Origin of the sequence: Luteibacter aegosomatissinici, assembly GCF_023078495.1 — a bacterium.
Lineage (GTDB): Bacteria > Pseudomonadota > Gammaproteobacteria > Xanthomonadales > Rhodanobacteraceae > Luteibacter > Luteibacter aegosomatissinici.
This window is the reverse complement of the sequence record NZ_CP095742.1, coordinates 3276302-3330143: the sequence shown is the minus strand read 5'-3', so window position 1 is coordinate 3330143 and position 53842 is coordinate 3276302. Positions and strand designations below refer to the sequence as shown.

General features: G+C 64.3%; 58 protein-coding genes, 10 tRNA genes and 1 other RNA gene (2 of these 69 cut by a window edge). 48 read left to right on the top strand and 21 right to left on the bottom strand.

Going from position 1 to position 53842, the window contains the following annotated elements:
• The 4 genes in view from surE to L2Y97_RS14910 are tightly spaced (at most 29 nt apart) and all read left to right on the top strand, a layout consistent with a single transcriptional unit that may run on beyond the window.
• On the top strand, positions 1–168 hold the 3' portion of the coding sequence (gene surE / locus L2Y97_RS14925) for a 5'/3'-nucleotidase SurE (protein WP_247428028.1). Its footprint begins 615 nt before the window's first position; only the last 168 of its 783 coding nucleotides appear in the window; the start codon falls outside the window, past its left edge; its stop codon occupies positions 166–168.
• 1 nt (position 169) lies between these two features.
• Positions 170–853, top strand: a complete 684-nt coding sequence (locus L2Y97_RS14920; protein WP_247428025.1) for a protein-L-isoaspartate(D-aspartate) O-methyltransferase — start codon at positions 170–172, stop codon at positions 851–853.
• Positions 854–882: 29 nt separating this feature from the next.
• Entirely contained in the window at positions 883–1491 is a 609-nt protein-coding gene (locus L2Y97_RS14915; RefSeq protein ID WP_247428022.1) for a YqaA family protein, read from the top strand.
• A 23-nt stretch (positions 1492–1514) separates the two neighbouring features.
• Positions 1515–2534, top strand: coding sequence for a peptidoglycan DD-metalloendopeptidase family protein (locus tag L2Y97_RS14910; protein ID WP_247428019.1), 1020 nt, complete (start codon positions 1515–1517; stop codon positions 2532–2534).
• Between the two features lie 75 nt (positions 2535–2609).
• On the opposite strand, the gene panE is transcribed toward L2Y97_RS14910, so the two are convergent.
• Genes panE through yhbY form a run of 3 tightly spaced genes read right to left on the bottom strand, consistent with a single transcriptional unit; the run spans position 2610 to position 4234 of the window.
• Positions 2610–3545: a 2-dehydropantoate 2-reductase gene (gene panE, locus L2Y97_RS14905; RefSeq protein WP_247428016.1), complete on the bottom strand. Its 936-nt coding sequence runs from the start codon at positions 3543–3545 to the stop codon at positions 2610–2612.
• Positions 3546–3550: 5 nt separating this feature from the next.
• Positions 3551–3931, bottom strand: coding sequence for an Mth938-like domain-containing protein (locus L2Y97_RS14900; protein ID WP_247428014.1), 381 nt, complete (start codon positions 3929–3931; stop codon positions 3551–3553).
• A 6-nt stretch (positions 3932–3937) separates the two neighbouring features.
• Positions 3938–4234, bottom strand: a complete 297-nt coding sequence (gene yhbY / locus L2Y97_RS14895) for a ribosome assembly RNA-binding protein YhbY (protein WP_247428011.1) — start codon at positions 4232–4234, stop codon at positions 3938–3940.
• Positions 4235–4322: 88 nt separating this feature from the next.
• Here yhbY and rlmE point away from each other — a divergent pair, with 88 nt between their 5' ends.
• From rlmE to L2Y97_RS14850, 9 genes are all read left to right on the top strand, one after another.
• The gene (gene rlmE, locus L2Y97_RS14890; protein WP_247428008.1) at positions 4323–4973 is read left to right on the top strand and encodes a 23S rRNA (uridine(2552)-2'-O)-methyltransferase RlmE; all 651 of its coding nucleotides are present in this window, start codon (positions 4323–4325) and stop codon (positions 4971–4973) included.
• The gene (gene ftsH, locus L2Y97_RS14885) at positions 4970–6904 is read left to right on the top strand and encodes an ATP-dependent zinc metalloprotease FtsH (RefSeq protein WP_247428006.1); all 1935 of its coding nucleotides are present in this window, start codon (positions 4970–4972) and stop codon (positions 6902–6904) included. Before rlmE ends, ftsH begins: the two co-directional genes overlap by 4 nt.
• 339 nt (positions 6905–7243) lie before the next feature.
• Positions 7244–7320, top strand: a tRNA-Arg gene (locus L2Y97_RS14880).
• A gap of 136 nt (positions 7321–7456) precedes the next feature.
• Positions 7457–7533 (top strand) — tRNA-Pro (locus L2Y97_RS14875).
• 24 nt (positions 7534–7557) lie between these two features.
• Positions 7558–7634: transfer RNA gene (locus tag L2Y97_RS14870), tRNA-Arg, on the top strand.
• A gap of 13 nt (positions 7635–7647) precedes the next feature.
• Positions 7648–7724: transfer RNA gene (locus L2Y97_RS14865), tRNA-His, on the top strand.
• 30 nt (positions 7725–7754) lie between these two features.
• Positions 7755–7830: transfer RNA gene (locus L2Y97_RS14860), tRNA-Lys, on the top strand.
• A 94-nt stretch (positions 7831–7924) separates the two neighbouring features.
• The gene (locus tag L2Y97_RS14855; protein WP_247428004.1) at positions 7925–9574 is read left to right on the top strand and encodes a phosphoethanolamine transferase; all 1650 of its coding nucleotides are present in this window, start codon (positions 7925–7927) and stop codon (positions 9572–9574) included.
• Between the two features lie 110 nt (positions 9575–9684).
• Positions 9685–9769 (top strand) — tRNA-Leu (locus L2Y97_RS14850).
• Positions 9770–10040: 271 nt separating this feature from the next.
• On the opposite strand, the gene L2Y97_RS14845 is transcribed toward L2Y97_RS14850, so the two are convergent.
• From L2Y97_RS14845 to L2Y97_RS14830, 4 genes are all read right to left on the bottom strand, one after another.
• Positions 10041–10256, bottom strand: coding sequence for a hypothetical protein (locus tag L2Y97_RS14845; protein ID WP_247428002.1), 216 nt, complete (start codon positions 10254–10256; stop codon positions 10041–10043).
• A 163-nt stretch (positions 10257–10419) separates the two neighbouring features.
• Positions 10420–10818 carry a hypothetical protein gene (locus L2Y97_RS14840; protein ID WP_247428001.1) on the bottom strand — a complete coding sequence of 133 codons (399 nt, stop codon included), beginning with the start codon at positions 10816–10818 and terminating at the stop codon, positions 10420–10422.
• Positions 10819–11037, bottom strand: a complete 219-nt coding sequence (locus L2Y97_RS14835) for a hypothetical protein (protein ID WP_247427999.1) — start codon at positions 11035–11037, stop codon at positions 10819–10821.
• A gap of 115 nt (positions 11038–11152) precedes the next feature.
• Positions 11153–12544: an MFS transporter gene (locus L2Y97_RS14830; protein WP_247427997.1), complete on the bottom strand. Its 1392-nt coding sequence runs from the start codon at positions 12542–12544 to the stop codon at positions 11153–11155.
• Positions 12545–12635: 91 nt separating this feature from the next.
• Here L2Y97_RS14830 and soxR point away from each other — a divergent pair, with 91 nt between their 5' ends.
• From soxR to fabV, 10 genes are all read left to right on the top strand, one after another.
• The gene (gene soxR / locus L2Y97_RS14825) at positions 12636–13070 is read left to right on the top strand and encodes a redox-sensitive transcriptional activator SoxR (RefSeq protein WP_247427995.1); all 435 of its coding nucleotides are present in this window, start codon (positions 12636–12638) and stop codon (positions 13068–13070) included.
• A gap of 174 nt (positions 13071–13244) precedes the next feature.
• A complete protein-coding gene (gene tig, locus L2Y97_RS14820) occupies positions 13245–14537 on the top strand; it encodes a trigger factor (protein ID WP_247427993.1) in 1293 nt (430 codons plus the stop codon).
• Positions 14538–14592: 55 nt separating this feature from the next.
• Positions 14593–15219, top strand: coding sequence for an ATP-dependent Clp endopeptidase proteolytic subunit ClpP (gene clpP, locus L2Y97_RS14815; RefSeq protein ID WP_425492858.1), 627 nt, complete (start codon positions 14593–14595; stop codon positions 15217–15219).
• Positions 15220–15322: 103 nt separating this feature from the next.
• Positions 15323–16612 carry an ATP-dependent Clp protease ATP-binding subunit ClpX gene (gene clpX / locus L2Y97_RS14810; protein WP_247427989.1) on the top strand — a complete coding sequence of 430 codons (1290 nt, stop codon included), beginning with the start codon at positions 15323–15325 and terminating at the stop codon, positions 16610–16612.
• A gap of 172 nt (positions 16613–16784) precedes the next feature.
• Entirely contained in the window at positions 16785–19307 is a 2523-nt protein-coding gene (gene lon / locus L2Y97_RS14805) for an endopeptidase La (RefSeq protein ID WP_247427986.1), read from the top strand.
• A gap of 333 nt (positions 19308–19640) precedes the next feature.
• Positions 19641–19913 (top strand): HU family DNA-binding protein, encoded by a 273-nt coding sequence (locus tag L2Y97_RS14800; RefSeq protein WP_036112061.1) that lies wholly within the window; start codon positions 19641–19643, stop codon positions 19911–19913.
• A 17-nt stretch (positions 19914–19930) separates the two neighbouring features.
• Positions 19931–20005, top strand: a tRNA-Val gene (locus L2Y97_RS14795).
• Positions 20006–20014: 9 nt separating this feature from the next.
• Positions 20015–20091 (top strand) — tRNA-Asp (locus L2Y97_RS14790).
• A gap of 86 nt (positions 20092–20177) precedes the next feature.
• A complete protein-coding gene (locus L2Y97_RS14785; RefSeq protein WP_247427983.1) occupies positions 20178–22088 on the top strand; it encodes a SurA N-terminal domain-containing protein in 1911 nt (636 codons plus the stop codon).
• A 130-nt stretch (positions 22089–22218) separates the two neighbouring features.
• On the top strand, positions 22219–23442 hold the full coding sequence (fabV, locus tag L2Y97_RS14780) for an enoyl-ACP reductase FabV (protein WP_247427981.1): 1224 nt from the start codon (positions 22219–22221) through the stop codon (positions 23440–23442).
• A gap of 87 nt (positions 23443–23529) precedes the next feature.
• Here fabV and L2Y97_RS14775 read toward each other — a convergent pair whose 3' ends face one another.
• Positions 23530–24804, bottom strand: coding sequence for a transglycosylase SLT domain-containing protein (locus L2Y97_RS14775; RefSeq protein ID WP_247427978.1), 1275 nt, complete (start codon positions 24802–24804; stop codon positions 23530–23532).
• Positions 24801–25568: a hydroxyacylglutathione hydrolase gene (gloB, locus tag L2Y97_RS14770; RefSeq protein WP_247427975.1), complete on the bottom strand. Its 768-nt coding sequence runs from the start codon at positions 25566–25568 to the stop codon at positions 24801–24803. Before gloB ends, L2Y97_RS14775 begins: the two co-directional genes overlap by 4 nt.
• 168 nt (positions 25569–25736) lie before the next feature.
• Between gloB and L2Y97_RS14765 the strand changes: the two genes are divergently transcribed.
• The 3 genes from L2Y97_RS14765 to dnaQ are packed head-to-tail and all read left to right on the top strand — an operon-like array spanning position 25737 to position 27618.
• A complete protein-coding gene (locus L2Y97_RS14765) occupies positions 25737–26429 on the top strand; it encodes a methyltransferase domain-containing protein (protein WP_247427973.1) in 693 nt (230 codons plus the stop codon).
• A gap of 8 nt (positions 26430–26437) precedes the next feature.
• Positions 26438–26893 (top strand): ribonuclease HI, encoded by a 456-nt coding sequence (gene rnhA, locus L2Y97_RS14760; protein WP_247427970.1) that lies wholly within the window; start codon positions 26438–26440, stop codon positions 26891–26893.
• Positions 26890–27618 (top strand): DNA polymerase III subunit epsilon, encoded by a 729-nt coding sequence (gene dnaQ, locus L2Y97_RS14755; RefSeq protein ID WP_247427967.1) that lies wholly within the window; start codon positions 26890–26892, stop codon positions 27616–27618. Before rnhA ends, dnaQ begins: the two co-directional genes overlap by 4 nt.
• Positions 27619–27723: 105 nt before the next feature.
• On the opposite strand, the gene L2Y97_RS14750 is transcribed toward dnaQ, so the two are convergent.
• On the bottom strand, positions 27724–28431 hold the full coding sequence (locus L2Y97_RS14750; RefSeq protein WP_247427964.1) for a PP2C family protein-serine/threonine phosphatase: 708 nt from the start codon (positions 28429–28431) through the stop codon (positions 27724–27726).
• Between the two features lie 145 nt (positions 28432–28576).
• Between L2Y97_RS14750 and L2Y97_RS14745 the strand changes: the two genes are divergently transcribed.
• A tRNA-Ser gene (locus L2Y97_RS14745) sits at positions 28577–28666 on the top strand.
• A gap of 97 nt (positions 28667–28763) precedes the next feature.
• On the opposite strand, the gene L2Y97_RS14740 is transcribed toward L2Y97_RS14745, so the two are convergent.
• The 3 genes from L2Y97_RS14740 to L2Y97_RS14730 all read right to left on the bottom strand — a co-directional run bounded on the left by L2Y97_RS14740 (position 28764) and on the right by L2Y97_RS14730 (position 30333).
• The gene (locus L2Y97_RS14740; RefSeq protein ID WP_247427961.1) at positions 28764–29261 is read right to left on the bottom strand and encodes a hypothetical protein; all 498 of its coding nucleotides are present in this window, start codon (positions 29259–29261) and stop codon (positions 28764–28766) included.
• A 105-nt stretch (positions 29262–29366) separates the two neighbouring features.
• Positions 29367–30047: an MgtC/SapB family protein gene (locus L2Y97_RS14735; RefSeq protein ID WP_247427958.1), complete on the bottom strand. Its 681-nt coding sequence runs from the start codon at positions 30045–30047 to the stop codon at positions 29367–29369.
• A 43-nt stretch (positions 30048–30090) separates the two neighbouring features.
• The gene (locus L2Y97_RS14730) at positions 30091–30333 is read right to left on the bottom strand and encodes a hypothetical protein (RefSeq protein ID WP_247427956.1); all 243 of its coding nucleotides are present in this window, start codon (positions 30331–30333) and stop codon (positions 30091–30093) included.
• A gap of 133 nt (positions 30334–30466) precedes the next feature.
• Between L2Y97_RS14730 and L2Y97_RS14725 the strand changes: the two genes are divergently transcribed.
• On the top strand, positions 30467–31177 hold the full coding sequence (locus L2Y97_RS14725) for a class I SAM-dependent methyltransferase (protein ID WP_247427953.1): 711 nt from the start codon (positions 30467–30469) through the stop codon (positions 31175–31177).
• A gap of 1 nt (position 31178) precedes the next feature.
• On the opposite strand, the gene L2Y97_RS14720 is transcribed toward L2Y97_RS14725, so the two are convergent.
• The gene (locus L2Y97_RS14720) at positions 31179–31586 is read right to left on the bottom strand and encodes a hypothetical protein (RefSeq protein ID WP_247427950.1); all 408 of its coding nucleotides are present in this window, start codon (positions 31584–31586) and stop codon (positions 31179–31181) included.
• A gap of 150 nt (positions 31587–31736) precedes the next feature.
• Between L2Y97_RS14720 and L2Y97_RS14715 the strand changes: the two genes are divergently transcribed.
• A complete protein-coding gene (locus L2Y97_RS14715) occupies positions 31737–33020 on the top strand; it encodes an Nramp family divalent metal transporter (RefSeq protein WP_247427947.1) in 1284 nt (427 codons plus the stop codon).
• Between the two features lie 85 nt (positions 33021–33105).
• The gene (locus tag L2Y97_RS14710) at positions 33106–33513 is read left to right on the top strand and encodes a DUF6165 family protein (RefSeq protein WP_247427945.1); all 408 of its coding nucleotides are present in this window, start codon (positions 33106–33108) and stop codon (positions 33511–33513) included.
• On the opposite strand, the gene L2Y97_RS14705 is transcribed toward L2Y97_RS14710, so the two are convergent.
• Positions 33514–34512 carry a glycosyltransferase family 9 protein gene (locus L2Y97_RS14705; protein WP_247427942.1) on the bottom strand — a complete coding sequence of 333 codons (999 nt, stop codon included), beginning with the start codon at positions 34510–34512 and terminating at the stop codon, positions 33514–33516.
• 123 nt (positions 34513–34635) lie between these two features.
• Here L2Y97_RS14705 and L2Y97_RS14700 point away from each other — a divergent pair, with 123 nt between their 5' ends.
• From L2Y97_RS14700 to L2Y97_RS14665, 8 genes are all read left to right on the top strand, one after another.
• Positions 34636–35361, top strand: a complete 726-nt coding sequence (locus L2Y97_RS14700) for a 3-deoxy-D-manno-octulosonic acid kinase (protein WP_247427941.1) — start codon at positions 34636–34638, stop codon at positions 35359–35361.
• Positions 35358–36116: an MBL fold metallo-hydrolase gene (locus L2Y97_RS14695; RefSeq protein ID WP_247427938.1), complete on the top strand. Its 759-nt coding sequence runs from the start codon at positions 35358–35360 to the stop codon at positions 36114–36116. The genes L2Y97_RS14700 and L2Y97_RS14695 overlap by 4 nt, the downstream gene beginning before the upstream one ends.
• Before the next feature lie 112 nt (positions 36117–36228).
• Positions 36229–36319: transfer RNA gene (locus L2Y97_RS14690), tRNA-Ser, on the top strand.
• Positions 36320–36528: 209 nt separating this feature from the next.
• Positions 36529–36625, top strand: an RNA gene (gene ffs, locus L2Y97_RS14685) — signal recognition particle sRNA small type.
• Between the two features lie 77 nt (positions 36626–36702).
• Positions 36703–38352 (top strand): DNA polymerase III subunit gamma/tau, encoded by a 1650-nt coding sequence (gene dnaX / locus L2Y97_RS14680; protein ID WP_247427935.1) that lies wholly within the window; start codon positions 36703–36705, stop codon positions 38350–38352.
• Positions 38349–38672, top strand: a complete 324-nt coding sequence (locus tag L2Y97_RS14675; protein ID WP_247427932.1) for a YbaB/EbfC family nucleoid-associated protein — start codon at positions 38349–38351, stop codon at positions 38670–38672. Before dnaX ends, L2Y97_RS14675 begins: the two co-directional genes overlap by 4 nt.
• A 17-nt stretch (positions 38673–38689) precedes the next feature.
• Entirely contained in the window at positions 38690–39292 is a 603-nt protein-coding gene (gene recR, locus L2Y97_RS14670; RefSeq protein ID WP_247427929.1) for a recombination mediator RecR, read from the top strand.
• A 19-nt stretch (positions 39293–39311) separates the two neighbouring features.
• On the top strand, positions 39312–39656 hold the full coding sequence (locus L2Y97_RS14665; protein WP_247427926.1) for a histidine triad nucleotide-binding protein: 345 nt from the start codon (positions 39312–39314) through the stop codon (positions 39654–39656).
• Between the two features lie 49 nt (positions 39657–39705).
• Here the strand turns inward: L2Y97_RS14665 and L2Y97_RS14660 are convergent, their stop codons facing one another.
• Genes L2Y97_RS14660 through L2Y97_RS14645 form a run of 4 tightly spaced genes read right to left on the bottom strand, consistent with a single transcriptional unit; the run spans position 39706 to position 44242 of the window.
• Positions 39706–40311: a Slp family lipoprotein gene (locus L2Y97_RS14660; protein ID WP_247427924.1), complete on the bottom strand. Its 606-nt coding sequence runs from the start codon at positions 40309–40311 to the stop codon at positions 39706–39708.
• A 42-nt stretch (positions 40312–40353) separates the two neighbouring features.
• Complete coding sequence (locus L2Y97_RS14655; protein WP_247427921.1) at positions 40354–42348, bottom strand: transglutaminase TgpA family protein; 1995 nt, start codon at positions 42346–42348, stop codon at positions 40354–40356.
• Positions 42345–43301 (bottom strand): DUF58 domain-containing protein, encoded by a 957-nt coding sequence (locus tag L2Y97_RS14650; RefSeq protein ID WP_247427914.1) that lies wholly within the window; start codon positions 43299–43301, stop codon positions 42345–42347. Before L2Y97_RS14650 ends, L2Y97_RS14655 begins: the two co-directional genes overlap by 4 nt.
• A complete protein-coding gene (locus L2Y97_RS14645) occupies positions 43301–44242 on the bottom strand; it encodes an AAA family ATPase (protein WP_247427911.1) in 942 nt (313 codons plus the stop codon). The genes L2Y97_RS14650 and L2Y97_RS14645 overlap by 1 nt, the downstream gene beginning before the upstream one ends.
• A gap of 95 nt (positions 44243–44337) precedes the next feature.
• On the opposite strand from L2Y97_RS14645, the gene L2Y97_RS14640 reads away from it, so the two are divergent.
• Positions 44338–45864: an ArnT family glycosyltransferase gene (locus tag L2Y97_RS14640; protein ID WP_247427909.1), complete on the top strand. Its 1527-nt coding sequence runs from the start codon at positions 44338–44340 to the stop codon at positions 45862–45864.
• On the opposite strand, the gene L2Y97_RS14635 is transcribed toward L2Y97_RS14640, so the two are convergent.
• Together L2Y97_RS14635 and L2Y97_RS14630 are read right to left on the bottom strand one after the other, a co-directional pair.
• Positions 45861–46442: a Maf family protein gene (locus L2Y97_RS14635; protein ID WP_247427907.1), complete on the bottom strand. Its 582-nt coding sequence runs from the start codon at positions 46440–46442 to the stop codon at positions 45861–45863. The two genes, L2Y97_RS14640 and L2Y97_RS14635, sit on opposite strands and share 4 nt — an antisense overlap.
• 3 nt (positions 46443–46445) lie before the next feature.
• Positions 46446–46892, bottom strand: a complete 447-nt coding sequence (locus L2Y97_RS14630; RefSeq protein ID WP_247427905.1) for a hypothetical protein — start codon at positions 46890–46892, stop codon at positions 46446–46448.
• A gap of 156 nt (positions 46893–47048) precedes the next feature.
• Between L2Y97_RS14630 and L2Y97_RS14625 the strand changes: the two genes are divergently transcribed.
• The 9 genes from L2Y97_RS14625 to mltG all read left to right on the top strand — a co-directional run.
• Entirely contained in the window at positions 47049–47570 is a 522-nt protein-coding gene (locus L2Y97_RS14625) for a YceD family protein (RefSeq protein ID WP_247427904.1), read from the top strand.
• 18 nt (positions 47571–47588) lie between these two features.
• Complete coding sequence (gene rpmF, locus L2Y97_RS14620; protein WP_139983614.1) at positions 47589–47783, top strand: 50S ribosomal protein L32; 195 nt, start codon at positions 47589–47591, stop codon at positions 47781–47783.
• Positions 47784–47938: 155 nt separating this feature from the next.
• Positions 47939–48880: an ACP S-malonyltransferase gene (fabD, locus tag L2Y97_RS14615; protein WP_247427902.1), complete on the top strand. Its 942-nt coding sequence runs from the start codon at positions 47939–47941 to the stop codon at positions 48878–48880.
• Between the two features lie 30 nt (positions 48881–48910).
• Positions 48911–49654: a 3-oxoacyl-ACP reductase FabG gene (fabG, locus tag L2Y97_RS14610; protein WP_247427900.1), complete on the top strand. Its 744-nt coding sequence runs from the start codon at positions 48911–48913 to the stop codon at positions 49652–49654.
• Positions 49655–49818: 164 nt separating this feature from the next.
• The gene (gene acpP / locus L2Y97_RS14605; RefSeq protein WP_247427898.1) at positions 49819–50058 is read left to right on the top strand and encodes an acyl carrier protein; all 240 of its coding nucleotides are present in this window, start codon (positions 49819–49821) and stop codon (positions 50056–50058) included.
• 148 nt (positions 50059–50206) lie between these two features.
• Entirely contained in the window at positions 50207–51505 is a 1299-nt protein-coding gene (gene fabF / locus L2Y97_RS14600; protein WP_247427896.1) for a beta-ketoacyl-ACP synthase II, read from the top strand.
• 7 nt (positions 51506–51512) lie between these two features.
• Entirely contained in the window at positions 51513–52859 is a 1347-nt protein-coding gene (locus L2Y97_RS14595; RefSeq protein ID WP_247427895.1) for an aminodeoxychorismate synthase component I, read from the top strand.
• The gene (gene pabC / locus L2Y97_RS14590; protein ID WP_247427893.1) at positions 52856–53692 is read left to right on the top strand and encodes an aminodeoxychorismate lyase; all 837 of its coding nucleotides are present in this window, start codon (positions 52856–52858) and stop codon (positions 53690–53692) included. The genes L2Y97_RS14595 and pabC overlap by 4 nt, the downstream gene beginning before the upstream one ends.
• On the top strand, positions 53689–53842 hold the start of the coding sequence (mltG, locus tag L2Y97_RS14585) for an endolytic transglycosylase MltG (protein ID WP_247427891.1). It continues 875 nt past the right edge of the window; 154 of the gene's 1029 nt are visible here — the first part of the coding sequence; it begins with the start codon at positions 53689–53691; its stop codon lies beyond the right edge, outside the window. The genes pabC and mltG overlap by 4 nt, the downstream gene beginning before the upstream one ends.

The window sequence follows — 53842 nt, the reverse complement described above, 5'->3', positions numbered from 1 at the left end:
GGCAAGATCGACGACGAAGGTCCGGGCACCGATTTCAACGCGGTGAGCAGGGGCTTTGTTTCGGTAACGCCCATTCATACCGACCTCACGCGTTTCCAGGCGCTGGAGAAGGTGAGCAGCTGGATGCTCCCGCTCTCGGCCGCCATGGATAACGAGGAGGCGGCGTGACATGGTGAACCTGCACGCCTTGCCGCCGTCGGCCTTGCGTGGCGAAGGCATGACCTCGCAACGCGCCCGCGATCGCCTGGCTGCGAAGCTGGCCGACGAAGGCATTCGTGACGAGCGCGTGCTGGAGGTTATCCGCCAACTGCCGCGCCACCATTTCATCGATCAGGCGCTGCACTCGCGGGCGTACGAAAACACGGCGTTGCCCATCGGCCATGGCCAGACCATCTCGCAGCCATGGATCGTGGCCCGCATGACCGAAGCCCTGATTGAACACGGCGTGCCCGAGCGCGTGCTCGAAATCGGCACGGGCTCGGGCTACCAGGCGGCCGTGCTCGCCGGCATCGTACCGACCGTTTACACCGTCGAGCGGATTGAAGAGCTGCTACGCCAGGCACGCCGCCGCTTTCGCCAGTTGGGTATCGAGAACCTGCGTTCCCGCCACGACGACGGAAAGCTCGGCTGGCCGTCGGACGCGCCGTTCGACGGCATCATCCTTACCGCTGCCGGCGATCGCGTTCCGCTGCAGCTCCTTGACCAGTTGGCACCGGGTGGCGTGCTGGTGGCGCCGGTAGGCAGCCCGAGCCAGCAGGTGCTCGTGCGGCTGCGCAAGGACGACCATGGCGAAGTGATCCGCGAAGAGCTTGGTGCGGTGAGTTTCGTCCCGCTTCTGGGTGGCATCGGCTGATGCGCCTTACTCTCAAGGGAGCCCGCTGAATGCGGTTGTTCGGATCACTCTACGAGCGCGCCATTGCCTGGGCGCGCCACCGCCACGCCGTGCGCTACCTGGCTGGCCTGTCGTTCGCCGAAGCCTTTATTTTCCCCATCATGCCCGAGGTGATGCTGGCGCCCATGATGCTGGCGGAGCCCCGCAAGGCGTTCCGTTACGCCAACTGGAGCCTGCTGTTTTCATTGCTTGGCTCGTTGGTGGGGTACGCGCTGGGTCACTTTGCCTACGAAGCGCTGAAGCCGCTGCTGGAGTCCCTGCACCTCCTGGCGCATATCGAAGAGGGCGTGGCCAACCTCCGCAAGGATATGCAGGCCCACGCCCTGGGCCTGTACATCGTGCTGGCCATGGCGGCGTTGCAGCCGGTCGTGCCCATGAAGTTTGTTACCTGGGCTTCCGGCATCGTTGGCGTGCCCATCCTGCCGTTTCTGCTCTGCATGCTTATTGGCCGCGGCAAGCGCGTGTGGCTGCTGGCGCTGCTTGTCCGGATATTTGGTGAACGGGCGGAGCAGATGCTGCGCAAACACATCGAGTGGATCGGCTGGGCTGTTATCGTAGCCATCATCCTCCTGGCTGCCTGGTGGTTCCTGCTGCGATGAGCGACCGAGAAAGGAAACCCGCGATGCGTACGCTTCGCCCGCTGGCACTGGCCGCGGCCGCTGGCATGGTTCTCCTTGCCGCCGGTTGCAGCGATCTGGATCCCACTCGCCATACCGTGGTGGTGACCCGTCCCGCCGGGTACGCCTCACCGTCACCGCACGCGGCTACCCCGACGCCACCGCCGCCGGGTGGCACGTACCGCGTGGTGAAGGGCGATACGCTCTACAGCATCGCGTTCCGAAACAAGGTCGATTTCCGCGACCTGGCCAGCTGGAACAACGTCGATTCGTCCTACACGATCTGGCCGGGCCAGGATCTGCGCCTGTCGCCGCCGGACCAGGGTCGGGTGGCGTCGTCGGCGCCTGCCCCCTCGCACGCGGCACCTGTGGTTGCCGCTGTGCCGCCGCCTGCGCACCCCGCAAGTACGCCTTCGGCGACGGCACCTTCGCCGCAGCCGGGGTTCCAGAGCGTGACCGAGGCTGAATCGGCGCCCGCCCCGGCGACAACCACGAACACGCCGGTGGTGGTTGCGGGCAAGCCCGCTGAATCGGTGGTCCCGTCGCCTACGGCGGCCGCGGCCGCTGCAGCGACGCCGTCTGCACCGCCGCCCCCGGTGGAGAACCCGCCTGCGTCGACGCCTATCATCGCCAGCGGTGCTACCCGCAATGCCGGCGGCATCACATGGCGCTGGCCGGCCGACGGCACCCTGATCAAGCGGTTCGCCTCGGGCGATGCCATTCCTGGTATCGAGATTGGTGGCAAATCAGGCGATCCGGTCCGTGCGGCCGCGGATGGCGTCGTCGTGTACAGCGGCAACGGGCTGGTCGGCTACGGCGAGCTGGTCATCATCAAGCATAGCGACAGCTTCCTTTCCGCCTACGGCCATAACCGAAAGCGCCTGGTAAAGGAGGGCGAGAAGGTGAAGGCCGGCCAGACCGTGGCGGAGATGGGTTCATCGGGCGCCACGCGCGACGAACTTCAGTTCCAGATTCGCCGCGATGGCAACCCGGTAGACCCACTGCAGTTCCTGCCGGCGAAGTAAGAGGGCCGCGGGCGTCGCGGGCGGCGGGCTCGCGGTGGTGGTTTTGTAGGAGCGCGCTTGTGCGCGATCAGCGCCTCAGCTCGAGCGCGCCTTCCGCGCTTCGAACGCCTGCAAATGCGCCCACGCCGTCTCCAGCATGGGCGCCTTGATCCCTTGTGCATGCGCCCGACGCAGCATGTCACCCACGATATGGTCGCCCTCGATCTTCTGCCCCGACTCCAGGTCGCGCAGCATCGAGGCCGTCAGTGGCGAGCCCTCCTGGGTCAACACCTTCCATGCCATGGCCCGCGCCTGATCCGGTACGGGCTGGCCGGATGCTCGCGCTACGGCAAGGCATTCATCGTAGAGCTGCTCGACCAGGCGCCGGCCATCGTCCGTACCGACGATATCGCCGATGCTGGCGCGAAACAGGCAGGTGCCCCCGGCCAGCGCCGTGAGGAAGGTGAATTTCGCCCACAGGTCGCGGGTGATGTCCGTGGAATGGACGTGATCGACCCTGGCCTGGGCGAACGCCTGCGCCAGGGCCTGGCAGCGATCCCCGTGGGCCTCGCCATCACGCTCGCCGAAGGTGACCGATGCACCGTTGCCGTAGTGGATGATTTCGCCGTTGGGACCCTTCCCGGCGCTGATGACACACATGCCACCGATCACCTTGTCCGGACCGAAGCGGGCATCGAGCGTGGCGTAGTGGGCGAGGCCGTTGAGGATGGGCAAGACGGCCGTGTGCTCGCCCACTGCCGGGTCGATCGATTCGATGGCGGAGTGCAGGTCGTAGGCTTTGCACGAAAGCAGTACGAGATCGAAGGCGCCGGCGTCGGCGACGGTTTCCGCCGTGACGTGCTTCACCTTAAGTGACGCGTCCCCGAACGGGCTGCGAATGACGAGGCCTTGCTCATCCAGGACCTGCGCGCGCGGCGGGCGTACCAGGAAGGTGACGTCGACGCCGGCCTGGGCGAGGCGCCCGCCGAAGTAACCGCCGGTCCCGCCGGCGCCAAGGACCAGGATACGCATCGGTTTTAGCCTTGCTTGGGCAGGATGAAAGCAACCAGGACCCGGCGACCCTCGCCGGATAGGAGGCTGTAGGTGCGAGCGGCCGAGCCGCTGGTCATGGCTTCGACGCCGATACCGCGGCGCAGGAAGCCCGCCATCACTTCGGCCGGCGGGAACACTTGCCGTTCGCCGGTGCCGACGATCACGATCTCGGGCTTCAGGGCGGCGATGGTTTCCACATCGGCCAGGCTCATCTGCTTCGCATCGGTGATGCCCCAGTCTTCGACGACCTGCTCGGGCATGAGCAGCAGGCTGCTATGAAAGTCGCGATCCACCACGGTGATGGTGTCCGCGCTGACCCGGCGTACGAAAAGGTATTCGCCGGGGCGGTCGAGCGTGAGATCCATGGAGGCTTACCGGGGCAGGGCGAGCTTCGGATCCTGTTCGTTGCGGCGGAACAGGACCACCACGTGGCCGATTTCCTGGACGGTCTCGGCACGGGTCTCGCCGGTGAGGAACGCGATCTGGGCCTGGCGCTCTTCCTTGTCACCCCCCGACAGCTTCACCTTTACCAGTTCGTGCTGGTCGAGGGCGTTGCCCAGTTCCTTGGCCACGGCGTCGGTGGCGCCCTTGTTGCCAAGCAGGATGACCGGGGAAAGGTCGTGCGCCAGGCTGCGGAGGTAGCGGCGCTGCGTAGGGGAGAGCGACATTGCGTTCAGGTTCGATTCGCGGGGGAGATGCCCCAAAGGGTATCATGCGTGCCCCCCTCTCTTCTTTATCTGGCGGATTACCCGGCCAATGGCACGCAGTAAAAGCAGCTCCCGCTGGCTCAAGGAGCATTTCGACGACCCCTACGTCAAGCGGGCCCAGGCCGAGGGGATGCGTTCGCGCGCCGTGTTCAAGCTGGAAGAGGTTCTTGAGAAAGATCGCCTGATCAAGCCCGGCATGACCATCGTCGACCTGGGCGCCGCCCCGGGCGGTTGGTCGCAGCTGGCCCGCCAGCGCCTTGGGGAATCCGGCAAGGTCATCGCCCTGGACATCCTGCCGATGGTCGGCTTGTCCGGCGTGGATTTCATGCAGGGCGATTTCCGTGAAGAAAGCGTGCTGCGTGAGCTGGAAAGCATGCTGGGCGGGCAAAAGGTCGATCTTGTCCTGTCCGACATGGCCCCCAATATGTCGGGTGTGGCCCTCGCGGACCAGATCCGCGCCATGGATCTTTGCGACCTTGCCCGGCAGTTTGCCCTCGATTGGCTGACACCCGGCGGGTCGTTCCTGGTGAAACTGTTCCAGGGGGCCGGTTTCGACGAGTACCTAAAGAACTTGCGCGCTGACTTCAGTCGCGTGACGATGCGTAAACCGAAGGCCTCCCGCGCGCGTTCGCGAGAGGTCTATGCGCTGGCGACCGGCCTCAAATCCGCGTCCCGGCAACCTGGCGAGAACCGCGCATGAATGAGATGGCTAAAAACCTGTTGCTGTGGCTGATCATCGCGGTGGTCCTCCTAACCGTGTTCCAGACCTTCAATCCGCACAGCGGATCGTCGCAGGACATGTCCTACACGGCGTTTGCCCAGCAAGTCGATAACGGCAACGTCGCCAGCGGCACGATCACCTCGTCGGCCCCGCCCACCATCACGGGCAAGCTGAAGGATGGTGGCAGCTACCGCACCGTGGTGCCGGTGGTCGGCCTGTCGACCAGCGACCTCGTCAAGCAGATGCGCGACAAGGGCGTCGAACTGCGCCAGGAGCCTGCCGATAACGGCTTCTCGCTGATCGGCCTGCTATTCAACTGGCTGCCCATCATTATCTTCGTCGCCGTCCTTATCTGGTTCATGCGCCAGATGCAGGCGGGCTCGGGTGGTCGTGGCGCCATGAGCTTCGGCCGCTCGCGCGCCAAGCTGCAGGGCGAGGACCAGGTCAAGGTCAACTTCACCGACGTGGCCGGGTGTGACGAGGCCAAGGAAGAAGTGGGCGAGCTGGTCGAGTTCCTCCGCGATCCGGGCAAGTTCCAGAAGCTGGGCGGCAAGATCCCGCGCGGCGTCCTGATGGTCGGTCCGCCCGGCACCGGCAAGACCCTGCTGGCCAAGGCCATTGCCGGCGAAGCCAAGGTCCCGTTCTTCTCGATCTCCGGTTCGGACTTCGTTGAGATGTTCGTGGGTGTCGGCGCCAGCCGTGTCCGCGACATGTTCGAGCAGGCCAAGAAGCACGCACCCTGCATCATCTTCATCGACGAAATCGACGCCGTCGGCCGCCACCGTGGCGCCGGCATGGGTGGCGGTCACGACGAGCGCGAGCAGACCCTGAACCAGCTGCTGGTCGAGATGGACGGCTTCGAAGGCACGGAAGGCATCATTGTCATCGCCGCGACCAACCGTCCGGACGTGCTCGATCCGGCGCTGCTGCGTCCGGGCCGCTTCGATCGCCAGGTCGTGGTTGGCCTGCCGGACGTCAAGGGCCGTGAGCAGATCCTCAAGGTGCACATGCGCAAGGTGCCGACCGCGGCCGATGTCGATGCCATGACCATCGCGCGCGGCACGCCGGGTTTCTCCGGCGCGGATCTCGCCAATCTCGTGAATGAGGCTGCGCTGTTTGCGGCGCGCGAGAACGCCCGCGAAGTGCGCATGAGCCACATGGACCGCGCCCGCGACAAGATCCTGATGGGCGCCGAGCGTCGCTCCATGGCGATGAACGACGAAGAGAAGAAGCTCACCGCCTATCACGAAGCCGGCCACGCCATCATTGGCCGCCTGGTGCCAGAACACGATCCGGTCTACAAGGTCACGATCATTCCGCGTGGCCGAGCGCTGGGCGTCACGATGTACCTGCCAGAAGGCGATCGGTACAGCCTGAATAAGGTCGCGATCGAATCGCAGCTGGCGTCGCTCTATGGCGGTCGTGTCGCGGAAGAGATCATCTTCGGCGTGGACAAGATCACGACCGGTGCATCCAACGATATCGAGCGTGCCACCAAGATGGCGCGCAACATGGCCACTAAGTGGGGCCTTTCCGATGAGCTGGGCCCCGTGATGTATGGCGAAGAGGAAGACGAGGTCTTCATCGGGCGCTCTGTCACGCAGCACAAGAGCGTCTCCAACGAGACGGCACGCAAGATCGACGAAGTGGTGCGCACGATCCTTGACCGCGCTTACGCGCGCAGCAAGGAGCTGCTCACCACCAACATCGACAAGCTGCACGTCATGGCGGAGGCGCTGCTCCAGTACGAGACGATCGACGCACGCCAGATCGACGACATCATGAATGGCCGCGAGCCTGGCCCGCCGGCTGACTGGCAGAAGCCGGGTTCCACGCCCCCGCCGCCACCGCCGCGTGGCGACGCCGGCTCGGCGCCCGACAAGGTCGGGAAGCCAGCGACGCAGCTGTAAGAGGGAAGGGCGGCCAGTGGCCGCCCTTCTTCGTTCTGCCCACTCATAAGACGCCTACGCGTTGACTGGCTCACGCTCATGTAGGAGCGCGCTTGCGCGCGATGCCTCTGACGCCGCCTCTGAGCTGTCGCTCCCAGAGCCGCGACATCTTGCCCATCTAGCGGCTCAAACCCCCATGCGACAACTATTTAGCCGTCCAATTAACCCGACTGTTACGGTTGCGAGAAAAAAAGTTTCAAAAAAGTGTTGACGCCCACCCCGGATATCTGAATAATTCCGCTTCTCGACACGGCGGTAACGCTTCACAGCGGTCTCCACCGGGTCTAAGGTTTTAAGTGTGCGCCCGTAGCTCAGTTGGATAGAGTACCAGGCTACGAACTTGGTGGTCGGGAGTTCGAATCTCTCCGGGCGCACCATTTTTTGAATCCATCGAAGCATAAGCGGTTCGGTGGCGGTAGTTGAAAGTGTGGTGTGTTCATACGGATTGACGGGCTAGGCTTTGACCCGTAGCATCTGAAAGCTTCGCCAGGGTATCGGTGTAGTTTTAGGTTTCGGGGTATAGCTCAGTCTGGTAGAGCGCCAGCTTTGGGAGCTGGATGTCGGGGGTTCGAATCCCTCTGCCCCGACCAACTGGTGCTCTACGTACAGTGCCTGCGCCTGTAGCTCAACCGGATAGAGCATCGGCCTTCTAAGCCGACGGTTGCAGGTTCGATTCCTGTCGGGCGCGCCAGTTAAGGTTTATGGTGGGCGTAGCTCAGTTGGTTAGAGTACCGGATTGTGATTCCGGATGTCGTGGGTTCGAATCCCATCGTCCACCCCACTTTTTAGTGACATACAATTCAAGTTTCACGGGCCGTTAGCTCAGTTGGTAGAGCAGTTGACTCTTAATCAATTGGTCGTAAGTTCGAATCTTACACGGCCCACCAATTGGAATAAGGCACTTAGAGAAATCTAAGTGCCTTTTTCTTTTGTTTCGAATTCGTCCATGGCGCCGCGATGGCCCCGGGGCCCGCGATACCTATGATCATTCAAGACAACGTACGGGCGCGGCGCGCCAAGTGGGCACTCCCAGCCTGGTTGCTGGGCGCCATCGTCGCCGTATACATCCTGGCGGTACTGAATCGTGGCCTCTGGTCGGAGCTGGCTCACGCGCTCGAGGCATCGCGCGGCACGCCCGGATTCTGGGGCCTGAGTGTTGCCGTTTGTTGTCGCCTGATCGGCAACCTGGTGCTGACGCTCGCGCTCGTGATCTGGCCGCGTATCGGCAAGGCGCTACTTGCACTTCTGATCCTCGTTTCCGCGGCGAGCGCGTATTACACCGAAACCTTCGGTGTGCATCTCAACGAAGAGATCATCCAGAGCATTTTCGAGACGACGCGCGCCGAGGCGGCCGCGTTGATCACGTGGGCGTTCGTTGGCTGGTTCCTTGCGCTTGGCGTGCTGCCGGCGGTGCTTGTGCTGTGGGTTCCTGTCCGCTTCACGCCGGGTTGGCGGGGCCTGGGCGGGCGTGGCGCCGTGATTCTTGCGGCCGTGGCACTCCTGGTTGTTCCGCCTCTGCTCACGGGACGAAACTACATCTACTTCGAACGTAACCACCGCGGCATGTACGACGTGTACAACCCGTACGCGGCGCTGAGCGGAACCTTCCATTACCTGCAGAAGGATGTGTTCCGGAAGAAGAAAGCGGTCACGCCGATCGGCATGGACGCCACGCTGGCACCTAACGCCGCCATGGCTGGGCGCAAGCGCGTGGTGGTGCTCGTGGTCGGCGAGACGGCGCGTGCGGAGAATCAGTCGCTTCAGGGGTACGGTCGCGATACCAATCCCGAGATGAAGCGCGCCGACGCGATCTATTTCAGCGACGCCTGGTCGTGCGGCACGGCGACCACGGTCTCTGTGCCTTGCATGTTCTCGAACATGACCCGCGAGAAGTTCGACAAACCCGTTGCCAAGGCCCACTGGAACGCGCTGGACGTGCTCCAGCACGCGGGCGTGGACGTTTACTGGCGCGACAATGACGAGGGCTGCAAGGACGTCTGTGCACGCGTGCCGAACGACGACCTGACCGATGCGAAAATCGCCAGGCTTTGTGACGCCAGCGGATGCCTCGACGAAGTGCTGCTGGGCGACCTTGCTGATCGCATTGCAAAGATGCGATCGCCGGCTCTGGTTGTGCTGCACATCAAGGGTAGCCACGGCCCGGCGTACTTCCAGCGCTACCCGGCGGAGTTCAACGTGTTCAAGCCGGGCTGCGATACCGCCGAGGTGCAGACCTGCACCTATGCGCAGACCGTGGCCAGCTATGACAACACGATCCTCTACACGGATCACATCCTGGGAAGAGTGGTCGATACGCTGAAGGCCGAGCCCGAGGTGGATAGCGCCATGATGTACCTCTCCGACCACGGCGAATCGCTGGGGGAGAACGACATCTACCTGCACGGTGCGGACTGGGCGACGGGCCCGAGCCAGCAAAAACACATCCCCATGCTGATGTGGCTCTCGCCCGGCTGGGTGCGCGATAGTGGCGTTCGCCTGGATTGCATGGCCCAGCGCCGCACGCAGCCGGCCAGCCAGGACAACCTGTTCCATACCCTGCTGGGCTTCTTCGATACGCACACCGACGTTTACAAGCCGGAGCTGGATCTCCTGGCGGGCTGTAAGGGCTAATTAGCCCCGAGAGCCGGGCAGGGCAGGCGGGATTATCCGGAACGGCCAATATCAGTGGGGGCGGCCGGTTATGGACCCGCAGCCTGCCTCCCCCTAGAATGGCGCGGCACGCGAGAGTGGCGGAATTGGTAGACGCACCAGATTTAGGTTCTGGCGGAGTAATCCGTGGGGGTTCGAGTCCCCCCTTTCGCACCAGCGCCAAGTGACTTGAATCAGGCACTTAGGCGTTACGACACCGTAAGAGTTACATCTGACGTAACAATCTCTGTCCCGTAACGATTAAGCCCTCGCACGCGAGGTGCCACGGAGCGCAGTGAGTGCCGCAGCGCCGTCAATCATGCTGAGCTTCACCCGGTCGTTCACTTCATCGACGCGATAAGCGCGCATGTGACCCCCTGACCGCAGACGACAAAAAACCCGCCGGTAAGGGCGGGTTCGTTGCGTAACGCTTGGAATCGAAGGGGCGCTAGTACGCCAGCTTGATTACGCCGGCGATGATGGACGCGCCAGCGCCGAGGGCGCCGACAACGATGGCCCCGAGCGCAACCATCGGGTAATAGCGCTGCTCCGCCTGAATCTTCGCGGTCTCTGCGCCGAGCTTCATGGTCTCGGCCATGGTCTTCGAGATGTTCGCGTGGATCAGTTCGAGGTCGGCGGCGTTCACGGTCTTGGCCTCAGCCATTGGATGCCCCTAGCGTATCAGGTGAATTAGTGGGTTCCCAGCGCACTTATCACACGTGCTCGGGTCGGTGCTGCGTCGCCAGTGCGGCAAGCTCCCGTACATAGGCCTCCGTATGGTTCGGGTAGCCGCGCATAGAGCAGCGTCAATGTATGTCGTCTGAAGCTCACGCAGCCCTGAATAAAGCGGAGACCAACCCGGTGAGCGCAGCGATACCACTAAGAATCAGTGCGCCAAAAGTGATCCATGGATAGTGCCGCGCTTCCTCGTTGAACTTTCGTGTCTCCGCAATGAGCCTGGAGGTCATGGTCTGTGTTTGGACCAGATCTTCGGTCATCTTTCTTTCGACCTCGAACCTGATCTTTTTGAGTTCGGCGCGAAGCTTTTTACGTTCCAGCCGTGCCCTCTGTCGGTCATCGTCGCCGAAGTGCTTGTCCATCGCTCGGTTGCCGTCCATCGATGCTTGCCTTGATGCCTGCAGGCGCGAGTTGCCTTCGTTTAAGGTAGACACGCTCGCCGGCCCTTTCCAGTCGCCGTTGCCCGACGCGAAGCGTAGGGTTTCCATTCAGATCTTCCTGGCGATCGTGAATAGCAGCGTCGCAAAGGTTGCGAGTGACGTGAGGATCGACGTCACGAGGCCGACGCCGATCCAGAACGGATACCAGTTTTTCTCGTACTCGAGTTTGTCCAGCTCGGCGTACATCTTGCGCATCTCGAGCGACGTGCGCTTGTATTCCTCGAACCAGCGCTTTCGTTCTTCGTCCAATGTAATGGCCCTGTCCATGACGTTCTCTCACCTCGCAGCGTAGCAGGCAGAATCTGCCTTGCTGCAAAGTAGGTGACTTACGTTAGCGCGGAAAGGCGCCCTTGCTCGCGAGTTGGTGTGAGGGTTTCCCTTGCTACACGTGGGCCGGCGCATTCGTCCTGCGCGCCACGACGTTCGCCAGCCACGCCAGCGCCACCGTGATCGCAAAGTTCGCGCCGAACGCCATGGTCTGCGAAACGTTGAGCAATGCCGCAAAGAGCGAACCGCCGATGGCGAGTGTCGCGGCGACCGCGAGCGATTCGCAGAGCTGAAGAGCGGAGGCATTCGTACCCTGTTCGTGCGCTGCCGACATAGAAAGCGCGAGCGTGGATACCGTGCCGTACACCATGCCGATACCGAGGCCTGTCGTAAGCCAGCCGAGCACCGCGACCGCCACGGGCGTCGCAGCGAACGTAGCCAGGCCGGCGACGATCGTGCCGATCGCCATCAGGCCCGTCCCGCGATTGAGCAGCGCCTGGCGCGAGATCTTCGCCAGGTGGCCCTGGTACCACGAACCCGAGAACCAGCCGACGGCGCCGACGCTGATGGCGAGCCCCGACCAGGTGGGCGACAGGCCATGCTGGCGGGAGAAGGCGAGCGGAAGGAAGGCTTCGGCACCGAAAAACGCTGATGCAACGAGTCCGCGGAGGCCAACCACGGACGGGAGGCCGCGCGCGGCCCGAAGCGTGCCCGGCGGTAGAAGGCGGCGGCCGCAGCTGATGAGCGCACCGATCGCTGGTAAAAGAAGAACAGCAGCGCGCCAGCCGTGTTCCTGCCCGGCGAGGAAGAGGGTGCATGCGCCTATGGACGCGCCGATCGCGTTCAGCATCTGGCCCGGCCGATCATCCGTGTGCGCGACCGGCGCGTCGAGGCTGCGAAGTGCCCCGCGGAGACCCAGGGCAGCCGGCAGGGCCAGCAGTGGTACGCCGAGGAAAACCCAGCGCCAGCCGATGTGCTCGACGATCAGGCCGCTCACCGCCGGCCCAATGAGGGCTGGCACGACCCAGCCGGCCGAAAACGAGGCGAAGACCTTTGGCCGCAGGTGATCGGGATAGAGCCGGCCCACGATCACATAAAGCGCCGGGGAGAGCAGGCCAGCACCCAGGCCCTGGATCAACCGGCCCACAAGCAGCATGGGCATGGCGTGCGCGAAGCCGGCGACCAGCAGGCCGGCGACGAAGCCGGCCAGGCCGGTCCACATCGCCGGCGCCGGCCCGCGCCGATCGCTCCAGCGGCCGGAGATCACCATGCCAATCACGCTGGTAGCGAGGACGCCGCCGAAGGCGAGGGCGTAGATCCGCAGGCCATCGAGTTCACGGGCCACGGTCGGCATGGCCGTCGTGACCGCCAGTGCCTCGAAGGCGATCAGGGAAATCAGAGCCACCATCCCGAGGGTCGCGGCACGGTAGCGGGGGGCGAGGATGCCTTCGGCGGCGGGGGAGGCCGAGGCGTCGAGGAGCTTGGGGTCAGACGTGCCCACGTTCATTTCAATCCTTGGGGGAGCGGGAGTGTCGCATGGTTGCGCGCGGGGCCCGGAAGCGAGAGGATCGGACCTGAACCATGGTTGAGGTCAAGCGATGCGTGAGCTGAGCGTGGGCGAGGTATCCCGGCGCGCCGGAGTTGCCGTATCGGCGCTGCATTTCTACGAACGAAAGGGGCTGATCCACAGTCTCCGCACGGCGGGCAACCAGCGGCGCTATGGGAGCGATGTGCTGCGCCGCATTGCCGTCATCCGGGTGGCCCAGCGCGTCGGCATTCCTCTCGAGGCTGTGCGGCAGGCTCTGGCGAGCCTGCCAGAGGGCCGCACGCCCAGCCGCGAGGATTGGGCTGGTCTGTCTGAACGATGGCGCCAGGACCTGGATGAGCGCATCGCTCATCTCACTAGCCTGCGAGATCGCCTGGGCGACTGTATTGGTTGCGGCTGCCTCTCGATATCGGCCTGCGCGCTTGCCAACCCGGGGGATGCGCTGGCTTCGGAAGGGGGCGGTCCGCGCCGCTGGGCCGGCCCTTGAGGCCTGTTGCGGCGGTATGACGGCAAAACGTAGAATGGGCAGTCATTTGCGGGGTTTTCGCCAGCGCCGGTTGGTCCGGGGTGGGGCCAGGCGTTCGCGGTGAATCCCTAAGTATTCGGTCAAGGCGGCGGATGCCGCCATCGCGCCGCGTCGGCGGCGGTTTCAGGAGAGGTCATGCAGGTTTCGGTTGAGAATGTCGGCAAGCTCGGGCGCAAGCTCACGGTGAAGTTCCCGGCTGAGCGTCTGGAGACCCAGGTCTCCGAGCGCATTGCGGAAATGGGCCGCACGGTCCGCCTCAAGGGCTTCCGTCCCGGCAAGGTGCCCACCACAGTGATCAAGCAGCGCTTCGGCGCGCAGGTCCGTGGCGAGGCGCTCTCGGACCTCATCGGCACCACCCTGCGTGAAGCCGTGACTCAGGAAAAGCTCCAGCCGATCGCCAACCCGTCGGTCGATACCACGGGCAACGCCGTCGATGGCGAGATTGCTTACACCGCCACCTTCGAGATCATGCCGGAGTTCCCGGCTATCGACGTGGCCGCGCTGGAAATCGCCCGCCCCAAGGCCGAGGTGAAGGACACCGACATCGACAAGATGATCGAGACCCTGCGCACCCAGCGTCGCAGCTTCGATGACGTGTCGCGTGCTTCCAAGGAAGGCGACTTCGTCATGTTCGAATACTCCGCGGAAGCCGGCGATTACCGCTTCCCGGCCGAAGGCCTGGAGCGCGCGGGTAGCGTGATCGGCTCGGGCACGCTGTTCAAGGCACTCGACGAAGCCCTGACCGGTCGTAGCGCCGGCGATGACCTGGTTCAGGACGTGGCCTTCCCCGAAGATTTCCGTAACCCGGAGCTCGCCGGCAAGACCGCCAAGGTCACCTTCAAGATCATCAAGGTCCAGGAGCCGAACCTTCCGGCCGTGGATGCCGAGTTCATCCAGCTGTTCGGCGTGGCCGACGGCGATGTCGACACCTTCCGCAAGGAAGTGCGCGCCAACCTTGAGCGTGAACTCAAGGCCACGCTGATGGCCCGCCTGAAGTCCGAAGTGGCTGAAAAGCTGGCTGGCGCCTATCCGGAGCTGGATGTGCCCGACCTGATGGCCAATGCCGAGGCCCAGAGCCTGGCGGCCGGCAACCTGCCGCGCGGCCAGCAGCCGTCGCCGGAGATGGTGGCCCAGGCCCTGCCGTTCGCGAAGAAGCGTGTGACCGCCGCCCTGCTCATGGGTGAGATTGCCCGCAAGAACGAGCTGCGCCTTGACCGCAAGCGCATGGGCGAGATGCTCACGGCGATTGCCTCCACCTATGAAGAGCCGGAAAAGGTCATTGAACTGTATAACAGTGACCCCCAACTGATGCAGGGACTGCAGAACCGCGTGATGGAAGACCAGGTGGCGGAATGGGTGGCGGATAACGCCAAGTCCACCGACCAGGAACTGAGCTTCGACGAGGTAATGCGGCCGATCGGCGCCTAAGGCGCCGATTCACTGGCAACAACCGGGCCCCACACGAAGGAGAGACCGCATGTCCATGGCTCCGATCCAGAACCTCAACCTGGTGCCCATCGTCGTCGAACAGACCTCGCGCGGCGAGCGTTCGTACGACATTTACTCGCGCCTCCTCAAGGAGCGCGTGATCTTCGCGGTTGGCCCGGTCGACGACTACATGGCCAACGTGATCGTCGCGCAGCTCCTGTTCCTTGAATCGGAAAACCCGGACAAGGACATCAACCTGTACATCAACAGCCCGGGTGGCTCGGTCACGGCCGGCATGGCGATCTACGACACCATGCAGTTCGTGAAGCCGGATGTCAGCACCATGTGCATCGGCCAGGCGGCTTCCATGGGCGCCCTGCTGCTGGCGGCAGGTGCGGCCGGCAAGCGTTACTCGCTGCCGCACTCCCGGATCATGATCCACCAGCCCTGGGCTGGCGGCATTTCCGGCCAGGCTACCGATATTGAGATCCACGCCCGTGAAATTCTCACGATGCGTGAGCGTCTCAACGCCATCCTGGCGAACCACAGCGGCAAGACGGTCGAGGAAATCGCCCGCGATACCGAGCGCGACCGCTTCATGAGCGGCGCGGAAGCCCAGGCTTACGGCCTGATCGACTCGGTTCTCGACAAGCGCACCGTTGACACCGTCAAGTCGGCTTGATTGGCTTTTTCGCTTGTGAAATCCAGCACTTCGCCCCGGGTTCCCGGGGCGGGGTGCTGTGCTATTCTCAAAGCGCATCTAGATCCTCAGTAGGGCCCAAAGCATGAGCGACGAGCGGCAAGGCCGTTCCAACGACGGCAAGATTCTGTACTGCTCCTTCTGCGGCAAGAGCCAGCATGAAGTGCGCAAGCTGATCGCCGGCCCCAGCGTGTTCATCTGCGACGAATGCGTTGAGCTGTGCAACGACATCATTCGCGAGGAACTGGAAGAAAAGGCGGCCTCCGGCCGTACCCAGCTTCCGAAGCCGCGCGAAATCATGGAAGCGCTTGACCAGTACGTGGTTGGCCAGACGCGCGCCAAAAAGGCGCTGTCCGTTGCCGTCTATAACCATTACAAGCGCATGGAATCGCGCCAGAAGAACGACGACGTCGAACTCGGCAAGTCGAACATCCTCCTGATCGGTCCGACCGGTTCGGGCAAGACGCTGCTGGCGGAAACGCTGGCGCGCCTGCTCAACGTGCCGTTCACCATCGCGGATGCCACGACGCTGACCGAAGCCGGTTACGTCGGTGAAGATGTCGAGAACATCATTCAGAAGCTTCTGCAGAAGTGCGACTACGACGTTGAAAAGGCTCAGAGCGGCATCGTCTACATCGATGAAATCGACAAGATTTCGCGCAAGAGCGAAAACCCGTCGATCACCCGCGATGTGTCCGGCGAAGGCGTTCAGCAAGCCCTGCTGAAGCTCATCGAAGGCACGCTCGCCTCGGTGCCGCCGCAGGGTGGTCGCAAGCATCCGCAGCAGGAATTCCTGCAGGTCGATACGCGCAACATCCTCTTCATCTGCGGCGGCGCGTTTGCCGGCCTGGAGAAGGTGATCCAGCAGCGTTCCGAGACCACGGGCATTGGCTTTGGCGCGGAAGTTCGCTCGAAAGAGCGGACGGAAAACGTCGGCAAGATGCTTTCGGAAGTGGAGCCGGCAGATCTGGTTCGCTTTGGCCTCATCCCCGAGTTTGTCGGCCGCCTGCCGGTGGTCGCCACGCTGGATGAGCTCGACGAAGCCGCGCTGGTACAGATCCTCACCGAGCCGAAAAACGCGGTCACCAAGCAGTTCCGCAAGCTGTTCGACATGGAAGGCGCCGAGCTCGAGTTCCGTCCGGAGGCGCTGTCCGCCATCGCCAAGCGTGCGCTCAAGCGCAAGACGGGCGCGCGTGGCCTTCGCACCATCCTGGAGCAAGTGCTGCTCGATACCATGTTCGAGCTTCCGTCGCTTGAGCATGTGAGCAAGGTCGTGGTCGATGATGCTGTCATCGATGGCCAGGCTGAGCCGTACCTGATCTATCGCGGCAACCTGCAGCAGCGGATCGCCGGCGAGGGTGGCGACGCCGCCTGAAGCGAGGCCGCAAGGTAAACGGAGCGGCCCCGGCGCGTTAGTGCGCCGGGGCCGTTTTTGTATGTAGGCGTGGGCCTTGATGGTCCCTTCGCGAACCTCCACTTGACTACCATGGTGGCTCCGGCGCAGTGTCGGGGCGAACCCCACATTCTTTGAGGGAAAACCCACACACATGGCGAAGAATCGCAGCCAAACCACGAGCGGAGCCGCGCTGGACCTGTTGCCGGTCCTCCCCCTGCGCGATGTCGTCGTCTACCCGCACATGGTCATCCCGCTCTTCGTTGGGCGCGACAAATCCATGCGCGCGCTGGAACAGGCGATGGAAGGCGAACGACAGATCCTGCTCGTCGCCCAGAAGAGCCCCGATATTGACGATCCCGCCGTGGAAGACCTGCATCAGGTCGGCACGCTTGCGGGCGTATTGCAGTTGCTCAAGCTCCCCGATGGCACCGTGAAGGTGCTGGTCGAGGGCCAGTCGCGCGTGCAGATCGATTCGTTCGAAGATGAAGGCGGCATGATGCGCGGCCGTGCCCGTGTCATCGAGCCGATCTACAGCGGTAGTGATCGCGAACTCGACGTGGTGTCGCGCTCGCTCGTTTCGCTATTCGAGCAACTCGTGAAGCAGAGCCGCAAGCTACCGCCGGAAATCCTGGCGACGCTGTCGGGCATCGATGACCCGTCGCGCCTGGCGGACTCCATTGCCGCGCATCTCTCGGTGCGCATGGCGGATAAGCAGAAGGTCCTTGAGACCTCCGACGTCGGCCAGCGCCTTGAGTTACTCATCGGGCTTGTCGATGGCGAGATGGACCTGCAGCAGGTCGAGAAGCGCATCCGCGGCCGCGTCAAGTCGCAGATGGAAAAGAGCCAGCGCGAGTACTACCTCAACGAGCAGATGAAGGCCATCCAGAAGGAGCTGGGTGAAGGTGAGGAGGGTGCGAACGAGATCGAAGAACTCCAGAAGAAGATCGACAACGCGGGCATGCCGAAGGCGGTGCTCACGAAGGCGCGCCAGGAGTTCAACAAGCTCAAGCAGATGTCCCCCATGTCGGCCGAGGCCACGGTGGTGCGCAACTACTTGGATTGGGTCGTTGGCGTGCCGTGGAAGAAGCGCAGCAAGGTGCGCAAGGATCTGGCACTCGCCCAGGAAACCCTCGACGCCGATCACTTCGGGCTTGAGAAGGTCAAGGAGCGCATCCTTGAGTACCTGGCGGTGCAGCAGCGCGTGAACACCATGAAAGGCCCGATCCTCTGCCTCGTCGGCCCGCCCGGCGTGGGCAAGACATCGCTCGGCCAGTCCATCGCGAAGGCAACGAACCGCAAGTTCGTTCGCATGAGCCTGGGTGGTGTGCGTGACGAGGCCGAGATTCGCGGACATCGCCGCACGTACATCGGCTCGATGCCGGGCCGCATCGTGCAGAACCTCAACAAGGTCGGTACGAAGAATCCTTTGTTCGTCCTGGATGAAATCGACAAGATGTCGATGGATTTCCGTGGCGATCCGTCATCGGCGCTGCTCGAAGTGCTCGATCCGGAACAGAACCACGCGTTCAATGATCACTACCTCGAAGTCGATCTCGATCTTTCCGAGGTGATGTGGGTCGCAACGGCGAACTCCCTGAATATCCCGGGGCCGCTGCTCGATCGCATGGAAGTCATCCGCATCCCCGGTTATACCGAGGACGAAAAGCTCAATATCGCGCAGAAGTATCTGTTGCCGAAGCAGCTGAAGGCGAACGGCCTGAAGCCTGAGGAGCTGACGATTGCCGAAGAGGCCGTGCGCGATATCGTTCGCTACTACACGCGTGAATCCGGCGTGCGTAACCTCGAGCGTGAAATCTCTAAGATCTGCCGCAAGGTCGTGAAGGAGCTGGCGCTGGGTACGGTGCCGGAGAGTGCGAAGGCTCCTGTGGCCAAAGCACCTGCGAAGGGCGCGAAAGCCAAGGCGAAGACGGTGGCATCGGCCCCGGGCCGCGTGGGCGTCGATGCGGGAAATCTCGACCATTACCTCGGCGTGCGTCGGTTCGACTTCGGCCGCGCCGAACAGCAGAACGAAGTGGGCCTGGTTACCGGCCTCGCCTGGACCCAGGTGGGCGGCGATCTGCTCAGCATCGAGGCGTCCGTGGTGCCCGGCAAGGGTCGCCTTGTGCACACCGGCCAGCTCGGCGATGTCATGAAGGAATCGATCCAGGCGGCGCTCAGCGTGGTTCGCGCACGTGCCGCTGGCCTGGGCATCGAGCCGGACTTCCACGAGAAGCTCGATATCCACATCCACGTGCCCGAGGGTGCTACACCCAAGGATGGCCCCAGTGCGGGTATCGCGATGTGCACGGCGCTCGTCTCTGCGTTGACCAAGGTGCCTGTGCGCTCCGAGGTCGCGATGACGGGTGAGATCACCCTGCGCGGCCGTGTGCTGCCGATCGGTGGCCTGAAGGAAAAGCTGCTGGCGGCGCATCGCGGTGGTATCACGACCGTGATCATCCCGGAGGAGAACCGCAAGGATCTCGTCGACCTGCCGGAGAACATCACCAGTTCGCTGCAGATCCATCCGGTGAAGTGGATTGATGAAGTGCTCGACCTCGCGCTCGAGCGCCCCCTGGGCGCCGTCAAGGCGGCCGAGGAAGGCAAGGTGGTTGAGGTAACGCGCAAATCAGGTAAGGGTGGTAAGGGGAAAAACTCCCCGTCACTCACGCATTGATTTGACGTAACCTTCCGTCGTTGTGGAAAAAAGGGTGCACGTAAGTGCGCCCTTTTTATTTTCGTTGTCCTGTCATTAATCGCCCGCGATAATCGTTTTCTGGTCCCGGCGCAAGCCTCCGCGAATGATGCATATGCGCTGAAAACGTTGGTATTGCTCGTGTTGCGGCGGGGGGAGGGCGCTGGTATAAAGGCCACACCGCCATCGCCCGCGCCGCAAGGGCGCCATGCATCGCGGGGTCGCCGATCATGCCTATGGCAGGTCCGTTGACCTGACGTATTTTCGTCCGGGATCGCCGTCCGGCGTTCCGAATTACCTTTAGGGAGTCACGTAATGAACAAAACCGATCTCATCGCCGCCATCGCTGAGAAGGCCGAGCTGTCGAAGGCTGACGCGGGCAAGGCGCTCGAGGGTCTTATCGAGGCGGTGAAGGACACGCTGAAGAAGGGCGAAGACGTTGCCCTGGTCGGCTTCGGCACGTTCAAGCTGCGTAGCCGCGCTGCGCGTACCGGCCGCAATCCGCGCACCAACGAAGAGATCAAGATCCCGGCGTCGAAGGTTCCGGCCTTCACCGCTGGCAAGGCGCTCAAGGATCACGTAAACTAATTGGTCTTACCGTTAGCGGGTGCTTAGCTCAGCGGTAGAGCGTCGCCTTTACACGGCGCTGGTCGGGGGTTCGATCCCCTCAGCACCCACCAAACGGAAGTGGAGTGGTAGTTCAGTCGGTTAGAATGCTGGCCTGTCACGCCGGAGGTCGCGGGTTCGAGTCCCGTCCACTCCGCCATTCGTCCTGTGAAGGCGCCCGCGTGGCGCCTTTGCTTTATCTACCGCCGGCAATGGTTTGCCGGTGCCACCTGTGCGAGTTGCATCATGCTGCAAGCCCTGCGTAACAAGATCCACGGTTGGCCCGCTGCCATTGTCCTGGGCATCTGCGTTTTTGCGGTCGCCTTCTTCGGCATCGAGTCGTACTTCGTCTCGCATACCGATACGTTCGTGGCCAAGGTCGATGACCACGAGATTTCGCAGCAGGATTGGCAGGCCCGTCTGACGGAACTGCGGCAGCAGATCGCAGCCACGCCCAATGCGCCCTACACGGTGGCCGATCTCGAGAAGCCCGAGCTCAAGCAGCAGATCCTGGAAGGCATGATCAACCAGGTCCTTCTGCAGAAGGCGAACACCGACCTGGGCCTTACCGTCTCCAACGAAGCCGTGCGCGACACCATTGGTGCCGATCCTGGCTTCCAGGTCGATGGCCGCTTCGATGGCAGCGCGTACCGTGCGGTGCTTGCGTCGCAGGGCATGACCCCGGCCATGTACGAAGCCAAGATCCGCTCGGGTCTTGCCACGCAGATGGTGCCGGAAGCCATTTCAGCCACGACGCTGGTGAGCGATGCCGACGTCGATAACTTTTTCCGTTTGCACGAACAGCAGCGTGACTTGCGTTTCGTTGTGCTGCCTCGCCCGTCGCTTGCCGATGCCAACGTGGCCGATAGCGACATCGAGACCTACTACAAGGCACACCCCGCTGATTTCACGACGCCGGAGCAGGTGTCGGTGCAATACCTGGAAGTAAAGCAGGCCGATCTGAAAGTGGGCGAGCCCACCGACGAGCAGCTGCACGAGTACTACGACAAGTTCAAGCAGCGCTATGCGCAGCCCGAGCAGCGGATGGCCTCGCACATCCTGGTGAACGTGCCGAAGAACGCCACGCCTGACCAGCAAAAGGCCGCGCTCGAGAAAGCAAAGAAGCTTGCCGCCGAAGCGACGCCGGAGAACTTTGCGAAGCTTGCCGCCGAGAACTCGGATGACCTGGGCTCCAAGCGCGGTGGCGGCGATCTCGGCTGGCTGGAAAAGGGCGTGACCAACCCGGCGTTCGACGCCGCGCTGTTCGCCATGAAAAAGGGCGAAGTCAGCAAGGAGCCGGTCCTTTCCCCGGACGAGGGCTACCACATCATCTGGCTGCGTGATGCCCGTGAGGGTGATGCCAAGCCCTTCGCCGAGGTGCGTGGCCAGCTGGCCAGCGATTGGGCGAAGGCCGAGGGTGAGCGGCTGTACAACGAAAAGGCTGGCCAGCTGGCTGACCTTGCCGAGCGCAACCCGGGTTCGCTTGAGCCAGCAGCGAAGGAACTGGGCCTCGACATCAAGACGAGCCCGCTCTTCGGCCACAACGGTGGCGAAGGTATCCCGCAGGATCCGAAGTTCATCCAGGCAGCATTCGCCGATGACGTGCTCAACCAGGGCAACAACTCGTCGCTGGTGCAGGTCGGCAAGGGCGATGCCATCGTCATGCACCTCGCCAAGCACAACGCTGCGGCGCCCAAGGATCTCGCCACTGTGAAGGACGTGATCCGCCAGCGGATCCTCGACGAGCGCGTCGATGCCCTGGCGAAGAAGCAGGCCGATGAACTGGTGGCGCAGGTCGCCAAGGGTGGGGATGTCGCTACGCTCGCCAAGACGCCGGTCCAGTCCGCTGCGGGCCTCACCCGCAACAAGCTCGGCGACGTGAAGGATGTTCCTCCGGGCATCTTGCGCGAGGTGTTCTCGCTGGCACGTCCCGCCGACGGTAAGGCCGTCTGGTCGGCAGTACGCGTCGACAATGGCAGCTACGCCGTGGTTACCGTGGACAAGGTCACCGATGGCGACCCGTCGAAGGTCGAGAAGGCCACCCGCGATGCCCTCCGCGGGCAGATGATGGATGCCATGGCACGCGCCGTTACCATGGAGTACATCGAGTCCCTGCGCGCACGGGCCAAGATTACGGTCGCCAGCGATCGCATGTAACGGGAGCCGCCGCTGCGCCCTGGAAAAGACCCCGCCCTTGCGGGGTCTTTTTTTGCCTCGCAACATGCGGGAGCGCATGGACCGCATCCCGAATTAGAATGGCGGTCTTATCGCGTCAAAGGGACAACCCGTGATTATTCAACCCAAGGTTCGTGGCTTCATCTGCACCACCGCCCACCCGGTCGGCTGTGCGAAGAACGTCGAAGAGCAGATCGCCATCACCAGGGCCAGTGGCACGTTCGCCGATGGCCCGAAGAGCGTGCTGGTGATCGGCTCATCCACCGGCTACGGCCTGGCCTCGCGGATCACCGCGGCCTTTGGCCAGGGCGCCGCCACCCTGGGTGTGTTCTTCGAGAAGCCGTCGAGCGAGACCAAGACAGGCACCGCCGGCTGGTATAACGCCGCCGCATTCGACAGGCTTGCCGGTGAGGCGGGGCTGTTCGCGAAGTCCATCAATGGCGATGCCTTCGCCAACGAGACGCGTGCAAAAGCCATCGAGATCATCAGGAACGAGATGGGTGGCAAGGTCGACCTGGTCGTCTATTCGCTTGCCTCGCCGGTGCGCAAGCTGCCGGAAGGCACCGCGATGGGCGAGCCGGGTACCGTCGTGCGCTCGGCGCTGAAGACGGTGGGCGAGGTCTTCAAGGCGTCGTCGGTCGATACCAACAAAAATGAGGTCGTCGAGGCCACGGTCGAGCCAGCGACCGAGCAGGAAAAGAAAGACACCGTTACCGTCATGGGTGGCGAGGATTGGGCGCTATGGATCGATGCGCTGGCGGAAGCCGGCGTGCTTGCGGATAACGCCACGACCGTGGCCTATAGCTATATCGGCACGGAGACCACGTGGCCGATGTACCGCCGCGGTACCCTGGGCCTGGCGAAGGAGCACCTCGAGCGCACCGCGCACGAACTCGGCGCGCGTCATGCGGCTCGCCACCTCCGTTCCTACGTGGGCGTGCTGAAATCCGTGGTGACCCAGGCGAGCTCAGCCATTCCGGTGATTCCGCTCTATGTCTCGATGGTCTTCAAGATCATGAAGGCCAAGGGCCTTCACGAAGGTTGCATCGAGCAGATCAACCGCCTGTTCCACGATCGTCTTTACCGCACCGACGGCAAACCGGCGGAGACCGACCCGGAAGGCCGCGTGCGCCTGGACGATTGGGAGCTTCGCGACGACGTACAGGCCGAATGCAAGGCGCTCTGGCCGAAGGTGGATACGGCGAACCTGTGGGATGTGACCGACTACGCCGGCTACAAGCACGAGTTCATCAAGCTGTTCGGCTTTGAAGTGGATGGCGTGAATTACGACGCTGATGTCAGCGCCGATGTCCAGTGGAACGTCGTCCAGCTGTAACGCTTGACCGTAGGGGCGCGCTTGTGCGCGATGGGGCTCATTGCAAACACCCATCGCGCCAAGCGCGCTCCTGCATAAGATCTTTGATTAGCGGGAAGCGGTGAGCTTCAACACCTGGCCGGGCTTTACCGCCGCCGTATCCAGGTCATTCCACTTCATGAGTTGCTCGACGCTCACCTGGTGGCGGCGTGCGATGGTCCACAGCGATTCGCCGTTGTTGACCTTGTAGACGATGAGTTTGGCGTCGTCCTTCTTCGCAGCCGCGGGTGCCGCTTTCGCCACGGCCTTGCTCGTCTTCGAGCCCTTCGCCGTCCTTGATGACTTGGCGCCCTTGCCAGTCGTTTTCGCTGGCGTCGCATCGCCATCGTCATCATTGGCTGACGGCACGTCGGCCACCGGATCCACAGGGCCAAGGTTGTATTGGTCAGCAGCGGTTTTCGGTAGCAGCAGGGTCGATGTCACCGTGCCCTTGGTCGTGCGGAATGCCGGGTTGAAGTCACGCAGGTCATTCATCGACAGGCCAGACTGCTTCGCCGCCTGGGCGAGCGATTGCGGGCTATCGACCTTTACTACCTGCAGCGCGTCATCGCGGTCCTGCCTGGGCAGCTGCACGTTGAACCGGCCGGGGTCGCGCACGATGCATGCGATGGCCATCAGCTTCACGAGATGTTCCTTCGTGTTCGCCTTCATCGGCACATCCGGCAGGCCGTCGTCATCGGACGGGCCGCCATGCTTGTCGAGGGTTTTCTTGAGGCCGAACTCACCCGCGTTGTATGCCACATCCACCAGACGCCAGTCGCCCAGGTCGTCGTAGTAGCGACGCATCATCGACATCACGGATTCGGTGGACTTGGTGATGTCCAGGCGCTCGTCGTAGTTTTTGTCGACGCGCAGGCCGAGCGTGTGCGCCGTTTGCGGCATGATCTGCCACATGCCGGCGGGGCGGTTCTTTGCGCCAGGTACATGACGGTACTGGCTCTCGACCCATGGAAGCAGGGCGAACTCGCCAGCCACGCTATGTTTCATGGCCGATTTGTGCGCGTACACGATAAGCGGCAGAACTTCGTTCACCTGCTGCTCGAACCGGTTGGGCATCTTCGTATACGTGCGCGCCCACGCCATGACCTGCGGATCGGCTTCGCAGCCAGGCATGGCAAAGCTGTCACGCATCTCCCCCCAGAAATCCGCTGGCGGGGCAGGGCGCACCAGCTTCGGCGACATGTTCACATCCTGCACCGTGTCCACGGACGTTGGCGCCGGCGGTGGCGTCACCGGTGCGACCATGCGTGGCGTGGTGCCTGCGCAGGCGGTGAGTGCCAGCGGAATGAGGGTCGGCAGAAGCCGGCGTACCAATACGTTCATGCGGTAAAGGTGTCCTTGGCCTGGCGGAGCGCGGCGAAGCGTTCCGCCCGCGTGGCGTGTTCCTTGCCATGGGCCTCGGCCCAGCGGGCAATAGCCTCGCTGTCCACGCGCAGGAAGGGGTTGGTGGCGAGCTCTTCAGCGAGGCGGCTGGGCACGCTGGGGTGCCCTTCCTCGCGCAGGCGCGCCACCTCGTCACGACGGCGGCGCAGGGGTCCGTTATCCGGATCCACGCTGAGCGCGAAACGGATATTGGACGCGGTGTACTCATGCGCGCAGAAAACCAGGGTTTCCGGCGGCAAGTGGGCAAACTTGTCGAGCGATGCGAGCATCTGCTCCGGCGTGCCTTCAAACAGGCGCCCGCAGCCGACGCTGAAAAGGGTGTCGCCGCAGAACAGGAAGCTCTCGCCTGCATAGGCGATGTGCGACGTCGTGTGCCCCGGCACTTCCAGTACCTGAAACGTGGCGCGGGGTGAATCGAGCACGACGGTGTCGCCTTCGCCCACGATCTGCGTCTTATAGGGAATGCGCGTATCGAGCGGTGCGATCACCTCGACGTCGTGATCGCGAACAAGATCGAACACGCCGCCGATATGGTCGTTGTGATGGTGCGTAAGCAGGATGGCACGCAGCACCCAGCCGCGCGCTTTCAGCGCGGCTTCGACAGGGGCGGCTTCACCGGGATCCACGACGAAAGCGTTGCCCTCGTCATCGGCGACCAGCCAGATGTAGTTGTCGCTCAAAGCCGCGACGGGAACCCAATGCATCGGGCGGACTCCGTGACGTCGATAGGGCGCGAACACCCAGGGGTTGGCCGCCGTCCGGCCAGGCTGGTCGGGTGGGGGCGGCCGGACTATATCAGCCGGGTATTTCCCACTCGTTAGCCGGTTGTTAACTCGTGCGGCGGTCGTTCAACCTCACTACACTGATCACACATGGCCGGCCCAGTCTCCGACATCTATGCGACGCCTCATCTCCGCAAGCTGCTTGCGGACGAGAACCGCGTGCTGGCACCGTTGCTCAATCGCTGCACCGGTGACCACGGGCTGCACCTGACCGCGGCAATCGGCGCAGAGCCACCTGCAATCCCGCTGTTGGGCCACTGGGCCACGGTGCGGGTCAGCGGGCCCCATCTGGGCGGCGATATCGTAGCGAGTGGCCTGGAGCCCCTGCCGTTCACCGACGAAGCCTTCGGCGTGGTGTTGCTCCGCCACGCACTCGAAACCACGGTGCGCCAGGACAACCTCCTGGATGAGGCCATACGTGTACTCGAGCCGGGCGGCATGATCGCCATCACCGGCATCCATCCGCTTGGCCTCTGGTCGCCCTGGGTGGCCCGGCAGAGCGGTAGCGTACGGCCACGGCTCACCTGGCCGTGGTGGTGGAGCCAGCGTCTGGTCCGCGACGACTTCGAGCTTTCCATGCCGCGCCGCCTGGGCAGCGCCTGGCCGCGTGCTGGTGGTGCGTCCATGGGCGAATCGCTTATCGGCGGTGGCTACCTGCTGGTGGCGCGCAAAAAGCGTCCCGCCGCTGTACCCTTGCGGCCCCGCGCGGCCGTGGTGCCCGCCCCGGTGCCCGGCACGTTCGCCTCCGGCGCACGTCGCCACGCCCGTGATCACATCAGTTGAAGAGTTCCATGACCGATCTTGTTGAAGCCTTTACCGACGGCGCCTGCCTGGGCAACCCTGGCCCGGGTGGCTGGGCCGCACTGCTGCGTGCCAAGGGCATTGAGAAAATGCTCTCCGGCGGCGAGCCCGACACGACGAACAACCGCATGGAGCTTATGGGTGCCATCTCCGCGCTCGAGGCGCTCACGCGCCCGTGCAAGGTGCACCTCATGACCGATTCAAAGTACGTCATGCAAGGCCTGCAGGAGTGGGTGCCCAAGTGGCGCCGCAACGGCTGGATGACCGCCGACAAGAAACCGGTGAAGAACCAGGACCTGTGGGTGCGGCTGGATGCGGCGACCCAGCCGCATACCGTCACCTGGGAATGGGTGAAGGGGCATGCCGGCCATGAAGAAAACGAGCGCGTCGATGTGGCTGCGCGTGACCAGGCCATCATCTACAAGGAAAAGGGGAAGGTGGCATGAGGCAGATCGTCCTCGATACCGAAACCACCGGCCTTGAGGCCCACCTGGGCCACCGCCTGATTGAAATCGGTGCGGTGGAACTGGTTGGCCGCCGCCCCAGTGGCAACCACTTCCATACCTACCTCAACCCCGAGCGCGCCATCGATGAAGGCGCGCGCGAAGTCACGGGTATCCAGGACGAGTTCCTGCTCGATAAGCCGTTCTTTCGCGAGAAGGTCGACGAGTTCCTGGCGTACATAAAGGGCGCCGAACTCATCATCCATAACGCGGCGTTCGACGTGGGCTTCATCAATGCCGAGCTCGCGCGGCTGGGCCCGGAATACGGCAAGGTCACCGACTACGCGACGGTGCTCGATACGCTGGTAATGGCGCGCACGATGTATCCGGGGCAGCGCAACAGCCTCGATGCACTCTGCAAGCGCCTGGGTGTCGATAACACCCATCGTGATCTCCATGGCGGCCTGCTCGATGCGCAGCTGCTGGCGGATGTCTATATCGCCATGACATCCGGCCAGGTCGGCCTCGATTTCGTGTTCGATGCCGGTGCCGATAACTCCGCTGCCAACGTGCTCGGCGATATCGTGATCAACCGCCGGCCGGTCGTGTTGCGTGCGACGGATGATGAGCTATCGCAGCACGCGAAGCGCCTGGATGCATTGGATAAATCGGCAGGCGGGCAGAGCATCTGGCGGAAGCTTGAGGCGGAAACCACGACGATCCATTAAACCTGTCGGGTGTTGCTTACCGCGGATCGCGCGCGCCTAAAACATCCTTCGATGACCAACGTCGCCAGGAAGGCGCGCTTGTGTAGGAGCGCGCTTGCGCGCGATTCAACCCGCCGCACGCACCAGGATAGCGGTCACATTATCCCGCCCCGTCCCACCCAGCGCCGCCAACACCAGGTGATCCACGCACTCCTGCGCTGCGAGATCGGTACGGGCTACGATCCCGGCAATCTTCTCGTCGGTCACCTCGTCGGTGAGCCCATCCGTACAAAGCAGTAGCCGGGCACCGGGTGCCAGCTCTCCCCGGGCGAGACCGATATGCAATTGATCAGGCGCGGTAATGCCGAGCGCCTGGGTCAGCACGCTCCGCTGCGGATGATTTCGGGCCTGCATCTCGGTGAGTTCGCCGGCTTCGACCAGCGCTTCGACAATGGAGTGGTCATGCGAAAGCCGTTCGAGGCTGGCGTCAGCGAACCGGTAGATCCGGCTATCACCCACCCATGCGGCTTCGTAGGAGCGCCCAGACACGCGGATCGCAGCGATGGTGGTCCCCATCGGCCGTGATTCCTTCAGCCCGCCCGAGCGAGCAAGCAGCGCCTCGTTCACCCGCTGGATCGCATCGACCAGCGACTGGCCGGCCGTGACCTGAGCCACCACGCCATCGCGGGCCATGGCCGAGGCGACCTCGCCATGCTTGTGGCCGCCCATGCCATCCACGACCAGGAAGAGGCCCAGGCCGGCATCGGCGTAGTAGGTATCCTCATTGCGCAGACGGCGAAGCCCCGTGTGCGTGCCGTGTCCGAATTCGATCATGTGGGCTCTTGGGCTGCTGGGGGAGGGCGGGAAACCGCCTGATATGCCCGGCGAGCATGCCCCATCAAAAGCCTGTTGTCACGGCGCCAAGGACCCATTATCATTGCCGACTCGGCAGGCCGCACAGCCTGTCGTCGACCCTTCCGGAGAGGTGGCAGAGTGGTCGAATGTACCTGACTCGAAATCAGGCGTACGTGCAAGCGTACCGTGGGTTCGAATCCCACCCTCTCCGCCAAATACAGTGATCTACAAAGCCCCGCAGCGATGCGGGGCTTTGTTTTTCAGGCTTCCGTTCAAAGCGCTTCAAATCCTTGCCTGCTGCGCGCGCAACATCAGGCTGGCAGTTTTGCCAGTATCGGCCCGAGGTACTGCTGAACGGCCCAGCCGCATGCGCTGAGGATAGTGATGAGAACGACGATCACGCCGCTGAGCACCCAGGTCTTCGTTGCGACATGCATGGTGCGTTCTTCGATCACGTCAACTTTGGTGGCGAGTTCGCCCACCTTGCTGGCTATATGCCGTACATCGGCACGCGTATCCGCGACGTCGGTCTTGATATGATCGATGTCTGCTTCAAGCTTGGCGACACGGGCTGCCATGCTTCCCTTAACGCGTGGCCCGACACGGGCCGCAGGCACGCGCCCGGTCGCACACCGCTGCGCCTCCCATATGCCTTGCTGCGCAAAATTCATCCGCTTCCTTCCTGGGTTGAGCTTTCGCCAATGGCTGACTGTCTGGCATTCGTCTTCATCCATGATAATTGAGGAAGGCACGGCTGCTAGATGAGGCAATGAAGGTGCCGCCCAACAGTTCTTGTAGGCGTTCACCACGGCCGAATCCTTTGGGCAGGCGCGACGTGCGCGGTAGCGACGAGGCTGTCGGTATTTTCGCAGCTAACGTCGCGCATCGACCGCAGCAGCCGTTCCGTTGTGCGGTTACCCCTCGTAGCTTACTGCCTTGATACCTTCCACGCCGCGCATGGCATCGGCGAGTGTTGCCAGCTGCTCGCGGCGCACCGGTTTCGCGAACAAGATGGTGACCCGGTCATCGCCATCGGGCTGGCGCCGCAATACGGTCTTGGTGAACGGCAGATGCTGTTCGGCGAGAACCGTCTCGCACGCAGCAAGTGCGTTCACACCGCTGAGCGTGACCACGACACGAGGTCGGCGCGAGGCGCGTCCCGTCAGCTTGCGCTCGAGCGGCTTCAGCATGGCCAGGATGATCCAGATCAAGCCGGTGGCGATCGTGGCACCCCAGAACAGCCCCGCGCCCGCCGCGAGGCCGACCGATGCAACAGCCCATAAGCTTGCCGCCGTCGTGAGCCCCCGAACAATCTGGTCGCGCTCGACAAACAGAATGGTACCGGCGCCGAGGAACCCGATGCCGCTGATGACTTGTGCGGCGATTCGCGAAGGATCCAATACGACGTGATCGTTATTGAGCACATCGCCAAAGCCAAAGGCGGAAACGATGATGGCTAACGCCGCGCCAACACCCACGAGCATGTGCGTGCGCAGGCCAGCCGTCCATTCAAGTCGACCGCGGTTGATGCCAATAAAGCCGCTGAGCAGGGCCGCGCCCGCGAGACGCAGGAAGATATCGAGTGGACTGATCATCCCGGCAAACTAGCCCGGTCGGGGTAAACATCGCGTGGAGTGCTTAGGCCTCCAGCGGATCATCCTCATGCAGCTCATCCATCCACCCGCGCCGCCTGTGCAGCACCCATTCCACGTGCTCGGAGAACAGCACGTCGATGGGCGCGCCCTGGTCCATGGCGGCCAGTTTTCCCGGTGTGACGTTGCCCAGGTGCTCGGCCTGGTCGGCATAGCCTTCGATGCCTTCGCGTTCGAGCTGGGCAAGGATCTTGCGAAGATTCTGGTGACGGGCGTTCTGGACCGGCATCGGGGTGGGTTCCTTGGCGATACAGAAGGCATCGGCTGAGGTCGGTGGCTCTTGAGGGTGCCCGTCATTTCCACCCCGGAAAGGGACGCAAAGCACAATTTCGGCAATCGGGGTGGAGTGGAAACGAGTGGGCATGCGACGCTTCGCGATCCCCACGCCATCAAGCCCCCCACCGCCCATGTCAGCCACGACATCCAAGACCTACGACAGCCAGTCTGTTTATTCTCCCGCCACGCTCGCGATCTATGACACGCTGGTGCTCCGCCTGTCGAACCCCCTGGTCTGGCGGTGCCCCACGCGCCGGATCCTCGATCTCTATAACCAACATGTCACCGCGTCCCACCTCGATGTCGGCGTAGGGACGGGCTGGTACATGGATCACTGCCGCTTCCCGGCCTCACCGCGGCTCGCCCTGATGGATCTCAACCCGAACTCGCTGGAAGCGGCGGCGCGCCGCGTAGGGCGTTACGCGCCCACGACGCACGTAGCGGATGTGCTCAGGCCGATCGATGGCCACGGCGAAACGTATGGGTCGATAGGCGTGACTTACCTGCTGCATTGCCTGGCGGGTGACATCCGCCACAAGTCCGCGGTGTTCGATCACTTGATTCCCTTGCTTGCACCCGGCGGGACCCTCTTCGGCGCCACCATCCTGGCCCAGGGGGTACCTCGTTCGGCAGCAGCCGTGAAGCTCATGGGCTTCTACAACAAGAAGGGCATCTTTGGTAACGCGCGCGATTCGCTTGACGACCTGCGCCTGGCCCTGGCCAGCCGATTCAACGACGTTCGGGTGGATACAATCGGTTGCGTCGCACTGTTCAGCGCCAGGGGGCCGTCACCCTGACTCAGGCCGTGTGCTGGCCTGCCATCCACTCGGGAAGGGCGGCGTTCACGCCATTCAGCAAGGCATCGAGGTCATGGGCTTTCTGCGCGAGGAGGCGCGCCCGTTCGACCTCGCGGGCCTGTTCGTCGGCTTCATCGCGCCCCGCCGTATTGACGGCATCGACGATCAGCCTTGCGAATTCCGGCACCAGCTCCTCCGAGGGCACGCGAAACCAGATGCGGCCCTCGACCCAGCGGATATCCGGCGAGGTGTGCCGGGAAAACGCTTCCTCGCAGCGCGTCGCGAATAGCGATAGCCAGCGTTCGCCGGGGGCCGTGTCCAGCTCGGCCAGCACGCAAAGGCCAATGTCATCCTGATGGGCAGCGGAAAATCCTGAAACTCGGGGAATATGGCGGGTGATGGTGGTCATGGCGGCTCCTGGCACTCGCGACATATAGGCCGGATTGCGTCGATGCGCCGCGAAGCCTGCCGCGGCCATTCAGCTGGCTTTCCACACGCCATGCACGCCGTGCGGCCTCTAATGAATGTGAACGCGATGTGCGCGCACGCAGGCGGCAGGGTGAGAGACGAAGTCAGGCAGGCACGCGATGCCCAGGTGATGCAGGAGGTGCTGCACGGCCGTCGCCGTGGGCTGGCCGCGCTGGCGCCATTCGCGGGCCCGGCCATCGTCGTGTCGGTGGCGTATATCGACCCGGGAAACTTCGCGACCAACATCCAGGCGGGTGCGCGTTACGGCTATGCGTTGCTGTGGGTGGTGCTGCTGGCCAACCTGGTTGCCATGCTGTTCCAGAGCCTCTCGGCGCGCATTGGCATCGTCACCGGCTACAACCTTGCCCAGCTTTGCCGGATGCACTTGCCGCGACCCGTGGTTTGGGTCATGTGGGTGGTCAGCGAGTTGGCGGCCATGGCCACCGACCTGGCGGAATTCCTCGGTGGGGCCATCGGCCTTGCACTGCTGTTCCACATGCCCCTGTTGGCCGGCATGGTGGTTACCGGGGTCGTGACCTACGCGTTGCTGTTGCTCGAGGGGCGTGGCGCCCGCCGGCTCGAACTGACCATCGGGGCGCTCGTCGGGGTCGTTGGGCTGTGTTACCTGGTGGAGGTGTTCATCGCCCCCGTGGATTGGGCGGCCGTGGGCATGCACGTGTTCAAGCCCAATCTGCCCGATGGCATGGCTGTGGCGCTGGCAGTTGGGATCATCGGTGCGACGGTGATGCCGCATGCACTGTTCCTGCATTCCGGGCTGACCGAGCGGCGTGCCAAACCCACCAATGATATCGAGCGCCAGCGGATCATCCGCCTGTCGAACGCGGAGGTCGTGCTCGCACTCGCGGTCGCGGGCCTGATCAACCTGGCGATGGTCATCATGGCGGCCAGCGCGTTCCATGGGGGCCACTCCGACGTTGCACGGATCGAAACCGCCTACCAGACCCTGGTGCCCCTGCTGGGTGGCGCCGCGGCGACAATCTTCCTGGTCTCGCTGGTTGCCTCGGGCTTTTCCAGCTCCGTGGTCGGCACCATGGCGGGGCAGATGATCATGCAGGGCTTCGTGGATTTTCGTATCCCGCTGTGGCTGCGCCGCCTCGTGACCATGGTGCCCAGCTTTGCCGTGGTGGCCGCCGGTGTCGATGCCACGAGGGCGCTTGTGCTCAGCCAGGTCGCGCTCAGCATCGCACTGCCGTTCCCGATGGTGGCCCTGGTCTGGTTCGCCGCGCGGCAGAAGGTGATGGGGCCCTTCCGTATCGCCCCGGCGGTGACCGTGGCGGCGGTCATCGCGGCGCTCGTGGTGCTGGCGCTGAATATCGTGCTGCTGCTCGATACGTTCGGGGTCATCACGCTATAGCGCGGCGGCCGGGCGTTGGCCGCCGCTAAGCCGGCCCCGGCCCAAAGCTGCTAACCTCCCGCGCCTGACCTGACGGAGACCTTCCATGAGCCTGATCGAGACCCCGGTATCCTACGGCGAGCTGATCGACAAGATCACGATCCTGCAGATCAAGCTGCAGGAGATCAAGGATGAAGCGAAGCTCGCCAACGTGCGCAACGAGCTAGAGCTGCTTGAAACCACCTGGGCCAATCACGCCGCGTCGCAGACCGATATCAAGGACGAAACCGCGCGCCTGCTTGCCGTGAACCAGCGCCTGTGGAAGATCGAGGACGATATCCGCATCAAGGAAAAGGCGCAGGAATTCGACAACGATTTCATCCAGCTCGCCCGTTCGGTCTATTTCGAGAACGACGAGCGCGCCGCCGTGAAGCGTGAGATCAACCTGAAGCTCGGCTCTACGCTGGTGGAAGAAAAGTCCTACCAGGATTACGGCGCCAAGCCGACGTTCTGATCACCGAAGGGGAAGGCTGAGGAAGGCGGCGCAGGCCTCGAAGCGGTCGATCATCTCGGGCACTTCCACCAGATCCATCACACCTTCCTTTTCGATCTTGGTGCCCCACGGGATTTCCGACGCCGGCTTACCGAAGAACTTGCGCGAGGCGGCGTCGTATTTATCGACGCACCAGCGGCGGTCGGAGTAGGGCCCCGAACGGTGCGGGTTGCTGGCGGCATGCAGGCCCAGCACCTTGGTCCCGGCGGCATTGGCCATGTGCATCGGGCCGGAATCCGGTGTGAGGATCATGCTGGTACGGGCCAGCAACGCCATGAATCGCTTCAGGGTGTCCTTGCCGGTCAAGTCCATGGGCGGGGTCTTCACCGCGCCGAGGATCTGGTCGGCCAGCGTGCGCTCCGCGGGCGACGGGCCGCCCACCAGTGCCACGCGCATGCCGCGTGCCATCGCGTGATCGATGACGGCCGCATAGCGGTCCACCCGCCAGTTGCGTACCGTGTGGCTCGACATGGGGCTTACCAGCAGGGTGGGCGTCTCGCCGGGTAACTGTTCGGCAGCCCATGCATGGGCCTCGTCGGCCACGGGTATGTCCCAACGCACCTCGGTCTGCTTCAGTCCCAGTGGTTCGATAAAGCTGGCCATGGCATCGAGCACGTGCTCGCCCGTGCGGGCCGGGATGCGCTCGTTCACGAACAGGCCATGCAGGTCTTTCGAGCGGGCATGGTCGTAGCCGATGCGCCGATCGGCCTTGACCGCAAGGCTCAACAGGTTGGAGCGCAGGGCCACCTGCATGTGCAGCAACGCATCGAAACGCCTGCCTGCCAGGGTCTCGCGCACGGCGCGCATGCCTTCCCGGCCCTTGCCCTTGTCAAACGTAACGAACTCGACGCCCGGAAGGTCGCCAACCAGCTTCTGCTCCAGCTTGCCGACAATCCACGTCAGGCGCGTTTGCGGGACCGCCGCCTGCAACGTACGGATGATCGGCACGACGTGCGTCACGTCACCGATGGCGGAGGTTCGCAGGAGGCAGAGGCTGGAATCTCCCGGCGGGAGGGGGTGGCTTGCTAGACTGGACACGATCGGGTTACCGGATAGGTGGCCGCCAGGCAGGCGGCCCTTCAGATGACAGACCAACGAGTAACGGAGGCCGCGGGCGGAACGATTCTGTTCGACGCGGCCCGCACAGCTCAAGTCGATGCCGACTGGTTCTCGCCCGATGCCTGGGCGAGCCGCGGGGCGTTGCGCGCCCAGCCGGGTGGCCGGGGCGGCGTCGCCATCATCGATACGCCAGCGGGCGAGGCCGTGCTGCGCCACTACCGCCGTGGCGGCATGGTGGCAGCGCTGCTGGGTGATAGCTACCTTTTCACCGGTAACGCCCGTACCCGCAGCAGCCGCGAATTCCGCATGCTGGCCGAGCTGGCACGGCGTGGGCTCCCCGTGCCGCCACCGCTTGCCGCCCGCCATGTACGCCAAGGCCTGGGTTACCGGGCTGATCTGATCACGCTGCGTATCCCAGATGCGCGCACGCTCGCCGAGCGCGTGGCCGACGGCGCCTTCAATGAAGTGCTGGCAAGCCGGGTGGGTGAACTGGTGGCCCGGTTCCACCGGGAGGGGGCCTGGCACGCGGATCTGAATGCGCACAACATCCTGGTCAACGGCGATGGCCTGTACGTTATCGATTTCGATCGCGGGCGTTTGCGTCCGCCGGCGTCCGGCTGGCGCCGTTCGAACCTGGCGCGGTTAAAGCGGTCGCTCGTGAAGGTCGGCGCGCGCGAGGGCGGTGATATGTTCGATGAGGTGCTCTGGCCGGCCCTGGTCCAGGCTTACGAAAAAGGCTTCGGCGCGTGAGTTACGATCTTCGCTTCCTTGGAACAGGCGCCGCGCATGCGGTGGAACTGGGCTCGTCGGCTGTCGTGCTCGAGCGCGACGGAGCCCCCTTGCTTCTCGTCGATTGCGGCCCGGATACCCTCGACCGTTACGTGGCGATGTACGGAGCGCCGCCGTCTGCGCTTTACATCACCCACACGCACATGGACCACGTGGCCGGCATGGAGCGCCTGTTTTTCCGCCTGTGGTTCGACGAGGCGTTGCGTGGCCGCACGAAGGTGTTCCTGCACGCCGCCCTGTTGCCATGGCTGCAGGGCAGGGTGGCCGATTACCCGGGTGCCCTGGCCGAAGGCGGGGTGAATTACTGGGAAGCGTTCCACCTGGTGCCTAGCACCCGCGGTTTCTGGCACGAAGGGCTTTGGTTCGACATCTTTCCCACGCGCCACCACGTGCAGGGGACCTCTTTCGGCCTGGCACTGCGTGGCAGCTTCGTATTCACCGGCGATACCCGGCCCGTGCCCGAGGCGCTCGCGATCCACGCGGTGTCGGGCGAGGTCGTGGCCCACGATTGCGGCGTGGTGGGTAACCCGTCGCATACCGGCGTGGACGACCTGGAGCGTGAGTATCCCGGAGAGGTGCGGGGTCGCATGGCCCTTTATCACTACGGCAGTGTCGCCGATGGCGAGACGCTGGAGGGCAGGGGATACCGCATAGCGCGGCCGGGCGAAAGCCTGGCACTCCCCGAGCCCGAACCGGCGCGGCCTACGGCCGGCTAAGGGCCACGAAACAGGGCGCCTGGCGGGCTCACCGCTTGTGCGGGGCTGCGCATGCCGTTATCCTTCCGCTTCTTTGCCGGGACGGATACCGGAAAGAAGGAAGTACCCGTGCGGAGAGGTGTCCGAGTGGTTTAAGGAGCACGCCTGGAAAGTGTGTATACGTTAATAGCGTATCGCGGGTTCGAATCCCGCCCTCTCCGCCAGTTTTAGTATCGCGACGGCCGTAATGCTGGCGCGGGGACAAACGAAGCGACACCGTGTGGGCGGGATTTGAACCCGTTCGGGTTCGACAAATTTGTCTGGAACAAATTTGGTCAGCCGTAGGCTGACCTGGAGCGAAGCGGAGGGCGAGGGCAGGAATGCCCGAGCAATCCCGCCCTCTCCGCCAGTTCTACGTCTTTTATGGTGGCCCTGTCGGTCCCCCCGCGACGATAGTCCGTAAACCCCGCCAGGTCCGGAAGGAAGCAACGGTAGCGGATGATTCGGGTGCCGGGGTGTGGCTGGCAGGGTCATCGCCTTTCTGGGCCAGCGCTTTCGCCGGCCTCGTCTCCTTGGCACAATCGACTGTCGCCCCAAGGTAGATCGCATGTCCTATCAGGTTCTCGCACGCAAGTGGCGCCCACGGAAGTTCGCGGAACTCGTGGGCCAGGAACACGTGGTTCGCGCGCTCACCAATGCGCTCGATAGCGGGCGCATGCACCATGCATACCTGTTCACGGGTACGCGCGGCGTGGGCAAGACCACCATTGCGCGTATCTTCGCCAAATCGCTGAACTGCGAACGCGGCGAATCGGCTGATCCGTGTGGCGAGTGCGCGGTGTGCACCGCGGTCGATGCGGGGCGCTTCGTCGACCTGCTCGAAATCGATGCGGCCAGCAATACAGGCGTGGACGATGTCCGTGAAGTGATCGAAAACGCGCAGTACGCCCCGTCGCGCGGTCGCTTCAAGGTCTACCTCGTCGACGAGGTGCACATGCTTTCCAAGCCGGCTTTCAACGCACTGTTGAAAACCCTCGAAGAGCCGCCTCCGCACGTCAAGTTCCTGCTTGCCACCACCGATCCGCAGAAGTTGCCGGTGACGGTGCTTTCGCGTTGCCTCAAGTTCAACCTGAAGCGTCTGCTGCCCGAGCAGATTTCCGGGCAGATGAAGCACATCCTCGGTGCCGAGGCCATTGAGTACGACGACGAGGCCATTGCCGAGCTGGCGCATGGCGCCGATGGTTCGTTGCGCGATGGCTTGTCGCTGCTGGACCAGGCTATCGCGTATGGCGGTGGTGTCCTGCGTGCGGGCGATGTCCGCGCCATGCTCGGCAGCGTCGAGCGTGGCCAGGTGCTGGGTGTCCTGGAAGCGCTGGCGGCTGGCGATGGCGCAGCGCTGATGGCCGAGGCCGACCGGATTGCCTCGTTCTCCCCGGATTTCGGCGGCGTGCTTGACGACCTGGCGACGGTCCTGCACCGCGTGCAATTGTTGCAGCTGGTGCCGGGCTACCGCTCGGAAGAGGCCGACGCCGGGCTGGCCAGCCTGGCCGAGCGGCTGGCGCCTGAAGACGTCCAGCTGTACTACCAGATTGCCACGAGCGGCCGTCGCGAGCTGCCCATGGCGCCGGATGCCCGCATTGGCTTCGAGATGGTGCTGCTGCGCATGCATGCGTTCCGCCCGGGCGAGTCCAGCCACGCTCCTGCCGCGCCGCGCCAGGCCCCCGTTTCGGCTCCGGCGCCGCAGCCGGTGCGCCAGGCACCGCCGCAAGCTGCCGCGCCGCGCCCCGCGCCGCCCGCGACTGCATCGGCACCCGCCCCGGCGCCAGCGCCAGCGGCCCCGCCGCGCCCCATCGCCACGGGGGCGAACGGCCTGCCCGACTGGCACGATATCGTCGAGCGGGCGCACCTGCGCGGCCCCATTGGCCAGCTGGCGCAGAACTGCACGTTGCGTGGCGTGGAGGGCGATGCGCTGGTGATGGCCCTGCAGCCGCAGCACATGCACCTCGCCGTCGAGCCGCTGACGAGCCAGATGGAAGAGAAGGTCTCGAACGCGCTGGGTCGGCGCGTGCGCTTCCGTTTCGTCCCTGAGGGCGGCAACCTCGGCACCCCAGCCGAGCGCCGTGCGCAGGCCGCGAGCGACGCCCAGGCCAACGCCGAGGCATCCATGGATACGGATCCCCTCGTGCAGGCCCTCAAGCGCGACTTTGGCGCGCGTGTCATTCCCCAATCGATCAAACCCGTGGAGCCCGGAACATGAAAGGTCAAATCGGTCAGCTGATGCAGCAGGCCCAGCGTATGCAGGATGAAATGAAGCGTGCGCAGGAAGAACTGGCGAAAACGGAGATTACCGGTAGCGCCGGTGGTGGCCTCGTCACCGTGACCATGAGCGGCGGCCATGAAGTGCGCAGTGTGCACATCGATCGCCAGACGTTTGCCGATGATCCGGAAATGGCGGAGGACCTCGTCGCGGCCGCCATCAACGATGCCGTGAACAAGATCGCCGAAGTCAGCCGCTCCCGGCTGGGCGGTGTCACCTCGGGCCTGAACCTGCCGCCCGGCTTCAAGATGCCGTTCTAAGGCGGCCTGTTACTTACATGAGCAACGGTTCCCGCCTGCTTGGCGAACTGGTCGACGCGCTGCGCTGCCTGCCGGGCGTGGGTGCAAAGAGTGCGCAGCGCATGGCGTTCCATCTGCTCGAGCGCGAGCGGCAGGGCGGCCTGCGCCTCGCGTCCGCGCTGGAATCGGCCATGCGCGACGTGGGCAACTGCACGCGCTGCCGCAATTTCAGCGAAACCCCGGTATGCACGTTGTGCGCCAGTACCAGCCGCGACAGCCACGTCCTTTGTATCGTGGAATCGCCCTCGGACCTTGCCGCGATCGAACAGGCTACGGGGTACCGTGGCCATTATTTCGTGTTGCTGGGGCGGCTCTCTCCGCTCGATGGCCTGGGCCCGGAAGAGCTGGGCCTGCGATTGCTGGCCGAGCGGCTGGGTGAGGGCGGTGTCGAGGAAATGATCATCGCCACGAATCCAACGGTCGAGGGCGAAGCCACCGCGCATTACATCGGCCAACTGGCCCGCGCGGCCGGCATTCGTGCCACGCGCCTGGCCCACGGCGTGCCGTTGGGCGGTGAGCTCGAATTCGTTGATCGGGGCACGCTGGCGCATGCGTTCGGAAGCCGGCAATCGCTCGGTTGATTACACCCAGGAGTTTGAAGTGACCGATACCATCTTCTCGAAGATCGTCCGCCGCGAGATCCCCGCCGACATCGTTTACGAGGATGACGACGTGCTCGCGTTCCGCGACCTGAATCCGCAGGCCCCGGTGCACGTGCTCTTCATTCCCAAGCGCGCTATTGCCACGCTCGATGATGCGATCCCGGGTGATGCCGAGTTGCTTGGCAAACTGCTGTTGGCCGCCGCGGCGTACGCACGCGCGCAAGGTTTCTCGAAGGACGGCTACCGCACGGTGATCAACACCAACACGCATGGCGGTCAGACCGTTTTCCACATCCATGTGCACCTGCTGGCGGGCCGGCAGATGCACTGGCCGCCTGGCTGACTGCAGGAATGAAAAAAAGCCGGCGTGAGTCGGCTTTTTTTGTGAACGCTTACTTTGCCGGGCGCGGCGGCGGCGGCGGGCGCACGATTACGGTGCGCGGGCGGTACCAGTACGGATCGCCCCAGGGGCCGTAGCCGTACGGGCCAAAGCCCGGGCCCCAGCCACCCCAGCCCGGACCCCAGAACGGATCGTAGAAGCCTGGCGGGTAGCGGTTGACCGGTACTCGCTTCGGCCACAGGTAAACCACGTCGGCCTCGATGCGCGGGTAGGCGTAATCAAAGTCGCCCACCTTCTGTGACACGGCGCCATGCAGCGTACCGGTCACCGTGATCTCACGGCCACGGGTGAACACCTCCGGGTCGTAGAAGCCGTCGCGGCAGGCGACGAAGCGGCCCTGGCTCTCGTTCTTGCTGCCCGACGGACGGGCTTCGTCATCCAACGGCTGCGACAGCACGAAGAAGCACGTTTGCTGCGGACCCGGTTCGGTCTTGATGATTTCACCACCCCAGCGCACCTTGGCACCCGGCGCGCCGCCCTGCTGGGCATTGACAGTGGTTACATCGTTGAACTGACCCTGCAGCGGCTGTGGCACCGTGGCGCACGCGCCCAACGCCAGGGTGGCAGCGGCGACGGCCAACGGTTTGTACATGGACATGTCACTCTCCTCGGGGCGACGGGCACGGCCGCCGCCATGGACCTATTTGACCATGCCACGCGCCCGGAATTCCCGTACCCCCTTCTGAAACTGTTTGACCAGTTCAGGTGGCGGTTCGTCGTGCGCGTAACGTGACCTTAAGTAAAGCTCGCTCAACCTTTCCAAGGCATTTCGATGCGCAGGCAGTGAGCGCGCGGCCCTTGCCATGAAATGCCTTGGGCCTTCGCCCGTTCGACGCGTTACACCGGCTTTCGCAAGCTTGCGCTGTAGCCTGTGCATCCACGTATCCAATGCATCACCTTCACGCCGCTGGAAAAGGGCCCATCCCAAGGCTGCCGCGACGAGTAGGGAACACCCTACGGCCAGGATCACCGCAAGATCGCCAACATCAACGCGCCGAATGCCAAAGGGTTGCAGCATGCCGCGTTGGCGCAATGCGTCGAAACCGTTAACGGCCTGATTCCACCATTGGTTGACCACATCCCAGTGGTCCTGCAAGGAGCGGATCCAGCGACCGCTGAAAAATGGCGTGTCCCAATCCGCGGCCGCCGCTGACGCGGCGCCCAGGCTGACACGTTCAGGCCGGACGGCACCGGTGGGGTCAAAACGCACCCAGCCGCGTCCGCTGATCCACACTTCGGCCCAGGCATGTGCATCGGCGCGGCGCACCAGCAGGTAAGACCCAAGTGCATTCCAGTACCCGCCCTGGTAGCCGGTGACAACCCGCGCCGGCACGCCGGCGGCGCGCATGAGGAAGGTGAAGCTGGAGGCGTAGTACTCGCAGAATCCCTCACGGGTTCCGAACAGGAAATCATCGATGCGGTCGGCGCCCAACGGCGCTGGCGCGAGCGTGTACCGGAAGCCGCCATCGCGGAACATGGCAAGGGCTGCTCGGGCGATGGCCTCCGCATCGTGCCCGTATTGCACCGCCCACCCTTCGGCCATGGCCCGCGCCCTTGGCCCCACGGCTGCGGGCAATTGCAGAGCGCCACGGCGAAGTGCCGGGTTTAGCCCCGTATCGAGCTGGTAATCGACCGATGCCGAGGCATCGTACGTTTTGGTCGACTGCACGCGCTGGTTCGCGAGCGCCGTGCGGTCGTATTGGAGCGTCGCATCCACCGGTGCCGCCGATGGCATGTCCAGCATAGGCAGGATGCGTTGTTGCGTCGGCTCCATGGTGACGTGGTAGCGAAAGCGTTGGCGCCCGTTCGTGGTGCCGTCCGACGGGGGGTAACCACGGAAGCCCTGGCTCCACTGGCGCCCATCGAAGTGGAGCATGGTGTACGCCCGGAAGTATCGGTCCTCACCGGTCGGTACCGGCCCGTCGAAGGAAACGCGCAAGGCAGGCGTGTCGTCTACCAATAGCTCGCTCATCTCGCCTGGTGACATGGTGTTCGACAGGCCCGTCACGGCCTTGCCCGGATTCGGGGCACCCCACAGCGGGGATTCAAGCCGGGGGATGAAAAAGAACGCAAAGGCCGCCAGGGGGATGGAGGCGGCCAGCATGATAAGCACGGGCCCCAGTTCGGCGCGCCACGCGTCGCGCGGCGGTGTGATCTCCTCGATCGCACGCAGGGTCGCCAGCGCCGGCGCAAGCCCCAACGCCACTATCACGGTAACGATCATGGACTGGTTGAAGAGCAGGGCGCTCATGAGTGCGAAGCCGCCAAAGGCGACGCCGACCCGTGCGTCGCGGCGGTGCTCGGTTTCAAGCGTTTTCAGCACCAGCAGTCCGGCGGCGAACGCGCTACCTGGCTCACGTCCGAACAACGTACCGTAGGTGGCGATGACCGCGGCAAGCAGCAGGCCGACGATGGGCAGCTTGATCCACATGGAAACGGGACGCCCGCCATGGCTGCGGTGCCACCAGCGCCAGGCAAGGGTTGCCCCAAGCGTCGCCGTGAACCACCAGGGCAAGTGGGTGGCGTGCATGGCGAGGACGAATGCCATGCTCAGGCAAAGGAGGTTGAACGGCCGCTCCGCCAACCGGGGCTCCGTGGCGACCGGGGTGCCAAGCGAAAGACGGAAGCGGGTCACGGCCTGAGCGCCAGGGCAGTCATGCAGCGGTGGTAGTGCTCGTCGCCCTGCGCGACATCAAAGTAAGCATCGGGCAAGCGCAGGCTCCAGCGCCTGCCGCTTTCGCGTGCTTCGTCAATCCAGCGCGCCAGGCGGGCGATGCGCGATTCGTCGTCCAGGCCGCGCACGCTATCCCAATCGAGGCGCCAGTCCTCTTTCGGTGCCGGTTGTTCCATGTCCTTCACCAGCAGTCCGTGATGGCGCGCGCTGAGCTTCCAGGCAATGTGCCGGCGCGGATCGCCTGGGCGGTAATCACGCAGGGACGCCAGTTCATCGCCTGCACGTGGCCTGCCCCGGTCGGCATCGCCCTGGGGTTCGAACGGCGATGGGCCCAGCGCTTCGGGCATCGGGTAGACCAGCACTGCCGCGTCGGGATGGATCCAGCTCCACGCCCGGAACAGGCCTAGCGGCCAGCGGGTATGGATGCGCATGCGAGGTAGCGGAAGCCAGCCGCGGCGTTCGGCGTGCAGTTCGAATTCGATGGTGGCATGGCCGCCAGCGGGCACCGTCACGGCGAATTCGCGATCCGCGATGTCCATTCGTACCGCGCTGCGCTCGCGCTGGCTGGCGGAAAGGTCGAGCGACACGGGGATACGCTCGCTGGCCCGTGCCGTGCCTGCGCGCAGGGTGCCAATCGCCAGTCCATTAAGAACGCGAAACGCGACGAGCATGCTCCCGGCCGTGGTGGCCCCGAGCAGGCAAGTGAGCATGAGTGCTGCATTGTTGGCGTAGTTCAGGGCGCCCACCAGCATGACGGCGAGGAGCAGCGCAAAACCAAGGCCGAAGGCCGTGGGGACGATATAGATCCGGCGACGGTGAAGAACGATGGGAAGGGCTTCACGCGGCCTCAACCGCGTCAGCGCAGGCAGCCGGCGCTCGGCCCACGCCAGCATGCGCGGCGCGGCGCCCTCCATCAGGGCACCGCGGTTTCAGCGAGGATGGCTCGCGCAATGGCTTCGCGGTGGCTGCCCCGGCCCGGCACAAGGCGGTGCGCAGCGGCCGGAATAAACACCGTTTGCACGTCTTCGGGAATGACATGGTCCCGGCCGCTGAGCATCGCCCACGCCCGCGATGCGGCGAGGATGGCCAGGCCAGCGCGCGGCGAGAGCCCGACGCGGACATCGTTGTGTTTGCGGCTGGCCGACAGCAGCGCCTGCAGATAGTCGAGCAGCGCGCCCGTGGCCTTTACGGCTTGCGAGGCGGCGCGCAGGTGCGCAATCGCTTCAGCGTCCAGGCGCGGTCGTAGTGCCGCCATCATGTCGCGCCGGTCTTCACCAATCAGCAATGCGCGCTCGGCGGCGGGATCGGGGTAATCCAGGGACAGGCGCAACATAAAACGATCGAGCTGGGAATCCGGCAGCGGAAAGGTGCCGGCCAGGTCGAGCGGGTTCTGCGTCGCAACGACGAAGAACGGTTTCGGAAGGTCGTGGGTCGTGCCATCGACCGTTGCCTGGCCTTCGGCCATGGCTTCGAGCAACGCGCTCTGGGTTTTCGGGGTGGCCCGGTTGATTTCGTCGGCCAGCAGCAGGCTGGTAAAGATGGGACCCGGGTGGAAACGAAACTCACTGGTCTCGCGCTCGTACACGCTCACCCCGATAATGTCCGAGGGAAGCAGGTCGCTGGTGAACTGGATGCGCTGGAACTCCAGGTCGAGCGTGGCGGCGAGCGCGTGGGCCAGCGTGGTCTTGCCGACGCCGGGCACATCTTCAAGGAGCAGGTGGCCGCCCGCGATGATGCAGGCGAACGCCAGCTTCACCTGTCGCGGTTTGCCGAGCAGAACGCCGTTGACCTGCGCAAGCGCGGCATCGAGCCGGTGGCGCAGCATTTCATCGTTAAGTGGAGTAATGGCAGACATGATCGATGCGTGTGCCCCCCGGCCCGGCCATGGCGATGGATGAGTCGTTGAGTTTAGCCGTGCGTGCGCGACGCTGGCGAGGCATATTCGTCGTTTTGTTTGTACTGGTCCTCGCCTGCAAGGTTGTCATAGCGGCCACCCTGTCGCCGTTTGGCGATGAAGCGTTCTACTGGCAGGAGAGCCTTCAGCCGGCGTGGGGCTACAGCGACCTGCCACCGCTCACGGCATGGCTTATTGCGGGATCCGAGGCCGTTTTCGGGCATGGCCTGCTCGCCATGCGCGTGCCGTTTCTTTTGCTGGGGTCCCTGGTGCCGTGGCTGGTCGCCGCACTCGCGCGGCATGGCGGAGGCCCGGTGGCGCCGTGGCAGGCCGCTACGTTTGCCCTCCTGCTGCCGCTAGGTGGGAGCCTCGGCGTTCTCGCCCTCCCCGACGTACCGCTGACCGTGGCGATCCTGCTGGCCGCACGCGGGCTGGTGGAGGCGCTTGAGACAAATCGCAAGCGCGACTGGTGCCTGTTGGGCCTGGGCCTGGCCATGGCGTGGTGCACCCATTACCGCGCGGCCATGGCCATGCTGGCCGGGCTGGTGTTCATGCTCTTCATGCCGCGGGGGCGGCGTACCTGGCGCATGTGGGGCTGGTGGGGCGCCATGGCCGTGGCTGCGCTGGGTTTGCTGCCTTTGGCCCTCTATAACGTTGCGTCGCGTGGCGCCGGGCTCGCGTTCCAGTTGGTGGACCGGAACCCGTGGCAATTTCATGCGGATGCGCTCGTGCAGCCGCTGGAGCAGGCGCTGGCGTGCACACCTTTGCTTTATCTCGTCCTGCTATGGGGGCTGTGGCAGGCGTGGCGTCGACGCGGTGAGGCGCCATTCGATGTCGTAGCGGCCCTGGGTGGCACGTTCGTCATCGCGTATTTCGCGCTCGGCTTGTTTGCCGATGATGTGCGGTTTCGCGTGCATTGGCCATTGCCCGGCTACTTGCTCACGTGCGCGCTGCTGCCTGCGTTGCTGGCTGGCGCATCGATACCGATGCGGCGATTTGCCGGTGTGGCCATGGCGGTCGCCGGCGTGGGCCTGGCTTTGGGCCTGGCTTACCTGGGCCTTGCCGCGTCGCCGCGCGGTGCGGGCGTGCTGGCTCATGCGAAGGCCTTCCCATCGAACTTCACCGGTTGGCGGGAAGTGGCGGCCGCATTACCGCCGCGGCCTGCCGGAACCGTGCTGGTCGCGGATAATTTCATGCTCGCCGCCGAACTGCGCTTCACACTAGGTGCGCCGGTACCGGTGTACTCGCTCGATAGCCCGTTGAACGCGAAACATGGCCGCGCGGCGCAATTGAACGCATGGGCGCGTGATGAAACCGCGCTTCAGGCACTTGCCCCGGCACCGGTCTTGCTGGTGGTGGATGAAACGGCGTTACGCGAGCGAGAGACGCGTGACTGGCTTGGTTCACTCTGCGCACGCGTCGATATCGTGCGGCCATTGGGGCGTGTCGATGCGTTTGACGGTCGCCGTCGTTTCGCGTTTTACGAGGCGCGCGCACGTTCCATGCGCCGCGGGGCGATCCCGCCGGATCAATGCATCGCATGGACCGCGGCTTACGAGGCCGCGACAGTTCGCCCGCGCTAGGGCAGCGCGATACCGGCGCTACGCAACAGGTGAGACGTGGCAATGAGTGGCAGGCCGACGAGCGCCGTGGGGTCCACGTTGGCAATGCGTTCGAACAGCGAGATGCCCAGGCCCTCGCATTTGAAACTGCCGGCACAATCCAGCGGGCGTTCGCGCTCCACGTAACGGGTGATGTCGCCATGCGACAGCGTGCGGAAGCGCACGCGTGTTTCATCGACATGCACATGGGCCTGCCCTTGGGTATCGATGACACACACCGCCGTGTGGAAGATCACCTCCTGCCCCGAGCTGGCCTCGAGCTGCGTGTGAGCGGCGTGGGCGGTGCCGGGCTTGTCGAGCACCGTACCGTTCAGATCGGCCACCTGGTCCGAGCCGATGACGACGCTGCCCGGGTTCGCTGCCGCGACAGCCCTGGCCTTGGCTTCGGCCAGGCGTGCTGCGCGGTTGGCGGGGGCTTCGCCGCCCACCGGCGCTTCGTCCGTGCCCGGGGCCTCCTGGGTGAACGTATCGAGCAGGCGGCGGAGCAGGGCGGCCCGGTAGGCCGAGGTGGAGGCGAGGATGACGGGTGGCTGGGTCAAGGGCTAACGATCCGGCTGGAAGTGTTCGCGCACCGCGGTATCGAGGGCGGTCTGCGCATCATCCAGGGCCTGCAGGCGCGGCTCGAGCTGGTGGCGCGCCCGGACCAGGGCATCGACAGCCTCATCAAGCTCGCGCTGGCTGGCGCTGGGTGCCCGGTCGCGTATCCACAGGCGTTGCTGGAGCAGGGCGCGCAAGCCGGAATCCACCGCCTGCTGCGCTTCCACTTCGCCAACGGCCGGCTGGTCGGGGCTGAATTGCATGACCGCGTGGGCCCGCTGAAGGCGGTCGCGGCAATCCTTCAGGTCGGTCTCGAGACGGTCAGCCTGGTCCATCAGGTCCTGCAGGGCACCGTGCCTGCGCCGCCGCCTGTAATGGGCAAACGTCCACGCGCAGAGGCCCAGCGCGAGAACGAGTAGCGAGGCAAGTGCATAATAAGCAAAGGAAAACACGCGGCCACTTCCCCCTGTCGGGCGTGCTGCGGCACACTTGCCGCTCGCCGCGAGTCTGCCCCAAACGCGGGTCGCTTCGCAAAATCGCCTGGCTCCCCCTTTTTGTCTGGCTAACCGGTTGACTTCAGGCGGGTTCATGCCTACCATTTCCCGATTATGTCCGTGACTTTGCCATCGTCCGTGGACGCTTGGCGCGAAGTACGTGCGCGGCGTTCGTTTCAGGGAAAGCTGCCTCTCTCGGCGTTCAAGCGCCTCGGGGATGTGGTTGCCAGCCCCGAGGGCGATGTCGAGTACGAACTGGACTTTGGTCGTGACGACCTGGGTGTCGCTTATGTGGCCGTCCGCGCAAAGGCATCGCCCACGCTGATCTGCCAGCGCTCCCTGGAGCCTTTCCAGCTTCCAGTGGAGGTCGATGCCCGTCTCGGACTGATCGTCGAAGAGCGTGAGGAAGCCTCGCTTCCGCCCGGCTACGAACCGCTCCTTCTGGAGCAGGACGGCAAGCTGGATCCGCTCGCCACGATCGAGGACGAACTGCTGTTGGCGCTACCCCTTGTTCCGGTTAACCCGGACGCGGAGTTGCCCGAAGACGTAACCCGGCCTGAGGAGGAAGAAACACCTTCCCCGCAGGACCCATCCGATAACCCGTTCGCGGCTCTCCGCGGACTTATAAACAAGTAATTTCGCTGGAGATTCGCCATGGCCGTTGCCAAGAGCCGCAAGACCCCGTCCACCCGCGGCATGCGCCGTTCGCACGACGCCCTGAAGGGCGTGCAGCTGTCGACCGACCCGACCAGCGGTGAAGTGCACCTGCGCCACCACGTGACGAAGGATGGCTTCTACCGTGGCAAGAAGGTCATCGACACCCGCGGTGCGGTTGAAGTCGAAGACTAAGTTTCACCTTGCGTGACGCTTGAGCGAAACGGCGCCCGATGGCGCCGTTTCGCATTTGTGGGGGTGGGCTCACCGCCACCACACCCTTGCGAATGGTGCATTCGCCCATGGGTTGCTGGCACCATGCGCGGTTTGAACGCCCGGAATCGCCCCGCATGACCTCGACCAGCCCCACGCTCGCCATCGTCTTCCCTGGCCAGGGCTCCCAGTCCATCGGCATGCTTGCCGACCTGGCGGCCGTCCACCCGGAAGTCAAAGCTACCTTTGATGAGGCCTCTGAGGGCGCCGGCGTTGACCTGTGGGACATCAGCCAGAATGGCCCCGAGGAAAAACTCAACAGCACGGAAAACACCCAGCCGGCCCTGCTGGCCGCGAGTGTGGCCGTATGGCGTGTTTACCTGAAGCAGGGCGGTGCGCTGCCTGCTTACCTGTCGGGGCATAGCCTGGGTGAATACAGTGCCCTGGTGGCCGCGGGCGCGCTTTCCCTGAAGGATGCCGCCGGCCTCGTGGCCGAGCGTGGCCGCCTGATGCAGGCCGCCGTGCCGGCCGGCGTGGGCGCCATGGCGGCGATCCTGGGCGGAGACGATGCCCAGATCGCCCAGGTTTGCGACGAGGTGGCGCAGGGACAGATCGTCGCCCCGGCCAACTTCAACTCCCCGGGCCAGTTGGTGATTGCCGGCCACGCGGAGGCTGTCGACCGCGCGCTGGCGCGCCTTGCCGAGCTGGGCGTAAAAAAGGCGGTGAAACTTGCCGTTTCCGTGCCTTCTCATTCCATGCTCATGCGCGAGGCAGCCGACACGCTCGGCGAGCGGATGACCACCCTTGAATGGACATTGCCTGCGATCCCCGTTGTGCAGAATGCCGACGCCGCCATCCATGCCTCCATCGACGATATCCGCGGCGCGCTGCAGCGCCAGCTTTACCTGCCGGTCCGTTGGACCGAGTGCGTGCAGGCGCTGGCGGCGCATGGTGTTGCCCAGGCGCTGGAGTGTGGCCCGGGCAAGGTGCTCGCTGGCCTTATCAAGCGCATCGACAAATCCATCGAAGCCAAGGCCATCGGCACGCCGGCCGAACTCGACGCCGCCGCCCAGGCCTGATCCCTCTTCCCCTGTAGCAGGACCCACGACATGACCCATACCCTGAAGGGCGAGATCGCCCTCGTCACCGGCGCCAGCCGCGGCATCGGTGCCGCCATTGCGGATTTGCTGGCCGAGATGGGTGCCACTGTTTATGGCACGGCCACCAGCGAGAACGGCGCCAAGGCCATTGGTGAGCGGCTCGCCGCACACGGTGGCCACGGCCGCGTGCTGGATGTGACGAACCCTGAATCCATTGAGGCGTTGGTGGATGAGATCGCCAAGGCGTCAGGCGCCATCAGCATCCTGGTGAATAACGCGGGCATTACACGCGACCAGCTCCTCATGCGCATGAAAGAGGATGACTGGAGCGCGATCATGGATACGAACCTGACCTCGGTGTTCCGTACCTCCAAGGCCGTCATGCGCGGCATGATGAAGGCGCGCAAGGGCCGCATCATCAGCATCGCTTCGGTCGTGGGCGTCACCGGCAACCCGGGGCAGGCGAACTACGCCGCCGCCAAGGCCGGCATCATCGCCTTCTCGAAGTCGCTGGCCCGCGAGATCGGCTCGCGTGGCATCACCGTGAATGTCGTGGCGCCCGGTTTCATCGATACCGACATGACCCGCGCGCTGCCCGAAGAGCAGCGTGAGGCGCTCCTTTCGGGCATTGCCCTCGGGCACCTGGGCGAGGGGCGCGATATCGCCGAGGCGGTGGCCTTCCTGGCCTCGCCGGCCGCGAAGTACATCACTGGCGAGACCCTGCACGTCAACGGCGGGATGTACATGCCCTGACCGGTTGGCCCGGGCAGTCGCCAGCGGGCCGTTTTTGAGAGACAATCACCCTTTCGCGCCCCGGGTCGCCCGGGGCGCCAGCCACGTCACGGTGCGTGCTGGCGGGTATGGACCTTAGCCACTACAATGCGCCGGATTTTTTTCCCTCGGGAGGTTATAGCGACATGAGCACCATCGAAGAACGCGTCAAGAAGATCGTCGTCGAACAGCTGGGCGTCAAGGAAGATGAAGTCACCGCGAACGCCTCGTTCGTGGACGATCTGGGCGCCGATTCGCTGGATACCGTCGAACTCGTGATGGCTCTTGAAGAAGAGTTCGAGTGCGAGATCCCGGACGAAGATGCCGAGAAGATCACGACGGTTCAGCAGGCTGTCGACTACGTCAAGGCCCACGTCAAGGCTTGATTGGTTGGCTGGCTGTCGATCGGAGGCGCCGCCTCCCGTCGATCTCCGAGCGACACGGAAGCTGCGCCTCATGGCGCAGTTTTCGTTTCCGCAATTCGTAACCTGCGCCTGCGTATGGTTTACGCGGACACAGTGAAGGAAGAAACGCATGAGTAAGCGACGTGTGGTAGTGACCGGCATGGGGATTATCTCGCCGGTCGGTAACGATATCGCCACCGCCTGGAAGAACGTCGTCGAAGGTCACAGCGGCATCGGCGAGGTCACGCCCATCGAGGGTACGGACTGGACCAAGTACGCCACGCATATCGCTGGCGAAGTGCGTGACTTCGATCCCGTTGAAGCCTATTTTGCCGGCACCGAAGCGCCCGAAGACGAGAAGCGTTCCATCGCGAAAGACTTCAAGCGAATGGATCCGTTCATCCATTACGGCATCGTCGCGGGCACCCATGCGTTCCGTCAGTCCGGCCTCGTCATCACCGATGAGAATGCCGGCCGCGTTGGCGTAGCCGCTGGCGCCGGTATCGGCGGCCTGCACACGATCGAAGCCACGGCGCTCGAGCTGGCCGAAAAGGGCCCGCGCAAGGTGTCGCCGTTCTTCGTGCCGAGTTCCATCATCAACATGGTGGCGGGCAACCTGTCCATCTACCACGGCCTGAAAGGCCCGAATATCGCGCTGGTTTCCGCTTGCACCACGGCCGCACACAATATCGGCATGGCCATGCGCCTCATCCAGTACGGCGATGCCGACGCGATGCTGGCGGGCGGTGCCGAGTTTGCTACCACGCCTACCGCCATGGCCGGCTTCTGTTCGGCCAAGGCCATGTCCACCCGCAACGACGATCCGACGCACGCCAGCCGTCCGTGGGACACCGGCCGTGATGGCTTCCTGCTGTCCAACGGCGCGGGCATGCTCATGCTCGAAGAGTACGAATTCGCCAAGGCACGTGGTGCGACCATCCTGGGCGAGCTCATCGGCTTCGGCATGAGCGGCGATGCGTACCACATCACCGCGCCCAGCGGCGACGGTGCGGAACTGGCCATGCGCAACGCGCTGCACGATGCCGGCCTGAAGGCGGAAGACGTGCAGTACGTCAACGCGCACGGTACATCCACCCCCGTGGGTGACCTGGGCGAGGCCAAGGCCATCCGCAATGTGTTTGGCGAACACGCCACGCAGAAGGGCAAGTTCGCGGTCAGCTCCACCAAGTCGGTCACCGGCCACCTGCTGGGTGCCGCAGGCGGCGTGGAAGCGATCTTCACCATCCTTGCCCTGCGTGACGGGATCATCCCGCCGACGATGAACCTCGAGAACGTCGATCCGGAAGTCGCTGCACTTGGCATGGACCTGGTGCCGAACAAGGCGGAGAAGGCCGACTTGACCGTGGCCATCTCCAACTCGTTCGGTTTCGGCGGCACCAACGGCACGCTCGCCTTCCGTCGCGTCTGATAGCCGCGTGGCCTTCACCACGCGAACCCTTGCCGGCCGGCGCGATCTCCTCGCGCCGGCCGCGCTGTTTCCGGATCGCTATCCGGCGCTGCTCGCCTCCGCTGTGACCGGCACGGCGCAGTCGCGCTTCGATATCCTGTTTGCCGGCAGTACCACGTCGTTATCGCTCGATGCGCAGGGCGTCGTGCGGGACGGGCAGGGCGAGGTTATCGCCGGTCCGTTTCTTGATGCGTTCGATCGCGCATGGGCAAGCCATCATCGTGCGCGCGTGGATGATGGCTTGCCGTTCCATGGCGGCTGGGTTATCTACCTCGCCTATGAGCTGGCTGCCCAGGTCGAGCCTTCCCTCGCGTTGCCTGCATCACGCGGTGCCGCCCCAGTGGCCTATGCCATGCGTTCGCCTGCGGCCGCCATCGTCGATCATGTGGAAGGCCGCACGATCCTCATGGCCGAGGAGGGTGCCGAGCATTGGCTCGATACCCTGGCTGCCGATCTGGAGACGCCCGTTCCCAGCCTGGCGCTGGCTGCGCCTGAGCGTGTCGAGGAAGACGATCCCCAGCGGTTCCTCGATGGCGTGCACCGTATCCACGAGCATCTGCACGCGGGCGATACGTTCCAGGTGAACCTGTCGCGCCGGTGGTGCGCACATTTTGCCGAGCCGCCAAGCGCGGCGGCGCTTATGCTGGCCTTGCGCGCCGCCAATCCTGCGCCGTTTGCCGGCCTGCTCCAGCAGCCTGGCTGGGCAATCGTCAGCTCGTCGCCGGAGCGCCTGGTCGAGGCCCGTGATGGCCTTCTGCAGACACGCCCCATCGCCGGGACCCGGCCACGGGTGCCGGGCGATGACGATGCGGCACGTATTCGCGAGCTCACCGCGCACCCGAAGGAGCGTGCGGAGCACGTCATGCTGATCGACCTCGAGCGCAATGACCTGGGGCGCGTATGTGTTCCCGGCAGCGTGAAGGTGGACGAGTTGATGGTGGTGGAGAGCTACGCGCACGTACACCACATCGTTTCAAACGTGCGCGGACGCGCCCGCGAGGGCATCACGCCGGGCCAGGTCGTGGCGGCCACGTTCCCTGGGGGCACCATCACGGGCTGCCCCAAGGTGCGTTGCATGCAGATCATTGGCGACATCGAACAGGAGCCGCGCGGCGCCTACACCGGCGCGCTTGGCTATATCGACGATAGCGGCGACATGGATCTCAATATCCTCATCCGCACGTTGATGGCCGAAGGCTGTGAGGTATCGCTGCGTGCAGGCGCAGGCATCGTGGTGGATTCGATCGCAGGGAAGGAGCTGGACGAAACACGGGCCAAGGCGCGCGGCCTCTTGCGGATCTTTGGCGCGGCATGACGACGCGTTTGTCGGTGGATTTTCGCGACGTCGGCGTTATTTTCGCCGCGGATCGTGGGTTCAACTACGGCGATGGCCTGTTCGAAACACTTCGTGTCGTTGGCGGCACCGCCCCCCTTTGGGCACGCCATGCCGCGCGCCTTGACACGGGCTGCGAGCGCCTGCGCATGCCGACACCCGACCTGGCCGCGGTGCATGCCGAGGTGCTGAGGCTGTGTGCTGGCCTGGACGATGCGGTCGTGCGCATCACCTATACCCGGGGTGTCGGCGAGCGTGGCTACGCCTTGCCTTCCGTGCAGCGACCTACGCTGGTCATCGCGGCGTCACCGCTGGCGCTGGAAACCGGGGCGTCGCGCGATGGCATCGCCGTGCGCCTGTGCGACACGCGGCTCGCCATCCAGCCTGCGCTGGCAGGGCTCAAACACCTCAACCGCCTTGAGCAGGTGCTGGCTCGCGCAGAGTGGTCCGATCCCGCGGTGGCCGAGGGCCTCCTTTGTGACATGGAGGGGCATCTGGTGTGCGCCACGGCGGCGAACCTCTTCGCCGTCCTCGATGGCGAACTCACCACGCCGCCGGTCGATCGCTGCGGGGTGGCGGGCGTGGCGCGCGCGGAAATCCTATCCAGCACTCCCGTCACCGTGTCCCGCATGAGTCCGGCGCAGGTGCTCGGGGCTGACGAGGTCTTCCTCACATCGGCGGTTCGGGGCATTCTCCCTGTCCGGGCCTTTGGGGTCCGCACGTGGCAGCCCGGCCCCATCACGCGCGCCCTCCAGGCGCATTGGGCGGGCCTGGGCCTGCCCTTACCGTACCGTGCCAAGGATAGTGATCGATGAAAGTGCGTGGCGCCGCCTTGTGGCGCGCGGTTTTGTTGCTGGTGCTGCTCGCCGCGATCGCCGGCGGCGCATGGCTGTGGTTCGATTGGGCCCGATTCGCACGTGCGCCGCTCGCTGTCGCGTCGACGGGCCAGAGCATCGACGTGGCGC

Excerpts from the sequence above, each read along its gene's own strand:
- L2Y97_RS14920 (WP_247428025.1), top strand. The coding sequence starts at position 170 with ATGGTGAACCTGCACGCCTTGCCGCCGTCGGCCTTGCGTGGCGAAGGC.
- L2Y97_RS14915 (WP_247428022.1), top strand. The coding sequence starts at position 883 with ATGCGGTTGTTCGGATCACTCTACGAGCGCGCCATTGCCTGGGCGCGC.
- L2Y97_RS14910 (WP_247428019.1), top strand. The coding sequence starts at position 1,515 with ATGCGTACGCTTCGCCCGCTGGCACTGGCCGCGGCCGCTGGCATGGTT.
- panE (WP_247428016.1), bottom strand. The coding sequence starts at position 3,545 with ATGCGTATCCTGGTCCTTGGCGCCGGCGGGACCGGCGGTTACTTCGGC.
- L2Y97_RS14900 (WP_247428014.1), bottom strand. The coding sequence starts at position 3,931 with ATGGATCTCACGCTCGACCGCCCCGGCGAATACCTTTTCGTACGCCGG.
- yhbY (WP_247428011.1), bottom strand. The coding sequence starts at position 4,234 with ATGTCGCTCTCCCCTACGCAGCGCCGCTACCTCCGCAGCCTGGCGCAC.
- rlmE (WP_247428008.1), top strand. The coding sequence starts at position 4,323 with ATGGCACGCAGTAAAAGCAGCTCCCGCTGGCTCAAGGAGCATTTCGAC.
- ftsH (WP_247428006.1), top strand. The coding sequence starts at position 4,970 with ATGAATGAGATGGCTAAAAACCTGTTGCTGTGGCTGATCATCGCGGTG.
- L2Y97_RS14855 (WP_247428004.1), top strand. The coding sequence starts at position 7,925 with ATGATCATTCAAGACAACGTACGGGCGCGGCGCGCCAAGTGGGCACTC.
- L2Y97_RS14845 (WP_247428002.1), bottom strand. The coding sequence starts at position 10,256 with ATGGCTGAGGCCAAGACCGTGAACGCCGCCGACCTCGAACTGATCCAC.
- L2Y97_RS14840 (WP_247428001.1), bottom strand. The coding sequence starts at position 10,818 with ATGGAAACCCTACGCTTCGCGTCGGGCAACGGCGACTGGAAAGGGCCG.
- L2Y97_RS14835 (WP_247427999.1), bottom strand. The coding sequence starts at position 11,037 with ATGGACAGGGCCATTACATTGGACGAAGAACGAAAGCGCTGGTTCGAG.
- L2Y97_RS14830 (WP_247427997.1), bottom strand. The coding sequence starts at position 12,544 with ATGAACGTGGGCACGTCTGACCCCAAGCTCCTCGACGCCTCGGCCTCC.
- soxR (WP_247427995.1), top strand. The coding sequence starts at position 12,636 with ATGCGTGAGCTGAGCGTGGGCGAGGTATCCCGGCGCGCCGGAGTTGCC.
- tig (WP_247427993.1), top strand. The coding sequence starts at position 13,245 with ATGCAGGTTTCGGTTGAGAATGTCGGCAAGCTCGGGCGCAAGCTCACG.
- clpP (WP_425492858.1), top strand. The coding sequence starts at position 14,593 with ATGGCTCCGATCCAGAACCTCAACCTGGTGCCCATCGTCGTCGAACAG.
- clpX (WP_247427989.1), top strand. The coding sequence starts at position 15,323 with ATGAGCGACGAGCGGCAAGGCCGTTCCAACGACGGCAAGATTCTGTAC.
- lon (WP_247427986.1), top strand. The coding sequence starts at position 16,785 with ATGGCGAAGAATCGCAGCCAAACCACGAGCGGAGCCGCGCTGGACCTG.
- L2Y97_RS14800 (WP_036112061.1), top strand. The coding sequence starts at position 19,641 with ATGAACAAAACCGATCTCATCGCCGCCATCGCTGAGAAGGCCGAGCTG.
- L2Y97_RS14785 (WP_247427983.1), top strand. The coding sequence starts at position 20,178 with ATGCTGCAAGCCCTGCGTAACAAGATCCACGGTTGGCCCGCTGCCATT.
- L2Y97_RS14775 (WP_247427978.1), bottom strand. The coding sequence starts at position 24,804 with ATGAACGTATTGGTACGCCGGCTTCTGCCGACCCTCATTCCGCTGGCA.
- gloB (WP_247427975.1), bottom strand. The coding sequence starts at position 25,568 with ATGCATTGGGTTCCCGTCGCGGCTTTGAGCGACAACTACATCTGGCTG.
- L2Y97_RS14765 (WP_247427973.1), top strand. The coding sequence starts at position 25,737 with ATGGCCGGCCCAGTCTCCGACATCTATGCGACGCCTCATCTCCGCAAG.
- rnhA (WP_247427970.1), top strand. The coding sequence starts at position 26,438 with ATGACCGATCTTGTTGAAGCCTTTACCGACGGCGCCTGCCTGGGCAAC.
- dnaQ (WP_247427967.1), top strand. The coding sequence starts at position 26,890 with ATGAGGCAGATCGTCCTCGATACCGAAACCACCGGCCTTGAGGCCCAC.
- L2Y97_RS14750 (WP_247427964.1), bottom strand. The coding sequence starts at position 28,431 with ATGATCGAATTCGGACACGGCACGCACACGGGGCTTCGCCGTCTGCGC.
- L2Y97_RS14735 (WP_247427958.1), bottom strand. The coding sequence starts at position 30,047 with ATGATCAGTCCACTCGATATCTTCCTGCGTCTCGCGGGCGCGGCCCTG.
- L2Y97_RS14730 (WP_247427956.1), bottom strand. The coding sequence starts at position 30,333 with ATGCCGGTCCAGAACGCCCGTCACCAGAATCTTCGCAAGATCCTTGCC.
- L2Y97_RS14725 (WP_247427953.1), top strand. The coding sequence starts at position 30,467 with ATGCGACGCTTCGCGATCCCCACGCCATCAAGCCCCCCACCGCCCATG.
- L2Y97_RS14720 (WP_247427950.1), bottom strand. The coding sequence starts at position 31,586 with ATGACCACCATCACCCGCCATATTCCCCGAGTTTCAGGATTTTCCGCT.
- L2Y97_RS14710 (WP_247427945.1), top strand. The coding sequence starts at position 33,106 with ATGAGCCTGATCGAGACCCCGGTATCCTACGGCGAGCTGATCGACAAG.
- L2Y97_RS14700 (WP_247427941.1), top strand. The coding sequence starts at position 34,636 with ATGACAGACCAACGAGTAACGGAGGCCGCGGGCGGAACGATTCTGTTC.
- dnaX (WP_247427935.1), top strand. The coding sequence starts at position 36,703 with ATGTCCTATCAGGTTCTCGCACGCAAGTGGCGCCCACGGAAGTTCGCG.
- L2Y97_RS14675 (WP_247427932.1), top strand. The coding sequence starts at position 38,349 with ATGAAAGGTCAAATCGGTCAGCTGATGCAGCAGGCCCAGCGTATGCAG.
- recR (WP_247427929.1), top strand. The coding sequence starts at position 38,690 with ATGAGCAACGGTTCCCGCCTGCTTGGCGAACTGGTCGACGCGCTGCGC.
- L2Y97_RS14660 (WP_247427924.1), bottom strand. The coding sequence starts at position 40,311 with ATGTCCATGTACAAACCGTTGGCCGTCGCCGCTGCCACCCTGGCGTTG.
- L2Y97_RS14650 (WP_247427914.1), bottom strand. The coding sequence starts at position 43,301 with ATGGAGGGCGCCGCGCCGCGCATGCTGGCGTGGGCCGAGCGCCGGCTG.
- L2Y97_RS14645 (WP_247427911.1), bottom strand. The coding sequence starts at position 44,242 with ATGTCTGCCATTACTCCACTTAACGATGAAATGCTGCGCCACCGGCTC.
- L2Y97_RS14625 (WP_247427904.1), top strand. The coding sequence starts at position 47,049 with ATGTCCGTGACTTTGCCATCGTCCGTGGACGCTTGGCGCGAAGTACGT.
- rpmF (WP_139983614.1), top strand. The coding sequence starts at position 47,589 with ATGGCCGTTGCCAAGAGCCGCAAGACCCCGTCCACCCGCGGCATGCGC.
- fabD (WP_247427902.1), top strand. The coding sequence starts at position 47,939 with ATGACCTCGACCAGCCCCACGCTCGCCATCGTCTTCCCTGGCCAGGGC.
- fabG (WP_247427900.1), top strand. The coding sequence starts at position 48,911 with ATGACCCATACCCTGAAGGGCGAGATCGCCCTCGTCACCGGCGCCAGC.
- acpP (WP_247427898.1), top strand. The coding sequence starts at position 49,819 with ATGAGCACCATCGAAGAACGCGTCAAGAAGATCGTCGTCGAACAGCTG.
- fabF (WP_247427896.1), top strand. The coding sequence starts at position 50,207 with ATGAGTAAGCGACGTGTGGTAGTGACCGGCATGGGGATTATCTCGCCG.
- pabC (WP_247427893.1), top strand. The coding sequence starts at position 52,856 with ATGACGACGCGTTTGTCGGTGGATTTTCGCGACGTCGGCGTTATTTTC.